The following is a 56,625-nucleotide window of genomic DNA, read 5'->3' as shown; positions in this document are numbered from 1 at the left end:
CTGATGACGGCCGTGCTGGCAACCATTGCCGCCCTGCTCAGTTACGCCAGTGGCAGTGCGCAAAATGAAGCGATGTTCTTGAAGAACCAGAGCATCTTGAAGCAGGCCGAAGCGAGCGACCAGTGGGCCTACTATCAGGCCAAGTCGATGAAAGAGCACCTCGACGATGCGGTCGGCGCGCTGGCCGTCGATGCCGATACCAGGCGACATTTTCTGGAAGACCGGGCCAAACAAGCCAGCGATAAAGCGCTGGTGCAGCACGAAGCGCAGCGCTTGCAGGAAGAGTCGCGCAGCCTGGGCCGGCAGTCCGAGGCCAAGCTGCGCCCCCATGAGCACCTGGCCATGGCCTTGACGTTTCTGCAAATTGCGATTGCCCTGGCGGCCATCACGGTGCTGACGCGGCGCCGCTGGCTGTGGTGGAGCGCGCTATTGAGCGCGTCCGTGGGCTTGCTGATCGCGCTGACGACGCTGTTTTAATGGCCGCCGGTGAGCACCAGCACGATGATGACACCGAGGCCGATCAACAACACCTGCGGCACCGATTCCCTGACGGTGGCGCGGCGCTGCATCTGCGGCATCAAATCGCTGACGGCAATATAAATGAAGCCGGAAGCGGCAAACACCAGCACGTAGGGAATCAAGCCGCTGGCGCGGTCCAGCGTGAAATAGCCGAGCAAGCCGCCGGCGACTGCCAGCAGGCTGCACAGCAAATTGAACAGGTAGGCGCGCGTGCGCGAAAAGCCGGCGTTGAGCAGCACGATGAAGTCGCCGATTTCCTGCGGAATTTCGTGGGCGATGATGGCGACCCCGGTGACCAGCCCCAGCTTGGGATCGGCCAGGAAGGCGGCGGCGATCAGGATGCCGTCGGTAAAATTGTGCATGCCGTCGCCGATCAGGATCATCCAGCCGGCGCGGCCCGCTTCGATGGCATCGTGGCCGTGCGCATGGTGGTGGCCATCGCCCTCGTGGTGATGGGAGTGGCGCAGGATGGCCAGCTTTTCCAGCACAAAAAAGCATAGCAGGCCGCCCAGCAGGGTGGCGAACAGGGTGCGCGGGTTGGCCTTCGACTCGAACGCTTCCGGCAGCGCGTGCAGCAGCGAGGTCGACAGCATGATGCCAACCGACAGGCTGACCATGCGTTCGACCACTTTCGACAGCAATGTAAACGAAAACACCGCCGCGGCGGTGATGCTGACGACACCAGCGAGCGTGGTCGCCAGCAAAATGGAAATAAGAACGGGATCGATGGGTAGCCTCGTGAATACGGTCGCTCAATGCGAGCGGGCATTGTACTGCACCGCCAGTATCTGGCGACAATCAGCGAAGGCCCGCCATCGACGGCGCTTTGCCAGCGCGCGCCTACCTCGCTACCGCCGTGGTGGCGCTGGTGGTCACATAACCGGGCGCCGTCGACAAAATGGTGTAGGTGGCGGCGCCCTCGACGATGGCGGCCTGTTCAGTAAACTGCAGTGGCTGGCCGTTCCACACGGCCAGCGAAGGTCGGCTCAGCGGCAAGTTATCAAAGCGCACGAAACCACCTCCGATACCGGCCATGCGGTCACGCATACTGGCCCGCGGGCCATTCGCGAACGTCTGGTAGGCGCTGCCGTAGGCGGCATCGATGGTGCTGGCCGGTTGCAGCACCAGCACGGCGGTGATGGCGCCGGTGGCACTGGCGGGCAAGGCAATCGGCGCGGCGGCACTGTTCAGGGCCAGCACGGCGCTACTGTCAGCCACCTTGACGCCGGCGATTACCGCAGCGGCGTGGCCGTCGGCCGTGATCACCACTTCGTAGCTGCCAGGCGGCAGGTACGACAGCGAAAAAGCCCCACTGCCCGCCACCGGCAGCGCGGCGCGCACGACCACACCGTTTTGCTGGGCACTGACCCGCACATTGCTGCCCAGCAGGGCTGGATCGACCACGCCATCGATGCCATTCTTGATCGCAGGAAGTATGCTGATAAGCGGGCGCAACACCACATTGGCGCCGCTGGGGGCCACCGAACGGCAACCGTCGAAATCGGCGACCAGCTTGAGCGACTGGCCGTTGACCACATCGAAGCCATTGCCCAGGTCAATGGCGACGCCATCGGGGGCGGCCGCCTGGGTCAGCAGGGGAGTTTCGGCCGTTGCACCGGCAGCGACCACACTGTTGATAGTGGTGTTGGCGCTGTTCTGGTCGAGCACCAGACGGGCCTGCGCGTAGTGGCCAGGCAGCAGGGCCGCGCTGCCGAGCGCGGTGACGATGCCATTGTTCAGTTGCGCCAGGTTGATACGGCGTGCCGGTTGCAGCGCAATCTCGGTCCAGCCGGCGTCACTGGCGGCCGCGCTGGCACTGGCGTGAAAGCGGATTTTTGTCACCGTCACATTGATGGCGTCATAGCCGCAACCCGGTTCGGCTGTCATGGCCAGCGCCACCGTGCCGAACGAAGCCCCTGGCTGCGATGGTTGCGATGGCTGCGATGGCGTGTTCGGGGTGACGGTGACGGGCGCGCCCGTCGCTGGCGTTGAGGTTGACGACGCAGTGCCACCGCCACCGCCGCCACAGGCAGACAGGCAGGCAGCGGCCAGGGCCGAGGTGGCGACGAGGTGGAAAAAGCGTGTGTTCATGTCAGTGCCTTGCATCATTTAATTTATAAACAGCGGGAACTGTTCAGTGAGTGAAGCAATCTTATAGATGGCAATTTGAAACACAGTACGGCACTTCACATATGGAAAATACAATGTGAATCTAAAGCAACATTATTTAATTGTAATTGTTTTATCAAAAAAAAAGCAACCCTGGCAGCCCGCCAGAATTGCCAGGGTTGTCAGGGTTGCTTGATTGCAAACTGGGCCGTTGTTGGTCAGTGCGCCTCGTCCCAGTTCTTGCCCACGCCCACTTCGGCCAGCAGCGGCACCCGCAGACTGGCAACGCCCGCCATCAGCGCCGGCAGCCTGACCTTGACCAGTTCCAGTTCGCTCATCGGTACTTCCAGCACCAGTTCATCGTGCACCTGCATGATCATGCGGGTGGCGAGCTGATCGGCTTCAAGCCAGTCCTGCACGGCGATCATGGCCAGTTTGATCAGATCAGCGGCGGTGCCCTGCATGGGCGCATTGATGGCGGCCCGCTCAGCGCCCTGGCGGCGCGGGCCGTTCGGCGAATTGATTTCCGGCAGCCACAAGCGGCGGCCAAACACGGTTTCCACGTAGCCGCGCGCCTTTGCCTGCACGCGGGTGTCTTCCATGTACTGGCGCACGCCGGCGAAGCGGGCAAAATAACGGTCGATATAGTTTTGCGCGGCCGCCCGCTCAATCGCCAGGTTGCCGGCCAGGCCAAACGCACTCATGCCGTAGATCAGCCCAAAATTGATGACCTTGGCGTAGCGGCGCTGCTCGCTATCGACTTCACTTGCCAGCACGCCAAAAATTTCCGCCGCCGTCGCCCGGTGAATATCTTCGCCCTCGGCAAACGCGCGCAGCATCGCTTCATCGCCCGAGATATGGGCCATGATGCGCAACTCGATCTGCGAATAGTCGGCCGAGACGATCACATTGCCGGGGCCGGCAATAAATGCTTCGCGAATGCGGCGCCCTTCCTTGGTGCGGATGGGAATGTTTTGCAGATTCGGATCATTCGACGACAGCCGCCCCGTCACTGCCACCGCCTGGGCGTAATTGGTGTGGACGCGGCCAGTGTCGCGGTTGACCATGCGCGGCAACTTGTCGGTGTAGGTCGATTTGAGTTTCGACATGCCGCGGTATTCCAGCAAAATTTTTGGCAGCGGAAAATCCTCGGCCAGCTTTTGCAGCACTTCTTCATCGGTTGACGGCGCCCCGGTGGGGGTTTTTTTGATCACCGGCAGTTGCAGCTTGACGAAAAAAATTTCGCCGATTTGCTTGGGGGAACCGAGGTTGAAGGGGCCGCCGGCCAGTTCATAGGCTTGCTGTTCGAGTTCCATGATGCGCTTGCCCAACTCGGCCGATTGCACGTTGAGCAGCTCGGCGTCGACCAGCACGCCGTTGCGTTCAATTTTTTGCAGCACCACCGAGGTGGGCAACTCGATCTGCCGGTAGATATAGCGCAGTTGCGGGTCGCCGTCGACGTGCCCCTTGATGGCGCCGTGCAGGCGCAGGGTGATGTCGGCGTCTTCCGCGGCGTACTCGGTGGCGCGCGCCAGCTCGACCTGGTCGAAACAGATCTGGCCGGCGCCCTTGCCGCACACGTCGGCAAAGGCGATGGTGGTGTAGCCCAGGTGACGCAGGGCCAGGTTGTCCATGTCGTGCGGCTTGTGCGACTCGAACACATACGATTCGAGCAGGGTGTCTTCGACAATGCCGCGCAGGGTGATGCCCTGGTTGGCGAAGATGTGGCTGTCGTACTTGAGGTTCTGGCCCAGCTTGGGTTTGGCGGGATCTTCCAGCCACCCGCGCATTTTTTCCAGCACCAGTTCCCGCGGCAGCTGCTCGGGCACGCCCGCATAGCGGTGCGCCAGCGGGATATAACAGCCTTGACCGGGCTCGACCGACAAGGAGATGCCGACCAGTTGCGCCGTCATCGGTTCCAGCGAGGTCGTTTCCGTATCGATCGCCGTCAGCGCCGCCTGATCGATCAGGGCCAGCCACTTGGCCAGCTGTGCGACGGTGCTGACCATCTCGTAATCGCCGCGGATGACGGGCAGCAATTGCGGTTCGGCGAACTTGTCGCCCTCGGGCGAGTTGAGGGCGGGCACCGCGGCGCGCCCGCCATCCGGATTAGCGACGATTTCGCGCAGCAGCGTTTTAAAACCGAAGCGCTGGAAAAAGCCGGCCAGCGCGTCCTTGTTTTCGGGCTGGGCGACCAGCGACTCGCTGATGCTGACCATGTGGGCCGACAGGTCGCAATCGAGTTTCACCGTGATCAGCTCGCGGCCCTTGGGCAGCCAGTCGAGCGCCTGGCGCAGGTTCTCGCCCACCGCGCCGCCGATGCTGGCGGCGTTTTGCATGACGCCATCCAAGCTGTCGTGCGCGGCGAGCCACTTGAGGGCGGTCTTCGGACCGCACTTGGCCACGCCCGGGATATTGTCGACGGTGTCGCCGATCAGGGTCAGGTAATCGATGATGCGGTTGGGCGGCACGCCGAATTTGTCGCGCACGCCCGCCTCGTCGAGCTTTTCATTGCTCATCGTGTTGATCAACATGACCTTCTCGTTGACCAGCTGGGCCAGGTCCTTGTCGCCGGTCGACACCACGGTGTTCATGCCCAGCCGGGTCGCCTCGACCGACAGGGTACCGATCACATCATCGGCCTCGACACCATCGACCATCAGGATCGGCCAGCCCATGTAGCGCACCGCTTCGTGGATCGGTTCGATCTGCAGGCGCAGGTCGTCGGGCATCGAGGCGCGCGTCGCCTTGTAGTCGGCATACATGTCGTCGCGGAAGGTCTTGCCCTTGGCATCGAAGACGCAGGCGATGTAGGCGGCCGGGTAATCGGCGCGCAGGCGGCGCAGCATGTTGACCATGCCGTGCATGGCGCCGGTGGGGTGCCCCTCGGCACTGCGCAAGTCGGGCAAGGCGTGGAACGCGCGGTACAGGTAACTGGAACCGTCGACTAACAGCAGGGTATTTTGCATGGTGGGACTGTGCTTTAAGAAAGGCGTGATGGCCGCCCACGGGACGGCAAGATGGCTGCCATTATCGCAGAATCACCGCCGGCGTCCCCTTGAAGAAAACACCACGGCCGACAAGTCTGTATGCTGTCGGCAGGACGACGAATTGGGCGCACCACCGGCACCAGGGGTCCGCTGATGTTGCGCTGGTACCCGTTTGTTACAATGATGCTTATCGACTCACAAGGCGAACTACCATGGCGCGCATTCCTTGCAGTATTTCTACCAAGACCGTTTTTTTGCTCAGCATGCTGGCATCAACCGGCCTCGTCCTGGCCCAGCAAGCCCCCAGCGCGGCGCCACCGCCGCCCCAGCAAAAGCTCGAGCCGATCGAACCGGGTAGCGATGCGCCGGTGACGATCACCCCCCAGAAGCGTGACAAGAACAAGATTTCGCAGACCAAGGATGGCGGCCGCGTCAAGGAAGTGCAAGTGAGCGCGGGCGGCAGCAACTACACCATGAAAGGTGTACAACCGGGATCGACTGCAGATTTGAACAGCCAGAACGGCTCGACCGTGCGGCCGCCCCAGTGGAAGGTGCTGGAATTCGATTTCAATAAAAAGAAAAAAATCGATCCGGAAGGCGCTGGCGCCGACACCACCGTCAACGCTCCACCGCCGCAAACGGTCAAGTAATGTCCCGCGCGGGCGGGCCGGCGCCTGGCGCCGCCCTGCCTGGTCCCCGTATTCCGACTGTATTACCTTACCCATCATCGCTCGCACATGGCAGTTTTTACCGCGGTCAGCCTGGACGACCTCACCCCCTGGATCGAGCAATTCCCCTTAGGTAAAGCAAGCGCCCTGCAAGGCATTGCTTCGGGCATTGAAAACAGCAATTTCTTTCTCAGTACGGACAGTGGCGAATTCGTGCTGACGCTCTTTGAAAACCTCAGCTTCGAACAATTGCCGTTTTATCTGGAACTGATGCGCCACCTGGCCAGCGGCGGCGTGCTGGTGCCAGCGCCGGTGGCGACCCGCAGCGGGACACTGGTGGCCGACCTGCACGGCAAACCGGCCGCCATCGTCAGCAAACTCGAAGGGCGCTCGCAGATGGCGCCGACGCCGGTCCACTGCGCCGCCGTCGGCGCCATGCTGGCGCGCATGCACCTGGTCGGTCGCGACTTTCCCCTGAGCCAGCCGAACCTGCGCGGCCTGTCGTGGTGGATCTGGGCCACGCCGCAAGTGCTGCCCAACATGGACGACGCCAGCGCCACCCTGCTGTGCAGCGAAATGCGTTACCAGATCGAAACGGCCGACGGCGCCGCCCACCGGGCCCTGCCCTGCGGGCCCATCCACGCCGATCTGTTTCGCAACAACGTCATGTTCGACGGCGAGCAGCTGACGGGCTTTTTCGATTTTTATTTTGCCGGCTGCGATGCCTGGCTGTTCGACCTCGCCGTCACCGTCAACGACTGGTGTGTCGACCAGGATAGCGGCGCCCTCGACCTGGCGCGCCTGCACGCCATGGTCGACGCCTACCACGCAGTGCGGCCATTCGTCGCCGCCGAGCGCAGCGTCTGGCAAGCGATGTTGCGGGCGGCGGCGCTGCGCTTCTGGCTGTCGCGCCTGCACGACTTGCACCAGCCGCGCGCGGCAGAAATGCTCACGCCCCACGACCCCACCCATTTCGAGCGCATTTTGCGCGAACGTATCACTGTTTCGGCACCGGAGTTACCATGAGCACCACCGACGGCAAGATCGCCGCCAAGACGGGCTGGTTGTGGCTCAAGCAGGGCCTGGCCCTGTTTCGTCAGCAACCGGCGGCCCTCACCACGATCCTGTTTGCCAACGTGCTGCTGGTGCTGCTGCTGCACGCGATTCCCCTGCTGGGACAGTTTATTGCCGTGCTGCTGATTCCCTCGCTGAGCATGGCGCTGATGCAAGCCTGCCTGCTGATCGACCACAAGCAGCGGGTCACCTTGCCGGTGCTGCTGACTGGCTTTCAAAAGCCGCTGGTGTTTACGCTGTGCAAAATCGGAGTGGCCCACTTGACGGTGGTGATTCTGACCACCCTGCCCGGCCTGCTGTTGCTGGGCGATGGCCTGCTCACCCGCGCCCAGCTCAATCCCGCCAACATCAGCGGCAGCGACGCCCTGATCTTGCTGACCTGCAGCCTGCTGCAGATTTTCTTTATCATCGCACTGTCGTTCGCCGCCCCGCTGGCCACCTGGCAAAAAATGGCACCGGCCAAGGCGCTGTTCTACAGCTTTTTTGCCGTCTGGCGCTCGGCCCGGGTGTTCGTGGTGATGCTGCTGGCGTGGCTGGGCCTGTTCATGCTGATCAGCACCGTCCCCCGCCTGTTGCTGGGCAACTCGACGGTGGGCTTTGTGATCATGGCCTGGGTGGGATTTATTTTTATCTTGCTGCTGCAGTGCGCGATGTTTGCCAGTTACCGGCAGATTTTTGGCACCCCGGCACTGACGGTCAACCTGGCCAAGCCCTGACCGGCGCAGTGCATTAGCGCCCCGGCCGCTCCAGCTTGGCCACCGACAGGTCCAGCATCTTCATGCCGGCGCGCCCAAAATTGATGTGCGCGCGCGCCGAGCTGCCACTGCCTTCGATGTTAACGATCACCCCTTCGCCAAACTTGGCGTGGGCCACCGTCTCGCCGATGCGCCAGCCAGGACCGGACTGCTTTTGCGTGATTGCCTGGGCGATCTTGTTGTCCGAGCCGACGCCACCAAAGGCCGGTTCATCCCATGCCGAATTTTTCTTGGCGAACCAGTGCGACTGCACGCGCGGCGACAGCCACTTGAGTGAGGCTTCCGGCAACTCGTCGAAAAAGCGCGACTTGGCGTTATACCGGGTCTGGCCGTGCAACATGCGCGTTTGCGTGAAACTCATGTACAGACGTTTTCTGGCGCGCGTGATCGCCACGTACATCAGGCGGCGCTCTTCATCGACGCCATCGAGTTCGCGTGAACTCGATTCGTGCGGGAACAGACCCTCTTCCAGGCCGGTAATGAAGACAGCGTCAAATTCGAGGCCCTTGGCCGAGTGCACCGTCATCAGTTGCAACGCGTCCTGTCCCGCCTGCGCCTGCGAATCGCCCGCTTCGAGCGAGGCGTGCGAGAGGAAGGCCGACAACGGCGACATGATGGTCGCCAGCGGCGCGGCCGCATCGAGAATTTCGATGCCGTCCTGGAACAGCAGCGCCTCGCCCGCCTGCGCCTGCGCGGGCGGTCCCAGGTGCGCGGGCGCGCCCTGACCAAACCCTTCTTCCTGCACGAACTGGGCAGCGGCACTGACCATTTGCTCGATGTTTTCGATGCGGTCGGCGCCCTCTTTTTCATTGGCGTAATGGGTTAATAAACCGCTCGCCTCGAGCACCACGCGCACCATTTCGGGCAGCGCCAGCTGCTGCGTTTCAAAGCGGGCAGCTTCGATCAGCTTGACGAAACTGCCCAGCGAAGAACCCGATTTGCCGCTCACATAGGGCACCGCTGCGTACAGCGAAATGCCGTACTGCTCGGCAGCGGCCTGCAGCGTTTCAATCGAGCGCATGCCGATGCCGCGGGTCGGGAAATTGACCACGCGCAGGAAGGCCTGGTCATTATTCGGATTGTCCATCAATTGCAGATAGGCGATCACATGCTTGACCTCGGCGCGCTGAAAGTAACGCTGGCCGCCATACACGGTATAGGCAATGCCGGCGGCGAACAGCGCGTGTTCGATCACGCGCGACTGGGCATTCGAGCGGTAGAGGATGGCAATGTCGCGGCGCATGCCGCCATCGGCCACCAGGCCCTTCGATTCTTCGACGATCCACTGCGCTTCTTCCAGATCGGACGAGGCTTCGTAGATGCGCACCTGTTCGCCATGGCCCGCATCGGTGCGCAAGTTTTTGCCCAGCCGCTTGGCATTGTTGGCGATCAGCGTGTTGGCGCTGTCGAGAATGTGGCCGTGCGAGCGGTAGTTCTGCTCGAGCTTGATGAGATTTTCGACGCGGAATTCGCGTTCGAAGGCACTCATATTGCCCACATTGGCACCGCGAAACGCATAGATGCTCTGGTCATCGTCGCCGACAGCAAACAGGGCGCCGCCTATGCTGGTGCCGTGACCGGCCAGCATTTTCAGTAAACCGTATTGCAGATCATTGGTGTCCTGAAACTCGTCGACCAGGATGTGGCGGAAGCGCTGCTGATAATGTTCGCGCAGCGGCTGGTTACGCTGCAACAGCTCGAAGGCGCGCAGCAGCAGTTCGGCAAAATCGACCACCCCTTCGCGCTGGCATTGCTGGTCGTACAGATCGTACAGCTCGACCATCTTGCGCTCGATGGGATCGAAGGCTTCGACCTGGTTGGCGCGCAAGCCCTGGTCCTTGGCGTTGTTGATGAAATACATCAGCGCCTTGGCCGGGTATTTTTCATCATCGACGTTGTTTGCCTTGAGCAGGCGCTTGATCATCGACAGCTGGTCTTGCGAGTCGAGAATCTGAAAGGTTTGCGGCAAGGCGGCGTCGCGGTAATGGGTGCGCAGAAAGCGGTTGCACAAACCGTGGAAGGTGCCGATCCACATGCCGCGCGTCGATACCGGCAACATTGCCGACAGCCGCGTGAGCATTTCCTTGGCCGCCTTGTTGGTGAAGGTGACGGCCATGATACCGGCGGGCGAGACCTGGCCTGTCTGGATCAGCCAGGCGATGCGGGTGGTCAACACCCGGGTCTTGCCGGAGCCGGCGCCCGCCAGGATCAGGGCGCTCTGGGCCGGCAAGGTGACGGCGGCGAGTTGTTCGGGATTGAGATTGTGGAGGAGTTTCTGCATGCGCTCATTATACGGGCAGCGCAGCCTGTTCCGTAGCGAACGCCCATCCTCTATGGCGGTAGCGCACACGGCGGTTCCGGCACGGCGGCAGCACCGGCGAGGCGGGCCAGCGCCGCCCGCGCCGCCTTGGCGTCGCCAGCGAACTCGGTCAGGTGACGGCTGCGTTCTTCGCTGTGCCACTCGCTATCGGCAAAGCGACTCAAGGGATAGACCTTGCCGGTCAACACGGCCCCTTCGCGGCGCGCCATCAGGGCGCGGTCGGGGTCGCTGTTTTCGCGCAACAGGTAGGCGTCGACATCGCGCAGCGTCAACGGCAGCGCCGCCTGCTGATCGCGCAGCAGCTTGCCGAACACGGTCAGCTTGACTTCGTTGGGGCCGCTGGGCAGCACCTCATTAAAGCTGAGCAGCGCCAGCGGCGCGCCGCTGGCATCGTCGACGCGGCCGCTGACCACGTAGCGGCCGCGCTGGTGCACCTGCAGCGGCAAATAAAAGGACAAGGCGCCGTCGGCCACCACTTCGCGCGGCGGCCCGCTCCACACGGCGGGCAGCTCGGGGCTGTAGATGACGTCGAATTCGACGCTGCCCGCCTCGCCGCCGACGCTGTAGCGCACGCGCGTGCGGATGGTGCCATGAAAGCCGGCCAGCGCGCTGTTGACGGGAACGAGGGTGGCGGCATAGGCACCGTCGCCAGCGACCGGGTCGGCGCCGCTGCCATCGTCGGCAAACGGCAGGCTGATTGGCGCCAGCGGACGCTGCTTGCCGCTGGTGAGCGCTTCGGCGGTGGCGCCCAGCACCACCAGCGGCAACACCACGCCGTTGCCGTCGACGGCGCGCACGGAGAACGACACCGTCTCACCGGCGGCCAGAAAAACGCGCGTCTGCGCGGTCTGGATCAGCACCCTGGGATCGCTGGTGCCACCCTGCAGGCGCATGGGATTGAGTTGATTGATGGCGGCGTTCGGATAGACCTGATCAGGCTGCTCGCTGATGGGTCGTGAATTGAACGGGTACTTGCTGCTGTCGCGATAATGGCAATAGGTGGCGGCGCTCAGTTGCACTTGCGCCAGCAGCGCGCTGCGCCTGTCAAGCAAAGCGGCCGTGGGCAGCGCGGCGGGCAGCGCTGGCGCAGCGGCGCTCCGCAGCGGCGCCGCGCGGGCGGTCAGGCGCGCCTGCTGGCCGCTGCCGCCAGTCGATTCGGCAACGATCAGCCAGGCCAGCACCGCCAGCAGGGCCAGACCGGCGACCAGGCGGCGCCAGCGCAAATGGACAACAAGGTGCAATGCCACGATCGGTCACCGCTGCGAAGTTCATGCAAAGCGCATTATCGGGCGCAGCGGCAGCCGGCACCACGACGCACATTAAATACTGTGCAGCGCCGCGCCGGGGTGGCTCACCACACGCGGCAACGCTTGGCGGCAACCATCGGCTGCCCGGGCTTGCAAGAAAATGCCTGCTCGAACTGCGGCATGTTGACCACCAGGCCGTTGACCCGGTATTTGCCAGGCGAATGGGGATCGGTCATGGCGGTGACGCGCTGATTTTCCGGACGGTCGTTCTCGCACGCCCATTGCGCATTGCCGACAAAGAAGCGCTGCGCCGGCGTCAAGCCGTCGCGCAGGCCGGCCGCCTGCTGCGGCATGCTGGCCATCTGCGTCTGCCAGGCCATCCAGCCGAGAATCAGGCCGCCCAGGTCGGCGACATCTTCGCCCAGCGTCAGCTTGCTGTTGATCTTGATATCGTCGACCACCACGTACTGCGCGTACTGGTCGACGATGCACTGGGCACGCTCGTTGAAGGCGGCGGCATCCTTGCGCGTCCACCAGTCTTTCAGGTTGCCGTGGGCATCGAACTGGCGGCCTTCATCGTCAAATGCATGGGTCAGTTCGTGGCCGATGGTGCCGCCCGTGTTGCCGTAGTTGGGAGCGTCGTCCATCTTGCCGTCGAACAGGGGTGGCTGCAGCACGCCGGCCGGGAAGTTGATGTCATTCATTTGCGGGTTGTAATAGGCGTTCACCGTCGGCGGCGTCATGCCCCATTCGCTGCGGTCGAGCGGCTTGCCGATTTTATCGAGCTGGCGGCGCGCTTCGAAACGGTTGCCCCGTTCGATGTTGCCGGCAAAATCGTCGCGCTGCACGGTGTAATTGCTGTAATCGCGCCAGTGGTCGGGATAGCCGATTTTATTGACGATGGTTTTTAATTTTTCTTGCGCGCGCGCCTTGGTTTGCGCGCTCATCCAGTCGAGCCCGGCGATGTCGTCCTGCATCGCCTGCTCCACCTGGCGCGTCATGTGCAGCGCCTGCTCCTTGAGCGCGGGCGAAAAGGCCCGGCTCACGAACGCCTGCCCCAGCGCTTCACCGAGCTGGGCATCGACCAGGGTGACGCAGCGCTTCCAGCGCGGCTTTTGCTCTTGCACGCCGCGCAGGATGCGGCTGAAAAAATCAAAGTGTTCATTGTCGAAGCGCGATGCCAGTGCCGGCGCACTGGCGCGCGTGACGTGCCAGCGCAGATAGGTCTTCAGGTCGGCCAGGCTGGCGTCGCGCCACTGGCGGCCCAGCGCGCGGTAAAACGCTGGCTCGCTCACATTGATGGTGGCCGGTCGGCCCGCGCCGAGCGCCTGCAGATACACGTTCCAGTTGAAACCGGGGGTCAAGGCTTGCAGCGCGCGCGCTGACATCTTGTGATACAGCTTGTAGGGATCGCGCTTGTCAACGCGCGACAGGGTGGCGCGCGCCAGCGCCGTTTCGATGCGCATGACGGTGGCGGCGCTGCGCTGGGCCGCTTGCGGCGACTGGCCCAGCAAGACAAAGGTGTTGCCGATATGGGCCACATATTGTTGGCGGATGGCGACCGCTTTGGCATCCTGCTTGAGATAAGCGTCGCGGTCGGGCAAGCCGAGGCCGCCGCCATTGGCGAAGGCGATCACCTGCTCGGAATTGCCGAAATCCTGGTTGGCGCCGAACGCAAAAAACAGGCCGTCGTCGGCCAGCGCCAGCTGCAAGCGCGCCAGTACCGGCGGCACATCGCGCAAGCTGCCGATGGCGTCGATGTCGGCGAAATAGCCATCGAGCGGGGCGGCGCCACGCGCCTCGATCGCCCGTTCATCCATGCAGGCGGCAAAATAATCACCGGTCTTCTGGTCGTTGCTGCTGCGCGCCGCGCCCCCTTGCGCCAGGCCGTCGAGAATGCCCCACAGGTAGCGCTGATTGTCGTCGGTCAGCTTGGCGTACACCGACCAGCGCGCCTGGTCGGCCGGCAGCGGATTGTTTTTCATCCAGCCGCCGCAGGCGAACTGGTAAAAATCGACGCACGGATCGGCGCTGCGATCCATGGCCTTGACATCGAGGCCGGGGGTGTAGGGAAAACTGGTGACGGGCTGATCGGTGGCAGCACTTTGGGCGGCGGCCAGCGTGGCCCCGCTGGCCAAGGAAACGGCGACGACAAATCGGGCAAGCTGGCGCATCGGCGGGCACTCCAAAATGCCCATCGTGCCATAGTTAAATTGGCAAGGCAACCGCGCCGCCGTTACGGCGAGCGCTGCGCCAATCCCTGGGCGACGGCATCGGCGATGGCGCGCCGCGTGGCTTGCTCCGACAAGTGCACCTGCGCCTCGATGCGCTGGCCCAGCGCTTCCATGGTTTTACCGAGGGCGTCCATCGGTGCGCCGGCGACTTCCATTTGGGCGCCGAGCGCCTCGACCGGCTGCTGCGCCAGCGCCAGCTGCGCGCTGTGCGCATGTTGCTTAGCAAGCTGTTCGCCGAGCTTGCCCATGCGCGCGCCCAGCGCATCCATTTGCGCCCGTAACTGCGCGCGCCGCGCGCCGTCCGCATCGACCATCTGGCGCGCCAGCGCATCGACTTGCTGGCCGAGCTTGTCCTGCTGCTGCGCGAGCCGTCGCAGCGCACCTTCGCCGGGGCGCTGGTCTTTGCCGACCTGCTGCTCGAGCTGCCGGCCCAGCGCGGCCATCTTGCGGCCGTGAACATCCATCTGCTGGCTGTAAGCCTGCATCTGTTCAGTCAAGACATCGACCGGCGCCCATGCCTGCGCCACCCGGCCGACAATGGCGCGGTCGGTCACCACATACGGCGTGCCATCGTTGACAAACCAGAGGAACTCGCCATCGATGCGCCGCTGGGCCGCCTCCAGGTGTTGCCAGTCGGCGCGCGAGGTACTGGCATGGATGGCGGCATGACCGGGGCGCACCAGAGAATAAGGTTCGGCGTCGCTGCGATGCGCGGCGCTGGCGGCCGTGGCCGGTGGTGCCGGTGCTGCCGGTGATGCCGGTGGTGCCGGTGGTGCGGGTAATGCCGGTAATGCCGGTGGTGCCGGTGATGCCGGTAGCGCTGGCAGTGCCGGGGTGGCTGGGGTGGCTGGGGTGGGTGGGCTCGCCGGTGGTGCCGGTAAGGTCGGTAATGTCGGTAATGCCGGCAACACCAGTGGCGGCGGCGGCGGCAGCAGCGCTTGCACGCCAGCGCTGGCGACCATGGTGACGCCGGCCGCCAGCAGGCCGGCCAGCGGCAGCAGCAATTTCCAGCTCAGTGCTTGCGCTTCGCTGCGCAACAGTTGTTTGATGCGATGCATGAGATGTCCTCCGTGGGCCGCGTGGGCCAGTCGATGTTGGGTGTAAAGGGGGTGGGTGAATTGCAATCGGTCCAGCTCGGCAAGCGCCAGCGCCAGCCGCCGCCGGTCGCCCAGCAAGGTGGCGGCGATGTCGTCGGCGACCTCCTCGCGCAACAGCCGCAGGCGGCGCGACAGCCACCACACGGCCGGGTGATAGAACAGCACGATTTCTAGCGCGCTTTGCAACAGGTTGAACAGGTAATCGTGGCGACAAATATGCGCCAGTTCGTGGGCCAGCAAGGCTTCGAGCAGCGCCACCGGCATGCCGCTCACCAGCGCCGCCGGCAACAGGACCACCGGCCGCAGCCAGCGTGCTGTCAGCGGACTGGCCAGATCATCGACCACGCCCACCCGCACGGCGCGGCCGATGCCAAGGCGCCGCGCCAGCACGCTGGCGCGCGCCTGCCAGAATGGCTCGGCGGCAGCACGCGCAGGGTCGGTACGGCGTCGCACCCACCACAGCCCCAGCAACAGCCGCAGCGCCAGCGCGCCCGCTCCAGCCGACCAGATCAATAGCAGCAAGGACAGGCGCGCCTGCACGGCGTCGCGCCAGGGGGGCAACTGCGCCGGCACCGGCACCGTGATGAACATGGCAACAACGGCAACCGCGGCGTCCGGCGCCAGCGAGGACACGGGCGCCGCCAGCGGCGCCTGCAGACGCGTCACCAGGCCCGCCACTGGCGCGGCGGCGCAGAGCAGCAGGGCGCCGCCCACCAGCGCATAGCGCGCTTGCGCACTGGCGCGGCGCATCAGCGCCAGCAGCACGGCGCTGGCACAGGCGATCAGCGCACCCTGCCAGAGGAAATCGAGGAGTGACCAGGCCAGGGCGGACAACAATGAGATGCGCATCGAATGCTTCCTTGCTGCAGTTAAATGGGCGTGGAAGTAGAATAAAATATCTAGATTATAAAGTCTAGAATATTTTTTCTAGTTAGGCGCGCGTTCGACGGCGCCCATGAAAATGAGCATAGGCCGGCCCCGCAATGGGCGATAGCACGATGCGATGGGCGGTGAAAAACGGGGAGTGGACAGCAGAGGGGCGGAACAAAGGCGCACAGCGGGAGCGGCGCGTGCCGCTCCCGTAAAAGACAATTTAAAAAATGACGACCGAGCGGATCGACTCGCCCGCCTTCATCAAGTCAAAACCTTCATTGATGCGCTCGAGGGGCAGACGGTGGGTAATCAAGTCGTCGATATTGAGCTTGCCGTCCATGTACCAGTCGACGATCTTCGGCACATCGGTGCGCCCGCGCGCGCCGCCGAAAGCGGAGCCTTTCCAGACGCGCCCGGTGACCAGCTGGAACGGCCGCGTGGAAATTTCCGCGCCCCCTTCCGCAACGCCGATGATGATCGACTGGCCCCAGCCCTTGTGGCAGCACTCGAGCGACTGGCGCATGGTGGTGGTGTTGCCGATGCACTCGAAACTGTAATCGGCGCCGCCATCGGTGAGGCCGATGATGGCATCGACGACATTGCCAGCGGTGGAAGGATTGATGAAATCAGTCATGCCGAACTTGCGCGCCATCGCTTCGCGCGCCGGGTTCAGGTCGACGCCGATGATTTTATTCGCGCCCACCATCTTGGCCGCCTGGATCACGTTCAAGCCAATGCCGCCCAGGCCGAACACCACCACATTGGCGCCCGCCTCAACCTTGGCGGTAAACAGCACCGCGCCCACACCGGTGGTGACGCCGCAGCCGATGTAGCAGATCTTGTCGAACGGCGCATCGGCGCGCACCTTGGCCAGGGCGATTTCCGGCACCACGATGTAATTCGAAAAGGTCGACGTGCCCATGTAGTGAAACAGTGGCTTGCCATCGAGCGAAAAGCGGCTGGTGGCGTCGGGCATCAAGCCGCGGCCCTGGGTCGAGCGGATCGCCTGGCACAGATTGGTTTTTTGCGACAGGCAGTATTTGCACTGGCGGCATTCGGGGGTGTACAGGGGAATGACGTGATCGTCGCGGCGCAGGCTGGTCACGCCGGGACCGACGTCGACCACCACGCCTGCGCCCTCATGGCCGAGGATGGCCGGAAAAATACCTTCCGGATCCGCGCCGGACAGGGTGTAATAATCGGTATGGCAAATGCCGGTGGCCTTGATTTCGACCAGTACTTCACCGGCCTTCGGGCCTTCCAGGTCGACTTCTTCGATCGTCAGCGGGGCGCCGGCCTTCCAGGCGACTGCGGCTTTGGTTTTCATGATGCTCCTGTATCGGGATAATAAGCAGCATGATAACCGCGACACTGGAAAACCTGCCGAACAGCCGTGAAATCGGCCCAGGCCGATCGGTCAGGCCGGCAGCAAACGCTGCTCCCACATCTGGCTGACCTGGCTGGCCAGGCGCAGCGGCACCAGCGGCTTGGCAATCACGCCGATGGCGCCGACGCCGACGTAGCGGGCGAGGTCTTCCGGCATGGTCAGGCCGGTCATGAACACGGCTGGGGTGTCGGCCAGATGGGGCAGCTGGCGCAGCGCTTTCAGGGTGGCCAGACCATCGAGTTCCGGCATCATAACGTCGAGCAAGATCAGATCCGGCTGAAAATTGGCGGCCGCCAGCACCGCCTGGCGGCCCGAGCTGCACTCGCGCACCGTAAAATTGCCGATCACTTCGAGCACCAGCTTGGCCGTGGTGCGCACATGTAAATCGTCTTCAACGTAAAGGATGTAGCGCAGATCGGTGTTGGTGAGTGGCATGACTAAACTCCGACGAAACAGGGATGCCGCGCACACGGCAATATTGGGCACACTGACACAGCTTCGGCGCAGTAAGCCGCACAACGACGTCAGCGCAGCGCGACGACGCCGCTGACGCGCCGCCGTGCAGCAAGGTTCGCTGATGCCAGCGTGGAAGGCGCTGCGGAGAATTGATGATAGCTGGAAAGTTGCCGTGAATCTACACTTCACTAAGCACTAGCCACGCGCGCACCGATCCCGCAGACGGCGGCGCGAGATCTGCCGGGCGAGCGCGGGAGCGAGAGAACTTAGGGCAGCAGGAGGCGCTTATTTGCCCTTGTTGCGGCTGACGAAACCGGCGTGCAGGGCGTTGAGCATTTCTTCGGCGCTCAGCAACTGGTCAGCTACCTCGTTGATCTTGCGCCGGCTCGAACGCGCGTGGTCGCGCAGCACCTCGAAAGCGGTGTTGCGGTCGGACTGGAAGCGGCTCATCAGCAGGCCTACCGCCACGCTGGTCTCACGGCCAGCCGCCAGCGCCGCATTGAGGTTCACTTCGGTGCGGCGCAGCTGGCGGATCTCATCGGCGCGCGCCAGCGCCGCTTCAAAGGCGGGCAACAGGCGCGCAGCGTCGATCGGCTTTAACAAAAACCCGACCGCGCCATACTGGGCCGCCAGGCGCGCTGATTCGGCATCGGCGCTGGCTGACAGAAACATGAAACCGACCGACGTGTTTTCATGCAGGTGGCGCGCCAGTTCGAGGCCGGACATGCCGGGCATGGTGATGTCGAGCAGCGCCAGATCCGGTTCGCGCACGGCGATCTGCCGGATGGCCCCGGCCGCCGACGGCGCGCTGACGGTGTCATAGCCCGCGTGCGCCAGCACTTCAGCAAGAAATTCGAGCAACAAGGGGTCGTCGTCAACCAGCAGGATCAGGCGTTTGACAGGAGCGGCAGGGGTCATAAGTGAACGCTGGATGGTTGTACAATTGCGAATAATTATACGACCAGTTTGTGACTATAGGTAACATTTAAACCACCAAATTATGATCGATAATCACTATGTATTTGTGATTAAGTGTGGGTCTTACAGACCTCCAAAAACGCTGTTGACGGCGCCGCCCACGGCCCGCCAGCGCCGCCGTTGCAGGCGCCCTGCTGGCCGGCGGCAACTGCCGTAGATACGGCCGCCAGCGTGCGTCATCTATAATGGTGCTATCCCGATCTACTGGTCGCTTCACTCACTCTCACCTCTGCCCACACCATGGAATTAGCCAAGTCTTTCGAGCCCGCCGACATTGAACAATTCTGGCGCACCACCTGGGAACAGCGCGGCTATTTTGCCGCCACCATGGACGCCGACAAGCCCTCGTTCAGCATCCAGCTGCCGCCGCCCAACGTCACCGGCACCTTGCACATGGGGCACGCTTTCAACCAGACCATCATGGATGGCTTGGCGCGCTACTACCGCATGCGCGGCTACAACACGGCGTGGGTGCCAGGCACCGACCACGCCGGCATCGCCACCCAGATCGTCGTCGAACGCCAGCTCGATGCACAAAAAATCTCGCGCCACGACCTCGGACGTGAACAGTTCGTGCAAAAAGTGTGGGAGTGGAAAGAAAAATCCGGCAACATCATCACTGGCCAGATGCGCCGGCTGGGGACCTCGCCCGACTGGGACCGTGAATATTTCACGATGGACGAGCCGCGTTCGAAGACCGTCACCGAGGTGTTCGTGCGCCTGTTCGAACAGGGCTTGATTTACCGCGGCAAGCGGCTGGTCAACTGGGATCCCGTGCTGGGCACGGCGGTGTCCGATCTGGAAGTGGCGCAGGAAGAAGAAGACGGCAGCATGTGGTACATCCGCTACCCGTTCGCCGATGGCAGCGGCCACCTGACGGTCGCCACCACGCGGCCGGAAACGCTGCTCGGTGACGTCGCCGTCGCCGTCGACCCCACTGACGAGCGCTATGCCGCCCACGTCGGCAAGATGCTGCAACTGCCGCTGACCGGCCGCGAAATTCCCCTGATCGCCGACGAGTACGCCGACAAGGCCTTCGGCACCGGCTGCGTGAAAATCACCCCGGCCCACGATTTCAACGATTACGCCGTCGGCCAGCGCAACGGCCTGCCGTTGATCAGCGTGCTCACGCTCGACGCCAAGATCAACGAGAACGCCCCCGCCGTCTACCAGGGCCTGGACCGCTTCGCCGCACGCAAGCAGATCGTCGCCGACCTCGATGCGATTGGCCTGCTCGAAGCGGTCAAGCCGCACAAGCTGCAAGTACCACGGGGCGACCGCACCGGTGTCGTCATCGAGCCGATGCTGACCGACCAGTGGTTCGTCGCCATGAGCAAACCGGCGCCCGAAGGCACGCGCTTTCCCGGCCAGTCGATTGCCGAAGTGGCGCTGGAAAAAGTCGCCAATGGCGAAATTAAATTCGTGCCGGAAAACTGGAGTACCACCTACAACCAGTGGCTGGGCAATATCCAGGACTGGTGCGTCTCACGCCAGCTATGGTGGGGGCACCGCATCCCTGCCTGGTACGACGAGGCCGGCAACATCATCGTCGCCCGCGACGATGCCGAAGCCCAGCAAAAAGCGGCGGCGGCCGGCATCACCGGCGTGCTGCGCCGTGATGACGACGTCCTCGACACCTGGTTCTCGTCGGCGCTGGTGCCGTTTTCCACCATGGGCTGGCCCGAACAAACGCTCGATGCAACACTGTTCCTGCCCTCCTCCGTGCTGGTGACAGGCTTTGACATCATTTTCTTCTGGGTCGCGCGGATGGTCATGATGACCACCCACTTTACCGGCAAGGTGCCGTTCGACACCGTGTACGTGCACGGCCTGGTGCGCGATGCCCAGGGCCAGAAAATGTCCAAGTCGAAGGGCAACACGCTCGACCCCATCGACCTCATCGATGGCATCGACCTGGAAACCCTGGTGGCCAAGCGCACCAGCGGACTGATGAATCCGAAAGATGCGGCCAAGATTGACAAGGCCACCCGTAAAGAGTTCCCCAGCGGGATCGCCGCCTACGGCACCGATGCCGTGCGCTTTACCATGGCCAGTTATGCCTCGCTGGGCCGCTCGATCAATTTCGACCTCGGCCGCGCCGAGGGCTATCGCAACTTTTGCAACAAGCTGTGGAACGCCACCCGCTTCGTGCTGATGAATACCGAAGGGCACGATTGCAGCGCCGCCCCCGAGCACCTGTCGCAGGCCGACCGCTGGATCATCTCGCTGCTGCAGCGCGCCGAGCAGGATGTGGCAAAAGGTTTTGAGGACTACCGCTTCGACAATATCGCCTCGACCATCTACAAATTCGTCTGGGACGAGTATTGCGACTGGTACCTGGAACTGGCCAAGGTGCAAGTACAACACGGCACCCCCGAGCAGCAAAAAGCCACCCGTCACACGCTGCTGCGGGTGCTCGAAGTGGTGCTGCGCCTGGCCCATCCCATCATCCCGTTTGTCACCGAAGCGCTGTGGCAAAGCGTGGCGCCGCTGGCCGGCAAGACGCTCGCTGCCGAAGGCGATTCGATCATGCGCCAGCCGTATCCGGTGGCCAATCCGGCCAATATCGATGCAGGCGCCGAAGCCTGGATGGTGCAATTGAAGTCGCTGGTCGACGCCACCCGCAACCTGCGCGGCGAAATGCAGATTTCGCCGTCGCTGCGGGTGCCGCTGATCATCGAACCGGGCGGCGAAGCACATGCGGCCCTGCCCGCCTTTGCGCCGTACGTGCAGGCGCTCGGCAAACTGTCGGAAGTGCAGATCGTCGACGCCTTGCCAGAGTCGCCGGCAGCGGTGGCGATTGTCGGCACGACCAAGCTGATGCTCAAGGTGGAAATCGACGTCAAGGCCGAGCGCGAACGGCTGGCCAAGGAAATTACCCGCATCGATGGCGAAATCGCCAAGGTCAACGGCAAGCTGGGCAACGACAGTTTCGTCGCCCGCGCCCCGGCTGCCGTGGTGGCGCAGGAAAACGAGCGACTGGTCAATTTCTCGGCCACCATCGCCAAGCTGCGCGAGCAGTTTGACAAACTGGCCAGTGCCTGAGCGAAGCGCCCTGCGCCCATGTTGACGAATGGGACAGGCACCCTGCGGTGCCTGTCCCATTTTTCCTTCAGCGAACCGCATCCCCCCTACTTCAGGTGACGCGCCAGATGCCGGTCGAGCTGATTGGCAAAGTTCTGCCGGTCCGCATTGCCATACGGCGCCGGCCCGCCCGTGTCGACGCCACCACTTCTGAGTTCTTCCATGAAGGCGCGCATCGTCAATTGTTGCGCGATATTATCTGCCGTAAAAAAATCGCCGCGCGGATGGAGGGCGACGCCGCCCTTGTCGAGCACCAGGCTGGCCAGCGGAATATCGGCCGTGATCACCAGGTCGCCGGGCGCCACCATCCGGACAATTTCGGCATCGGCGGCATCGAGCCCGGCCGGCACCTGCACGGCGCGAATAAAACGCGACGGCGGCACCCGCAACAGAGTATTGGCCACCAGGGTCAGCTGCAGTTGCCGCTTGTCAGCGACGCGGTACAGGATCTCCTTGCAGACGCCGGGACAGGCATCCCCATCAACCAGTAATTGCATGCGCGCCTGCCTCTGCCACCCAGGCAATGTGTTGGATTTCGCCACAGCAGACATTGCTTTTCAGAACATAAAGGCCAGCTGTGCTATTGTTGAAAAAAACCATTTATTTCCTATATGTAGCATGATCAGCAAGATTGCACGTGCAGTCTGGAGCTTTGCATGATTTTCCTTCGATGTATTTCGTTTCTGATTGGCGTTGCCATCATCATGGGCGCACCGTTCTTTCTGTTGCCGGAGTCACCCACGCGGGCGATCAATGTCGACGGCGCCGTCAGCGCCTGCATCGCCATCGGCCTGGCGGCCTCCGGTTTTTTGATGGTGGGTGTATCCGGAAACCATTTCAAGCGGTCCCTGCGCGCGCGCATTCTTGCCGGCGTATTACTGGCGGTGCCCGTATTCGGTTCCATCGCCATCCTGCTGCAGGATAACCTGCCGGAGTCGGTGTGGCTGGTGGCGCCGCTGTTTTGCAGCGCGGTGATGATGTTCATTGCCTTCGTGTTTCCCGGCCGGCCCTCGCACACGCGCCGCCTGCGCCCGCGCGACGCCTCCAGCGTGCTGCCCTGAACGGGCGCCACGTCCCAGCGTCACTCAGGGACGTTGTCCCATAGATCACCGGTCGGACTGGTGCGTGGCGCGGCCACGCCGAAGTGGCGGTACGCCAGCGGCGTGGCGATGCGCCCGCGCGGCGTGCGCTGCAGATAGCCCTGCTGGATCAGGAACGGTTCGAGCACGTCTTCGATGGTGTCGCTCTCTTCGCCAATGGCGGCGGCGAGGTTGCCGATGCCGACCGGCCCGCCGCCAAACTTGAACAGCACCGCTTCGAGCAACTTGCGGTCCATGACGTCGAAACCGACGCTGTCGACATCGAGCATTTTGAGGGCGGCATCGGCCGTCAGCCGGGTGATCTCGCCATTGCCCTTGACTTCGGCGTAATCGCGCACGCGCCGCAGCAGGCGGTTGGCGATGCGCGGCGTGCCGCGTGCGCGCAGGGCGATCTCGCGGGCGCCATCTTCGACGATGGGCGCGCCGAGCAGGTCGGCGCTGCGGGTGACGATGCGGGTCAGCTCGGGCGTGGTATAAAACTCGAGGCGGGCGACGATGCCGAAGCGGTCGCGCAACGGGTTGGTCAGCATGCCGGCGCGGGTGGTGGCGCCGACCAGGGTGAACGGCTGCAAGTCGAGCTTGACGGAACGGGCGGCCGGCCCTTCGCCGATCATGATATCGATCTGGTAGTCTTCCAGCGCCGGGTAGAGGATCTCTTCGACCACCGGCGAGAGACGGTGAATTTCGTCGATGAAGAGGACGTCGTTCGCTTCCAGATTGGTCAGAATGGCAGCCAGGTCGCCGGGCCGCTCGAGTACCGGACCGGACGTCTGGCGCAAATTGACGCCCATCTCGCGGGCAATGATGTGGGCCAGCGTAGTCTTGCCCAGCCCCGGCGGGCCGAACAGCAAGGTGTGGTCGAGCGCTTCGCCACGGCGGCGCGCAGCGGTAATAAAAATCTCCAGCTGGTCGCGGATTTTTTCCTGGCCGACGTACTCGTCCAGGTGCTTCGGCCGCAAGGCCCGTTCGATCGCCTCTTCGTTGGGCGAGGCGGGCGCGGCGGCAATGATGCGTTGCTCGCTGAAATCGTCGGTCTGGATACTCAATGCAATCCTTTGGTAGGCAATAACACCGCCCGCTTAGCCTCGTGAAAGCGCTTTGAGGGCATATTTGATGCCGTCGGAGACGCTGCTGGCGGCCGGCATGCTCTTGATCGCCATCAGCGCTTCCTTGTCGGAATAACCGAGCGCCATCAAGGCATTGAGGATATCCGATTTTGCGTCCGGCACGGCGACGGCGCCACCGGCGCCGAGGTCGGCACCGAGCTTGCCCTTCAGTTCGAGCAGCAGGCGCTCGGCCGTTTTCTTGCCAATGCCGGGCACCTTGATCAGGCGGCCCGACTCTTGCAACGTCACCGCCTGCGCCAGATCGGCAATCGTCATGCCCGACAGGATCGACAAGGCGGTGCGTGCACCCACCCCGGTAATCTTGATCAACAGGCGAAACACGGCGCGTTCCTCGGCATTGCCGAAGCCAAACAGCAGATGGGCATCTTCGCGGATCGCCTGGTGGGTAAATAGCACCACTTTTTCGCCCAGGCCCGGCAGGTTGTAATACGTGCTCATGGAAACGTCGACTTCATAGCCGACGCCGGCACATTCCACCAGCAGTTGCGGCGGATTTTTTTCCAGCAAAATTCCTGAGAGTCGACCGATCATCGGCAGCCTTTATGAGAGAGAGGTTTACACCAGCCGGCCGTTTTTCATGCGCAGCGTGCCCAGCGCGGGCGCCAGCGCGCCCAGCAGCGCCAGCGCATCGTGGCTGTGGGCATGGCAGATCGCCACGCCGAGGGCGTCGGCAGCGTCCGTGCCCGGCAAGCCGGGCAGCACCAGCAGGCGCGCCACCATGTCCTGCACCTGTTCCTTGGCGGCACGCCCGGTGCCGACCACCGCCTGCTTTACTTGCAGGGCGGTATATTCGGCGACGTCGAGTTCGGCACCGACCAGCGCGGTGATCGCTGCCCCGCGCGCCTGGCCCAGCAGCAGAGTCGATTGCGGATTGACGTTGACGAACACTTTTTCAATCGCCGCGCAATCGGGCCGGTAGGTGCGCACCACCTCGCTGATGCCGGCGAGGATCAGTTTTAAGCGGGGCGGCAGCGCCGTCTCGCTGCCGGTCTTGATGGTGCCCGAGGCGATGTAGCGCAGCTTGTTGCCCTGCTTTTCAATCACCCCGAAGCCGGTGGTGCGCAGGCCGGGGTCGATACCAAGAATAATCATGAGCGCATGGTATACCGCAGGTCTGCGCCGTGGCGAAGATTTTGTTCTTAATGGCGGAAGTGGCGGGTACCCGTGTACAGCATGACGATGCCGCGCTCGTCGGCCGCATCGATCACTTCCTGGTCACGCATCGAACCACCTGGATGAATCACGCTGGTAGCGCCGGCGTCGACAACCACATCGAGGCCGTCGCGGAACGGGAAAAAGGCATCCGAGGCGACCGCCGAACCGGCCAGCGACAGGCCGGCGTTGTGCGCCTTGATGGCGGCGATGCGGGCCGAATCGATGCGGCTCATCTGGCCGGCGCCCACGCCCAGCGTCATGCCGCCGGCACAGAACACGATGGCGTTCGATTTGACGAACTTGGCCACGCGCCAGGCGAACATCAGGTCCTGCAACTGCTGCTGGGTAGGCTGCAGCTTGCTCACCACGCGCAATTCGCCCAGGCCGATATTTTTGGCGTCCGGGGTTTGCACCAACAGGCCGCCACCGACGCGCTTGACGTCGTAGGGATTGTGGCCATTGCCCAGCGCGATTTTCAGCACGCGCACATTTTGCTTGGCGGCCATCACCTGCAAGGCTTCGGCCGTAAACGCCGGCGCGATGAGCACTTCGACAAATAACTTGGCAATTTCGCGGGCGGTGTTGGCATCGACTTCGACGTTAAAGGCGATAATGCCGCCGAATGCCGACGTCGGGTCGGTTTGCAGCGCGCGGCCATAGGCATCGAAGGCATCGACGCCGATCGCCACGCCGCACGGATTGGCGTGCTTGACGATGACGCAACCGGCGCTGTGCTCGAAGCCGCCCAGGGTTTTCACGCATTCCCAAGCAGCATCGGCATCGGCGATATTGTTGTATGACAGCTCTTTGCCCTGCAGCTGGGTGTAGCTGGCCAGCGCGCCGGCGGCCGGCGCCAGGTCGCGGTAAAAGGCGGCCGCCTGGTGCGGGTTTTCGCCGTAGCGCATGTCCTGCACCTTTTCCACCGTCATGTTAAGGGTCTGCGGAAAGGCGGCGCGGGTGGCATGGGCACGGTCGGCGCCCAGGCTGGTCAGATAGTTGGTGATCGCACCATCGTACTGGGCGGTGTGGGCAAACACTTTTTTGGCCAGCATGAAGCGGGTGTCGTAGCCAATGCCGCTGTCCATTTCAGCCAGCACGGTGGCGTAGTCGAGCGGGTCGCACACCACCACCACGTCGCGGTGGTTCTTGGCGGCCGAACGCAGCATGGTGGGGCCGCCGATATCGATGTTTTCAATCGCATCTTCCAGCGAGCAGGTCTCTTTCGCCACGGTCTGCTGGAACGGGTACAGATTGACCACCACCATGTCGATGGTGGGAATGGCGTGCTCGGCCAGCTTGGCGACGTGATCGGGGAAATCGCGGCGTGCCAGGATGCCGCCGTGCACCTTCGGGTGCAGGGTCTTGACGCGGCCATCTAGCATTTCAGGAAAGCCGGTGTAATCGGCCACTTCGGTGACAGCCACGCCGTTATCGGCCAGCAGCTTGGCAGTGCCACCAGTGGACAGGATGGCCACCCCTTTCGCCGCCAGGGCGCGGGCGAAGTCGAGAACACCGGTTTTGTCGGAAACGGAAATAAGCGCTTGTTTGATCATGGGATGGTCCGGTCGGGAAATAAATTCTGGTTGGCGCAGCGGCAGTCGTGGTTCACCGGCGCGCACGCCGGCGTTCGGCAAGACGGTTTACAGCAGCCCGTGTTCCTGCAATTTTTTGCGCAAGGTATTGCGGTTGATGCCCAGCATCTGCGCGGCGTGCGACTGGTTGCCTTCGGCGCGCAGCATCACCACCTCGAGGATGGGTTTTTCGACCGTCATCACCACCATATCGTAGATATTTGACGGCTGCTGTTCGCCCAGGTCATTGAAATACTCTTCAAGACTTTTCTGGACTACTTCCTGGATACTTTCTTTGCTCATGTAATGACTTCGTCCGGCTGATGTTCTTGTTGTCGTCGCAGGCGCCTGGCTGTCTCCGCAGTGCCGTGGCCTGTCGTCATGCGCCTGTCGTGCTGTCCGTGCTACGCCGCCAGGGCGTCGCCGGCGGCAATGACGGGCCGGTATTGTAACCGCTCGCCCTGCTCTGCCTGCATTTTGAAAAACCGGTCGACGGCGTGCAACTGCGCAGCCGTCGATTCAAGCAGGTTCATGCGCTGTCGAAATGCTTCGCCACCGTCGAGTTCGCGCACATACCAGCCGATGTGCTTGCGCGCCGTGCGCACGCCCAGAAATTCGCCATAAAAGGCGTAATGGGCTTCGAGGTGTTCGTGCATCAAGCCGCGCACTTCGTCCACCAGCGGCGCCGGCAGGTAGGTGCCGGTGCGCAAATAGTGGTCGATTTCGCGGCAAATCCATGGCCGGCCCTGGGCCGCGCGGCCGATCATGACGGCATCGGCGGCCGTTGCATCAAGCACCATGCGGGCCTTGGCGGGCGTGGTGATATCGCCATTGGCCACCACCGGAATCGACACCGCCGCCTTGACGGCGGCAATGGTGTCGTACTCGGCTTCGCCGCTATAGCCGTCGGCACGCGTGCGGCCGTGCAGGGTCAGCATGGCGATGCCGGCCTGTTCGGCCAGGCGGGCAATCCTCAAGGCGTTCTTGTTTTCGCGGTTCCAGCCGGTGCGAAATTTGAGGGTGACGGGGACGTCGACGGCGGCCACCACGGTGTCGAGAATGCGCTCGACCAGGTCTTCGTGCTGCAGCAGGGCTGAGCCGCACCAGTTGTTGCACACTTTTTTGACGGGACAGCCCATGTTGATGTCGATGATCTGGGCACCGCGCTCGACGTTAAAGCGGGCGCAATCGGCCAGCTCCTGCGGATCGGCGCCGGCGATTTGCACCGCTTTCGGCGCCATCTCTCCCGCATGGTCGGTGCGCCGCGCACTCTTTTCGCTGGCCCACAGGCGCCGGTTCGATGCCGCCATCTCGGAGACGGCGTAGCCGGCGCCGAGCTGCTTGCACAGTTGCCGGAACGGCCGGTCGGTGACGCCGGCCATCGGCGCGACGAACACATTATTACGCAGCAGATAAGGGCCGATTTGCACTGGGCTCGCCAATAAGTGATCAAGGGAACCTGCGATTTTACCCTACAAGCTGCTCATTTAATCAGCACTAATTTGTTACGGTAGTTCATCGAGGGTGGCCGGCGCCAGGTGCGCGACCTGCCCCCAGCTGTGCAGGGTCAGCACGCCGGCGTCGACGCTGAAGGTATTGATGCTGCAGTTGAGCACAGAAAAATCGCGCGGGGTGTCCGGCGCCAGGCCACGGGCGGCGCGGTAGGCGCATTCGAGCACGCCACCGTGGGCGACGATGGCGATGCGGCCGCCCGCATAGCGCGCCGCCCAGGCGACGATGGCCGCCAGCGCGCGCGTATAAAACTGCCGAAAACTCTCGGCCACGCGGCTGCCGGCAGGCATGACGGCATCGATGTCGCGCGCCTGCCAGGCGGCAAACTCGGCCGGGTAGGCCGCCTCGATATCGGCGTACAGCAAGCCCTCGAAACTGCCATAACCCCGTTCGCGCAGGGCTGGATCCTGCTGCACCGTCAACTGGCGGCCGGCAGCGATGGCGGCCGCCGTCTGCCAGGCACGCTGCAGGTCGCTGGCGATGACGGCATCGAAGGCGGTGGCGGCGAGCGCACGCCCCAGCGCCTGCGCCTGCGCCAGGCCGTGCGCATTGAGGGCGATGTCGAGATGGCCTTGCAGGCGCCGTTCAGCATTCCAGGCGGTTTCGCCGTGGCGGATCAGGGTCAGTTGGGTTGGTAGGATGGGCAAGGGCATGGCCGCCATGATACAGGCACAACAATCCAGCACTGCAGTGCAGCGTTACAGCGCAGCGACAACCTGCGGATTGAGCGAATAAAAACAGTACATTTGCGCCTCATCGAGGATGTGGCCGCGCAGTGCGTGGCGCGCCTGGGCGCCGGAAAATGGCCCTTCGAGGGGGAAGCGGGCCACATCGAGCGCGTACAGGTTGAACACGTAAGCGTGGGGGCGCTGGTCGTCGCGCGGCGGACAGGGGCCATCATAACCAAAGTAGGCACCGACCATGTTGGGATCGGCCGCCAGCGACTGCGTGTAGTCGTTCAAGCCCTGGCGCAACTGGTGTTCGGTGCCGTTCTTGATGACAAACGGTAGCAGCGGACCCGGCTTGCCGTGCGGGGTGACCAGTTCGGAAAACTGCCCCTCAGTGAGCGCGTGCAGTGCGACGGGAATGTCGACCAGGGTCCAGTGATAAAAATCGACGCGCGGCACGCTGGCCGCCTGCGCATGCGCGCGCGCTGCCGGCCCGCCACGCGGCTTGGGCGCGAAGGCGCTGGCGAGGGCGTCGACATCGCGGCAGAACAGCGCCAGCGAATGGGCCGCCGCCGGCACGTCGTCCCAGGCCAGATGGGGGTTGCGATTTTCTGCCAACCGCGTTTTTTGCGCCCCATCGATGCAGGAAAACGCGCAGCGTGCCGGCAACAGCCCGCCTTCGCTAAATGAGTCGCTCCACAGTCGCATGTCTGCCTCCACCTCCCCAATTGGACAGCGCACATCGACGGAGGTTCACACCGGCCGGCGAAATCGCCGGCGGGGGGCGATGTCGGGAAGTGTCAGCGGGTGCTGGCGGCGTTGTCGCCCTGCAGGACGCACCGTTGCAGGTTCGACTCGATGAACGACCAGCAGTCGTCACCGTGCTGCAGCAGCAGACGCCAGGCCTCGCACCACAAGGCGCGCTCAATCTCGTCCATGTCCTCTGCGTCAGTCACTGCCGGACGGGCGCGGCGGTGCCACCTGCAGCCACAACGTCACCGGCCCGTCATTGGTCAGCGTCACCTGCATGTCGGCGCCGAAGCGGCCGGTCGCCACCGGCCGGTGGCGTGCGCGCGCCTGCGCCACCACGTGATCGAACAGGCGCGCCGCCTCGAGCGGCGGCGCGGCCGGGGTGAACGACGGCCGCGTGCCGGAGTTGGTGTCGGCCGCCAGCGTGAACTGCGGCACCAGCAGCAGGCCGCCGCCGCTGTCTGTCAAGCTCAGGTTCATCTTGCCGGCGCCATCGGCAAACACGCGGTACGCCAGCAGTTTATTCAACAGGGCGTCGGCCTGCTTGTCGGTATCGCCTTTTTCGGCGCACAGCAACACCAGCAAACCCGCTTCGATGGCGCCGATGGTGACGCCGTCGACCACCACGTGGGCGTGGCGCACCCGTTGCAACAGCGCGATCATGGCCGCAAGGTGACGCGCGCAAACTTGCGCTTGCCCACTTGCAACACGTAGACGCCGGTGTCGAGTTTCAAGCCCTTGTCGGCCACCACGGCGCCATCGATGCGCACGCCACCCTGGTCGATCAGGCGCATCGCTTCCGAGGTGGAGGCGCACAGATTGGCCAGCTTGCACAGTTGCGGCACGCCCAGCGGGGCGCCAGCGAGCGCCAGTTCAGGCACGTCATCGGGAATGCCGCCCTTCGAACGGTTGACGAAATCGGCCAGCGCGCTGTCGGCCGCCGGCGCCGAGTGAAAGCGGGTGACGATTTCCTGCGCCAGCGCGACCTTGGCGTCGCGCGGATTGCCGCCGCCATCGACGGCGGCCTTCAGCGCTGCCAGCTCGGCAATCGAGCGGAACGACAGCAATTCAAAATAGCGCCACATCATGACGTCGGAAATACTCATCAGCTTGGCGAACATGGTGTTGGCCGGCTCGGTGATGCCGATGTAGTTGTTTTTTGACTTGGACATCTTGTCGACGCCGTCCAGACCTTCCAGCAACGGCATGGTCAAAATGCACTGTTGCTCCTGGCCGTAATCCTTCTGCAGTTCCCTGCCAACGAGCAAATTGAATTTTTGGTCGGTTCCACCCAGCTCAAGGTCGGCTTTCAAGGCGACCGAATCGTAGCCCTGCATCAAAGGGTAAAGGAACTCGTGCACGCTGATCGGGGTCCCACTCTTGAAGCGCTTGGTAAAATCGTCGCGTTCCATCATGCGTGCCACCGTGTAGCGTGACGACAATTCGATCATGCCGCGGGCGCCCAGCGGATCGGACCATTCGGAGTTGTAGCGAATTTCCGTGCGGGCGGCGTCGAGCACCATGGCCGCCTGCTTAAAGTAGGTGGTGGCGTTTTGCTCGATCTGTTCGCGCGTCAGCGGTGGACGCGTGACGTTGCGGCCCGACGGATCGCCGATCATCGAGGTAAAGTCGCCGATCAAAAAGATCACCTGGTGGCCCAGGTCTTGCAGCTGGCGCATTTTATTGAGCACCACCGTGTGGCCCAGGTGCAGGTCGGGCGCGGTGGGGTCGAGGCCCAGCTTGATCCGCAGCGGCTGGCCGCTTTGCTCGGAGCGCGCCAGTTTCTGGGCAAATTCGGCTTCGATCAGCAGTTCGTCGACGCCGCGTTTGGTGATCGCCAGCGCTTCGCGCACGCGGTCCGTCAAGGGCAAAGGGGCATGTGCAGCTGCAGCAAAACTCTGCTTGGAAGGGGTGGTCGTGGTCATGATAACTTTATCAACTGAAATTAAAAAAGGCAGAGTTGCGGCGGGAGTTTGATATAATCCACGATCCTATTAACGTTGCCCGATGAAAACTAAACGCAATTACAACAAAAATACATAGTCTTCAATTGGAAGTTCAAGCGGCAAATTTTAACTGATTGCATGAACCCTACCCAAAAAACCCGACGCACGCGCTTGACCGGCCTGCCAGTACTATCGCGAAAGGCGCGCATCATCGGCGCTGGTGCCGTCTTTCTTGCAGTGTGCGCATTCGGCGCTGCGGCCATCGCGCCGCTGCCGGATGCGTCCGACCTGCCGGTGAAGTCGATCGCGCAAGATCTGGCCCTGCCGAACCTGGCCGATCAGATCAGCGCGCTGCAGCAAGAGCCACAGCAATTCATCCACGAAGAAAAAGTGCGTCCGGGCGACTCGCTCGCCTCCCTGCTCAACCGCCTCGGCGTCGATGACCAGGAAGCGGCCACCTTTATCAAGACCGACCGCATCGCCAAGGGCGTCATGCAGCTGAAAACCGGCAAACGCGTGCAAGCTCAGACCGACGACGATGGCCGCCTTGAATGGCTGCACGCCACCGTGGTCGATAACCAGGACATGCCGGTCAAGACCATCTCGATCAGCCGCAAGAATAACAAGCTGGTGGCCCAGGAAGCGGCCCCCAAGCTTGAACGCCGCGTGGAAATGCGCGCCCGCACCATCACCAATTCTCTCTATTCCGCCACCGATGCGTCCACCGACGGCGGCAAGCTGCCCGACGCCATCGTCGCCCAAATCATCGAGATGTTCTCGACCAGCATCGACTTCCGCTCCGACCTCAAGCGCGGCGACCATTTCAACGTGGTCTACGAAACGTTTTGGCAAGATGGCGAAATGGTCAAGTCGGGCCGCATCCTCGCTGGCGAATTCGTCAACCGTGGCGTGACATACCAGTCGGTGTGGTTCGAGGATCCAGCCAGCAAGGCCGGCGGCGGTTACTACACCTTCGATGGCAAGGCCTTGAAACGGGGCTTTCTCAAGTCACCACTGGAATTTTCGCGGATTTCGTCGGGCTTTTCGATGCGCGTGCACCCGATTTCCGGTAACTGGAAAGCGCACAAGGGCGTCGATTTCGCCGCCGCGCTGGGCACCCCAATCCGCGCCTCGGGCGATGGCGTGATCGACTTCCAGGGCGTCTCTGGTGGCTACGGCAACATGGTGGTGATCAAGCACTGGGCCAATTACAGCACCGCCTACGCCCACATGAGCCGCTTCTCGTCGAACCTGCGCAAGGGCGCCAAGGTCAGCCAGGGCGACATCATCGGCTACGTCGGCTCGACCGGCTGGTCGACCGGCGCCCACCTCCATTACGAATTCCGTGTCAACAACGAAGCGCGCGATCCCAACAGCCTCAACGTGATCGCCCAGGCGCCACTGTCGTCGGCCGAACTGGCGCGCTTCAAGGTGGCCGCGGCCGACATGACGCACCGCTTCGCCCTACTGCGTCCCGGCAGCGGTGCCGGTCAGGCCATGGCAGCGCGCTAAGCGCTTGGCCGCAGCCTGCTCGACAAAAGGCGGCGCCGCTACGGGCCGCCTTTTTTACGTCTAAAGAATTGGAAAAGCACTGACCTATCTATGAACAGCCCTCTTTTTATCGGCATGATGTCCGGCACCAGCCTCGATGGCGTCGACGCCGTGCTGGCCCGCTTCGCCGCCGACGGCGCCATCACCACCCTGGCCACCGCCAGCCTGCCGTTCGATCCCGCCCTGCGCGCCGAGTTGATGGCACTGCAGGCGGCCGGATCGAATGAACTCGAGCGCGAGGCGATTGCCGCCAATGGCGTGGCGGCGCTGTACGCCGACTGCGTCGCCGCCCTCGGCGTGGGCGCCAGCGACGTACGCGCGATCGGCGCCCATGGCCAGACCCTGCGCCACCGTCCCGAGCTGGGTTTTACCTGGCAAAGCATCAATGGCGCCCGCCTGGCCGAGCTGGCCGGTATCGACGTCATCTGCGACTTCCGCAGCCGCGACGTGGCCGCCGGCGGCCACGGCGCGCCGCTGGTACCGGCCTATCACGCGGCCGTGTTTGGCAAACCGGGCATCAACCGGGTGCTGGTCAATATCGGCGGCGTTGCCAACATCAGCGTACTGCACGCCGATGGTGCCGTGAGCGGTTTTGATACGGGGCCCGGCAATGTGCTGATGGATGGCTGGATCGGCCGCCACCACGGTCATCCCTACGATGCCGACGGCGCCTGGGCCGCCAGCGGCAATGTTGACCAGCCACTGCTCGCTGCGCTGCTGGCTGAACCGTATTTTTCGCTGGCACCGCCCAAAAGCACCGGGCGCGACCTGTTTCACCTCGACTGGCTCGATGGCGTGCTTGCTGGCGCGGTTACTGGCGCGGTGACTGGCATGGTTGCTGGCGCCAGCGCCCCGCAACCGCTGGCGGCCGCCGATGTGCAGGCGACCCTGACGCAACTGACAGCGACCAGCATCGCTGGCGCGATCGCGCAAGCGTGTCCGGGGCCGATCGAGGCGGTGTATGTGTGCGGCGGCGGCGCCAGCAATGGTGCGCTGATGGCAGCGTTGCAGGCGGCACTGCAGGCGGCAGTGGGCCAGGCGACCGTGGTCGCCTCGACGGCGGCCCTGGGCGTGGCGCCACAGCAGGTCGAGGCCCTCGCTTTCGCCTGGCTGGCATATCGCTTCGACCAAAGAAAAGCGGGCAATCTGCCCGCTGTGACGGGAGCGAGCGGCAGCCGAATATTAGGCGCGCTTTATCCCGCGTAGTGCTGCTAGTACCGCGGCTGTTAGTACAGCGGCTGTTACTACAGCGGCTGTTACTACAGCGGCTGTTACTACAGCGGCTGTTACTGCAGCTGCCTCAGACCGAGAACGACGAGCCGCAGCCACAGGTGGACGTGGCGGTCGGGTTCTTGATGACGAACTGGGCACCTTCGAGGTCGTCCTTGTAGTCGATCTCGGCGCCCACCAGGTACTGGTAGCTCATCGAATCAATCAGCAGCTGGACGCCGTTTTTGACCATGGTGGTGTCGTCTTCATTGACGATTTCGTCAAACGTGAAGCCGTACTGGAAGCCGGAGCAACCGCCACCCTGCACGAACACGCGCAATTTCAGGTCGGGATTGCCTTCTTCTTCGATCAGCTGGGCCACCTTCTGGGCGGCGCTGTCGGTAAACACGATCGGCGACGGCATGGCATCGGCGGCGGCTGGCATGGTCAGTTCTACGGCATTCATGGGGGACTCCTGGCTGGAAACGGTTGCAGCCATTATAGACTGTTGGGGGAACTCACGCTGCAGACGCTTGCGCTGGTCGGGCTGATGTTGTACCACACCAGTGACTGCGGCGCCATCTTGCATCTGCAGCAGTGGCCATTACTATGCGGGCGTTTTCCGCTAATGCAAGCACTACTGGCATCGTGCCACGCCCTCTCCTTAGGGCAACAGCGCAATCTGCTGCAAGCCCTGCCCTTCAGGCAAGCCAAACATCAGGTTCATGCACTGCACCGCCTGGCCGGCAGCGCCCTTGACCAGGTTATCCTGGACCACCAGGATAACCACGGTATCGCCACCGGACGGGCGGTGCAACGCCAGGCGCAGCATGTTGGCGCCGCGCGTCGAGCGGGTTTCCGGGTGCGCGCCGAACGGCATCACATCGACGAACTGGTCATCCTTGTATTGCTCTTCGAACAAGGCTTGCAGCGCCTCGTTGCTGATGTCCGACGTCAGGCGCGCATACAGGGTGGCGTGCATGCCGCGAATCATCGGCACCAGGTGCGGCGTAAACGTCAGGCCCACCTTCTGCTCCGTAAAACGCTGCAGCTGCGCCACCGTTTCCGGCGTGTGGCGGTGGCCGGACACGCCATACGCCTTGAAATTGTCGCTCGCCTCGGAAAACAGGGTGCCGATCTCGGCTTTGCGGCCGGCGCCCGAGACGCCCGACTTGGCGTCGGCGATCAGGTGGGCCGCATCGACGATGCCGGCCTTGAGCAGCGGGTAAAAACCGATTTGCATGGTGGTCGGATAGCAACCGGGATTGGCGATCAGGCTGGCGGCGGCGATCGCTTCCCGGTTTAGCTCCGGCAAACCGTAGACCGCCTGCTCGATCAGCTCTGGCGCCGTGTGGGGAATCTTGTACCACTGTTCAAAGAGCGCCTGGTCTTTCAGGCGGAAGTCGGCCGCCAGGTCGATCACCTTGACGCCGGCTGCCAGCAGTGCCGGCGCCTGCGCCATGGCAACGCCGTGCGGGGTGGCGAAGAACACCACGTCGCAGGCCGCCAGGTCGACCTTGTCGGGGGCGCAAAAGGCCAGATCAACGTGGCCGCGCAGCGACGGGAACATGTCGGCCACCGGCACACCGTCTTCCTTGCGCGAGGTGATCGCGGTCAGCTCTGCGCCGGGGTGGGCCGACAGCAGTCGCAGCAATTCCACGCCCGTGTATCCGGTGCCGCCAACGATGCCAACTTTGATCATGTCTGTTCCTTTGAATTAAAAATGAGCGCTTGCAGTGAAGCGCGATTTTACCAGCAGCGCAGGAATGACGCGCCGCCTGCCGCACGTAAAAAAACCGCCGGGCTGGCGCGCGGCGGTTTTTTCGCACGACGCCCGAAGGCGCCGCAGGAAGCGCATTAACGCTTCGAGAATTGCTTTGCGCGACGTGCTTTGCGCAGACCAACTTTTTTACGCTCAACTTCACGCGCATCGCGGGTCACGAAACCGGCTTTGGCCAGGTCTGGCTTCAACGATGCATCGTAGTCGATCAGGGCGCGGGTGATACCGTGGCGCACTGCACCTGCCTGGCCCGACTCGCCGCCGCCGTGCACGTTGACTTTGATGTCAAAACGCTCGACGTTGCCGGTCAGTTCCAGCGGCTGGCGAATGACCATCAGGCCGGTTTCGCGCGAAAAGTAGTCAGACGCTGGCTTGCCGTTGACGATAATTTGGCCAGTGCCAACTTTGATGAAGACGCGAGCGACTGCACTCTTGCGACGGCCGGTGCCGTAATTGTAGTTACCGATCATGTCAGCTCCTTAGAGAACGAGTGCTTTAGGTTGCTGCGCAGCGTGCGGATGGGAACCTTCCGCGTACACTTTGAGCTTCTTGATCATCGCGTAGCCAAGCGGGCCCTTAGGCAGCATGCCCTTGACCGCTTTTTCCAGCGCGCGACCCGGAAAACGCTGTTGCATTTTCAGGAAATTGGTTTCGTAGATGCCGCCTGGGTAGCCAGAGTGACGGTAGTACGTCTTCTCGGTGGCTTTGGTACCCGTGACGCGCAGTTTGCCTGCGTTGATGACGACGATAAAGTCGCCGGTGTCGACGTGGGGAGTAAATTCTGGCTTGTGTTTGCCGCGCAGTCGGAGTGCCACTTCGCTGGCAACACGTCCGAGGATCAAGTCCGTCGCGTCAATCACCAACCAGTCGCGCTGGACTTCATGTCCTTTAGCGGAAAAAGTTTTCATGATGACTTCCTAATTCAATACATCGCTCAAATGGTGGTTCCGCTCTGCTGCCGCGGACTCTGCCTTATTGTCTTTCCTGAGCAAACGGAAAGCCGGCAAGTATAACGCCTTCCTCGCTCTGGCGTCAATTGCCAATCACCCCGCGCAACAGAAAAAAGCAGCCGCAACGCCTTTCCTGGCGACATCATTCAAAAATGAAACTAACGATTGACCAGTAAAACATTGCCAATCTAGACTGATGTTCACTGACCGCGTCGATCCGCCGCACTGGAGAGCCTGTGACACTTCGTTTGTTCCGTACCGCGCCCATGCTGGCGGCGCTTTTTTCTGCGCTGCTGGCCGCCAGCGCCGCTGCGGCCGCTGCGGCCGCTGCGGCCGCTGCGGCGGCGGCGGCCACCCACCCGTGCCACTTGCCGGGCGTCGAAGAACCGTTGCGCTGCATGACCTTGAGCGTGCCCCTCGAACGCGGCGCCGGCAACGCCAGCGCCAGCCTCGGCTTGCACGTGACGGTGGCGCCAGCGTTTCGCGAAGCGGCGCGGCCCGATCCCCTGTTCGTGCTCGCTGGCGGCCCCGGCCAGGCCGGCTCGGATGTGCTGCCATTATTGAACACCAGCTTTCGCCGGATCCGCGCGACCCGCGACATCGTCTTTATCGACCAGCGCGGCACCGGCCTGTCTGGCAAGCTCGACTGCGAAACCACGCCAGCGCAAGAAACCATGACTGAGCAGCAACTCGACGCCGAACTGGTCGCCTGCGTGGCGCGCCTGAAAACCCCGTTGCGCGCCTACGGCACCGCCGCCGCCGCCGCCGACATCGAATCGGTGCGCGTGGCGCTCGGCTACCGCCGCATCAATCTGTGGGGCGGTTCTTACGGCACCCGGCTGGCGCAAGCGTATGCGCGCGCCTATCCGGCGCAGGTGCGCTCGCTCATGCTCGATGGCGTGGCGGCGCCCGACCAGGTCATTCCGGCCGGCGGGCGCGACGGCCAGGCGGCGCTCGATGCGCTGTTTCGCCAGTGCGCCGCCGAGCCCCAGTGCCAGCGGGCTTTTCCGCAGATCCGCGCCGAATTCGACACGCTCAGCGCGCGCATCGCCGCCGGCAAGGTGATCGTCAATATTGCCGATCCGCGCACCGGCCTGCCAGTGACCCTGCCGATGACCAGCGGCCGCTTTTTCGGCACCGTCCACAGCATCCTGTATTCGCCGGTCGACAGCCGCCGCCTGCCCTTCCTGATCCACAGCGCCGTGCAGGGCCGCTGGGAACCCTTCATGGCGCGCCGCAATGTGGCGGCCGATTTCGCCGCCGATGGCAGCGCCGCCATGTTGCTGTACCTGGCGGTGGTGTGCGCCGAAGACCTGCCGCGCCTGACACCAGCCCTGCGCGCCGACGATGCGGCTGCGCTGGTGGCGCCCATGCTGATGCGCTTGCCGGTGCTGTGCCAGGCGGTGGCGGTGCCGCCGGTGCCGCTCCTGGCGCCGACCGAGATCGGCGCCCCCGCCCTGCTGCTGTCGGGCGCGCTCGATCCGGTGACGCCGCCACGGCGCGCCGCAGCGGCTGCCAGATTCATGCGGCAGCCGCAGCAGCTGGTGGTCGACAGCGCCGGCCACGGCATTTCGCAGCTGGGCTGCGCGCCGCGCCTGCTGCGCGAATTCATCGACCAGCCCGACAAGCCGGTGGCCGCCCAGTGTCTCAAGGAAATCCCGATCCCCGGCTTTCAGCTGGGCAGCGCCGGGCCGCAGCCATGAAGCTCGCACCTGCTTACCTTCACCGCCAGGATCATCATGATTGAGACCGTCGACGTCCGCAAACAGTTCGGCGCCGTGCACGCCCTTGGCGGCGTCAGCCTGTGCGCCCGCGACGGCCATATCACCGCCCTGCTGGGCCCGAATGGCGCCGGCAAGACCACCCTGCTGCGCCTGCTGGTCGGCCTGCTCAAGCGCGACCACGGCAGCATCCGCGTCGGTGGCGTCGATCCGGCCGTCGACCCGATGGCGGTGCGCCGCGACATCGGCTTTTTGACCGACCAGTTCGGCCTGTATGAAAAGCTGAGCACGCGCGAATACCTGCGCTATTTTGGCCAGCTGAACGGCATGGATGCAGGTGCGCTCGACGGCCGCATCGATGCCGTCTGCGCGCTGCTCGACATGGCCGACATCGTCGAGCGCCGCTCGAAAGGTTTTTCGCAGGGCCAGCGCATCAAGGTGGCGCTGGCGCGCACCCTGCTGCACCGCCCGCGCCACCTGCTGCTCGACGAGCCCAGCCGCGGCCTCGACGTCATGAGCACGCGCGCCCTGCGCACCGCCCTGCAGGCACTGCGCCAGGATGGCTGCTGCGTCATCATGGCCACCCACGTGATGCAGGAAGTGAGCCACCTGTGCGACGACGTCATCGTCATCGCCCGCGGCCGCACGGTGGCGCAAGGCTCGCCCCAACAATTGTGCGAACGCACCGGCATCGCCAACCTGGAAGACGCCTTCGTCAGCCTGGTTGGAACCGAAGAAGGAATCGCCTGATGGCCATCTGGACCGTTGTGCTGCGCAAGGAATTGCGCGAGTCGTTGCGCGACCGCCGCTCGCTGATGCTGCTGGGGCTGTTTACGCTGATGTATCCGCTGATGCTGGGGATCATCCTGAACCAGTCGATCAAGCGCGCCACCAAGCCCGAACGCGAAGGCATCGAACTGGCCGTCATCGGCGCCGCCCAGGCGCCCAACCTGATGGCCCAGTTCAAGCAAAAAAACATCCTGGTGCAGCAAGTCGGGCCGATGAACGAGGCCGCCATCACCAGGCTGCTGCAGGCGCGCAAGGTGGTGGCGCTGCTGCGCATCCCCGACAAATTCACCGACAACTACCAGGCGCTGCGGCCGGCGCGGGTGGAGTTATGGTTCGACTCGGCCGCCGACAACGGCCAGCGCCAGCGCGACATCGAAGACGTGCTGCGCACCTACGGCGCCGGCGTCACCAGCGCGCGCCTGCTGGCGCACGGCGTCTCGCCGGCGCTGGTCTCGCCGGTGCTGGTGCAGCGCTACGACACCGGCAGCACGGCGGCGCGCTCGGCCGGCCTGATCGGCAGCGTGCTGGGCCTGCTGTTTTTTCCCGCTTTCCTGTGCGGCCTGTCGGCCGCCATCGACAGCACCGCCGGCGAGCGCGAGCGGCGCTCGCTGGAAGTGCTGATGTCGCAGCCGGCCCATGCGTGGGAACTGGTGACGGGCAAATGGCTGGCCGCCGCCACCCTGTCGCTGATCGGCCTGGTGATCGGCCTGGCGGTGGCCCACGCCGTGCTGGCCTGGCTGCCGCTGGAAGAAATCGGCATGGCCTGGCGCGTCACCAATGCCGACCTGGCCACTGTCTGCCTGGTATCGGTTCCCCTGTCGCTGTTCGCCGGTGCCATGCAGGTGGCGGTGGCGATGAATGCCAAATCGTTCAAGGAAGCGCAGAGCACGCTGAGCTTTCTGATGCTGCTGCCAATGGCACCCGGCCTGGTGGTGTCGATGATGGAACTGAAGACGGCGCTGTGGATGTACGCGGTGCCGATCCTGTCGAACCAGACTTTACTGAAGGAAGTGGCGCGCGGCGAGGCGCTCGGCGCCCTGCCTTACCTGCTGACGTTTTTGAGTGCGCTGCTGCCGGCGCTGGCGTTTGCCGCCTTCGCCGCCTGGCGCATGAAGAGCGAGCAGTATGTGCTGGGCGTGTAGCCCGTGGCCACACCACTTACAATAGCGCCTCGTACAACGGAGGAATCATGGAAGCAAAAGTGAGCTGGAATGGCCCGTCGGGCATGAGTTTCAAGGCAACGACGGGATCCGGTCACGTGGTGCACATGGACGGCGCTCTCGACGGCGGCGGCCACAACACGGCGCCGCGGCCGATGGAAATGGTGTTACTGGGCACCGGCGGCTGCACCGCCTACGACGTCGTGCTCATTCTTAAACGCAGTCGCGAGGCGGTCAGCGGTTGCGACGTCACGCTGCAGGCCGAGCGGGCAGACACCGATCCCAAGGTATTTACGAAGATTCATTTTCACTTCGTCGTCAGCGGCAGCAATCTGAAACCGCTGGCGGTCGAGCGTGCCGTTCAGCTGTCGCACGACAAATACTGCTCGGCATCGATCATGCTGGCCAAGACGGCCGCGATTACCCACTCGTTCGAGATCGTCGACGCCTGAGCGATCGCTGCCAGCTTACAGGTAATAGGCGGTCGCCGTCATCACCTTGGCCATTGCCGTCATCGCCATCCGCGCCGGCGCCGGCACGTTGATCGCCCCCAGCGCCTGCGCGGCGGCACCGTGCGCCACTTCATCGTCGCGCATCTGGGTGACGATGGCGCGCGATTTGGCGTCCTGCGCGGGCAGCGACACCAAATGGCTGTCGAGGTGCGCTTCGACCTGGCGTTCTGTCTCCACGACAAACCCGAGGCTGCGCTGGTCGCCCAGCTGCGCTGCCAGCGTGCCCAGCGCAAAGGCGCCCGCATACCAGACGGGATTGAATACGCTCGGTTGTGAGCCCAGTTCGGCCAGGCGCTGCGCGGTCCACGCCAGGTGGTCTTCTTCTTCGCGGCCAGCCTGGACGAACTGCGCGCGCATGGCGTCGCTGGCGGCGAAACGGGCCTGGGCGTCGTACAGCGCCTGGGCGCACACTTCGCCGACGTGATTAACCCGCATCAGGCCGGCACTACGGCGCAGCTCGGCGCCTTCCAGATGGACATCATCGATATGCACGGCCGGATTGGCGCGGGTGGCGACGGCGACGCCGGCGACCACGCGCAAGGCCTTGTCGATACCGCTAATAAAACCATCGATACCGCCTAAGCGGGGAGCAAACATGGCGGACATGGGGAAATTCCTGCAGTCAAAAATTGATTATAAGATGCCAGGCAAGGCCGGCGCGCCCGGCTGCGCCGCCAGGTTTTGCTTTTCGATCCAGTCGAGCACGGGGCCGCCGATGTCGAGCCGCGAAATCGCCTTGGCCACGCCGAGGTTCAGCGACAGCAAAAAGCCGATGGTATCGGTGGGCACTTCGGGACAGTGTTCGGCAAACACCGCCATGAAGCGCGGCGAATCGACCACCGGCACCACCTTGGCGCCGCTCATGAACTGCAGGGCGCTGGCAATGCTGTGGCCGCGGCCGATTGCCTGGTAAATAAATTTGTTGTAAGCACGGTCGACCACCTTGAAGTCGATCGCTTCGGGCCGCACCAGCGCGGCCAGGTAGTGCAGGCCGACGGCGACACGGAACCAGGCGAGCGACTCGTCACGGTTGCGGGCGGCGCGCGCCACCTGCAGCACGCGCTCTTGAATGGCGGTATCCATGCGGCCATTATCCACGCTTTGGCGGCGCCGGCACAACAATCTGCGGCGCCGTTTGTGCACTCTGGCTGCCCGATCGGACCGACTGTCGCACTGAACCGCCGAGCTGGCAACAAATTTCATACAATGGCAAGGTCGGGCGTGCGTGCGCAGTTGCGCTCGTTGCCGCAGTGTGACGTATCAGGAGTGGTTCATGGAGTTACGCATCCGAAATTTGTGCAAGACCTACGCGAATGGCGTGGTCGCGCTCGACAACGTCAGCCTGAGCATCCCGGCCGGGATGTTCGGCTTGCTCGGCCCCAACGGCGCCGGCAAATCGACCCTGATGCGCACCCTCGCCACCTTGCAGGAGTGCGACAGCGGCTCGGTGTTTTTCGGCGACTTCGACGTGCTCGACGAAAAAGACGCGATCCGCCGCCTGCTCGGCTACCTGCCGCAGGATTTTGGCGTGTACCCGAAAGTGACCGCCTACGAACTGCTCGACCATTTTGCCGTGCTCAAGGGCCTGTCGCAGAAGGGACGGCGACGCGAGGTGGTCGATGGCCTGCTGCAGCAGACCAATCTGTTCGACGTGCGCCACCAGCGCCTCGGCGGCTTTTCCGGCGGCATGCGCCAGCGCTTCGGCATCGCCCAGGCCCTGCTGGGCGACCCGCGCCTGATCATCGTCGACGAGCCCACCGCCGGCCTCGATCCGCAGGAACGGGTGCGCTTTCACAATTTATTGTCCGACATTGGCGACGACAAGACCGTGCTGCTGTCGACCCACATCGTCGCCGACGTTGCCGACCTGTGCGCCAACATGGCCATCATCCACCAGGGCCGCGTGCTGCTGGCGGGCGAGCCGGCCCGCCTGATCGACGCCATCGAAGGCAAGATCTGGGCGCGCTTCGTCGCCAAGCCCGAGTTGCCGGCCTTTCAGCGGCGCCACAGCGTCATCTCCAGCCGCCTGCTCAGCGGGCGCACCCTGATCCATGTCTACGACGAGGGCGACCCTGGCCACGGTTTCGCGCCGGCCCGGGCCGATCTGGAAGACGTCTATTTCGCCACCATCGCCGGTCTCGGCCAGGGTAACTAAATGCTGGCCATTGCCCTGTTCGAAGCGCGACAGCGGCTACAACTGCTGTCGACCTGGGTGTACTTCACCATGTTTTTCCTGCTCGCCGTGCTGTGGATGGCGGCGGCCGGCGGCGTTTTCAAGGACGCCATGGTGTCGTTCGGCGGCCGCGTCTTCATCAACGCCCCGCGCTCGGTCGAATTTACCGTGGCCTGGCTCGGTTGCCTGGGGGTGGTGGTGATGGCCGCCGTGATGGGCCGCTCGGTGCAGCAGGATTTTGAATACGACATGCACCATTTTTTCTTCAGTGCGCCCATCCCCAAGCATGCCTATGTGTTCGGCCGCTTCATCGGCGCCTATGTCACCCTCGCGGTGGTGTTTTCCAGCATCGTGCTGGGCGCCTGGCTGGGCACCTGGCTGCCCGGCATCGAGCCGGCCCGCATCGGCCCGGCCAGCCTGGGCCTGTATCTGCGGCCCTATGTATTTACCTTGTTGCCGAACCTGTTCATTTTCGGCGGCCTGTTCTTTACGCTGGCGGCGCTGACCCGCCGCATGCTGCCCGTGTATGTGGCCAGCGTGGTGATGATGATCGGCTACATCGTGGCGCCCTCGCTGGCGCGCGACCTTGATTACAAGACGCTGGCGGCGCTGATCGACCCGTTCGGCACCACCGCGCTGGTGCGCCTGACCGAATACTGGACCATCACTGAAAAGAACAGCCGCGTGGTGGCCTTCGAGGGCGTGTATTTACTCAACCGGCTGATCTGGGCCGGCGTTGCCCTCAGCGTGCTGCTGCTGGGTTACTGGCGCTTCCACTTTGTCGGCATGCAGGACAGCCGCGCCGCCCACCGTGCCGAGGGCGCCGACGACCACCGCGCGGCGCTCATGCAAACCGCCCTCGACACCCGCGAAACGCCCGATTTCAGCGGTCGCAACAGCGCCCTGCTGCTGTGCAGGACCAGCTGGCTGTACCTGCGCGAATCGGTCAAGAACGTCTATTTTGTCGTCATCGCCTTGGCCGGCGTGCTGGTGCTGGCCGCCAGTGCCGTCAACATGGGGCCGATGGCGGCCGCCACCTACCCGCTCACCTACCAGGTGCTCGAACTGATCAACGAGACCTATGGCTTGATCATGATGGTCATCACCACCTTTTACGCGGGCGAACTGATCTGGCGCGAACGCGAGGCGCGCATGGCGCAGATGCTGGACGCCATGCCGCTGCCGAACTGGCTGCCGCTGCTGAGTAAAACGCTCAGCCTGATCGCGCTGCAGGCGCTGATGCTGGCCATCGCCATGCTGTGCGGCGTGCTGATCCAGGTATTCAAGGGCTATTTCGCCATCGAGCCCGGCTTGTACCTGACGACCCTGTTCCTCATCAAGCTGCCCCAGTACGCACTGCTGGCGGTGCTGGCCATCGCCCTGCAGGTGCTGATCAATCAAAAGTACCTGGCCTATTTCGCCATGATCCTGTACTACGCCGCCACCCTCAGCTTCGGTGTGCTGGGCCTCGATCATCCGCTGCTGCTGTATGGCAGCTCGCCCGATCTGATCTATTCGGCCATGAACGGCTATGGCCACACCGTGGCACGCGAGCGCTGGTTCGAGCTGTACTGGGCGGGCGCGGCGCTGATGCTGCTGGTGGCGGCCGGCGTGTTCTGGCCGCGTGGTAACAGCGCGGAAGCGGGCAGCCGCCTGCAACTGGCGCGCCGTCAGCTCAGCCTGCCCGTGCTGGCCACCTTTGGCGCCGGCCTGGCGCTGTTTGCCGGCAGTGGCGCCGTGCTGTACTACAACCTGCACATCGCCAACGATTACCAGACTGCCTGGCGCAAGGATGCCGTGCGCGCCGAGTATGAACGGCGCTACAAGGTGCTGGCCGCGCTGCCGCAGCCGCGCATCAGCGACGTTCATCTGCAGGTCGACCTGGTGCCCGAGCAGCGCAGCCTGCACGTGCGCGGCGCCTACCAGCTGGAAAACCGCAGTGGCCGGCCGATTGTCGAGCTAGTGGTGCACCAGGCGCCCGCTGGCACCATCGACTTCAAGCTCTCGGCCGGCGCCCGGCTGGTGCTGGCCGACCAGCAGCGCGGCATGTATGCGTGGCGCCTGAACGAGGCGCTGGCACCCGGCCAGCGCATGGCAATGAGCTTCGACCTGCGCGTGGCGCCGCGCGGCATCCTCGGCTTTGGCCTGGACACGCCGGTGCTGGGCAATGGCACGGCATTCGACAACCAGGCGCTGCCGCGCATCGGCTACCAGCCGCGCACCGAGCTGATCGACGAGCGCGACCGCCAACGTCACCAGCTGGCCGCGCGCGCGCCCATGCTGGCCGCCACCGATCCCCTTGGCAGCGCCAGCAATGCCCTGGCCAATGATGCGGACTTGATCAATTTCGACGCCGTCGTCAGCACCAGCCCGGACCAGATCGCCATCACCGCTGGCACCCTCGAGCGCGAATGGCTGCAGGACGGGCGCCGCTATTTCCACTACAAGATGGACACCCCCATGCTGCACTCGTACGCGGTGCAGTCGGCGCGCTACGAAGTGCGCCACGAACGCTGGCAGGATGTGACGATCGACCTGTACTACCACCCGGGTCATGATGCCAATCTCGAACGGATGATCAAGGGCGCCCGCCTGGCGCTCGATTATGCGGCCGCCAACTTCAGTCCCTACCAGCACAAGGTGTTGCGCATTGTCGAGGTACCGAGGAATGCCAGCAGCGGCAGCACCCAGGCTTACCCGAACACCGTCACCCTGCCGGAAAACACCGCCTTCATTGCCCGGGTCGACGAACGCGACCCGAAAGACATCGACTATCCCGTGTATATCACGGCGCATGACGTGGCGCAGCAGTGGTGGGGCCAGCAGCTGGTGGGCGCCAACGTGCGCGGCAGCACGGTACTATCGGACACCCTGGCCGAATACACGGCGCTGATGGTGATGAAGCAGGCAGTGGGCGCGAGCAATATGCGGCGCTTCCTGCGTTACGACCTCGACCGCTACCTGGGCGGCCGCGCGCAGGAGCCGCGCCGCGAATTGTCGTTGGCCGACAACGAAGAGCAAAAGTACATCTACTACCGCAAGGGTGGCCTGGTCATGTTTCGCCTGCAGGACGAACTGGGCGAGCGCACCGTCAACGCGGTGCTGCGCCAGTTGCTCGTTAGCCACGCTTTCAAGGGCGCGCCGTATGCCAACGTCAGCGATCTGACCAGCGCCCTGCGCCAGGCTGCAGGCGCCGGCGGCACCGCGCTGGTCGACGATGCGTTCGACAATATCGTGCTGTATGAAAACCGCGCCACCGCCGCCCAGGGCACCCGCCTGCCTGACGGCCGCTACCAGGTGACGATCAAGGCCAGCGCTGCCAGGCTGCGCGCTGGCGGCGCTGGCGACGAGCACGAGGTACCGCTGCACGACAGCATCGACTTCGGCGTCGACGACAAAGCCGGCAATCCCCTGCTGCGCGAGCGCCGCCTGGTGACCGGCAAGGACCTCAGCGTGACGATGGTGGTGGCTGGCCGGCCAGCCAGGGCCGGCATCGACCCCGATAACAAATTAATTGACCGCAAGCCAACAGATAACCTCATTGACGTCGAAATGCGTTAAACTAAAAAAAACTATATAAAAATAAAAATTTCAAGGGGTAATATGACGGCACTGGTTGAAGAGATAGCGGCCCGCATCAAGCAGCTCGACAGCGCGGAAAAGCGCGATTTGCTGCGCATGCTGCTGCTCGACGTGAATGGCGAAGGGGCCGAAGGCGTCGAAGACGATGCCGAAGAGGCGTGGCGCAACGAAATCGTGCACCGAGTCAAAGCCATCCGCAATGGCGAAGCGGCCATCCGCGCCCTGCAGGATCAGTGGGAAGAATAAGGCCGCAACACCGGCAATGGCGCGCGCCATGCGCAGTGACTGAGGCAGGCGCCCTGCAAAAACCAAAAACCGCTGCCACCCCGCATGGGCTGGCAGCGGTTTTTTATTGCCGCCTGATGTTTAGAGCACCACGACTTTCTTGGCCACGGCTTTCTTGGCCGCCGGTTTTTTGGCCGCCACTTTTTTCACTGCGACCGCTTTGACGGCCACCGCTTTGACGGCCACCGTTTTGCTTGCCGCCGTTTTGCTTGCCGCCGTTTTGCTTGCCGCCGTTTTGGCTGCCGCTTTTTTCACTGCCGGCTTTTTGGCCGCCACCGCTTTTTTCGCCGGCGCTTTTTTCGCCGGTGCGGCGTCGGCACCGTCGACCGGATCGACCACCGCCGCCGCTTTCACCTTGGCGCCGGGCTTGGCCTTGCGCTCTTCGAACTCGAAGCTGATCTTGCTGTCCTTGCCCTTGACCAGGAAGGCCTTGAACGGCCGCCGCGTGCGCTGCGATACGAAACCGGGCAACAGGTCAGTCTTGCCTTCATTGAGCAGCTTGGCCATTTGCTCGGGCAATACTTCCTGCTGCAAGATGATGCGCCCGCTGCGGAAGTCGCAGGTCTTCGGCTTGGCCACGCTGTGTTCGCACACATAGGCCAGGCCCATTTCAAAGACCCCAGCGGCGCACTTCGGACACGGTCCCAGCGCCGTCTGCCCGGTAAAATCGACGCCTTCGCCGTTTTCGCCTTCTTCGTCGTTCTGGCCGAAATCGAATTCAAGCTTGCAGTTATTGATGTCTTCGTCGCGCACGATGCGCAGGATGGCCGCAAACGGCCGCCCCATTTTCGAGCGGAAGCCCTGCATCGGACCGATGGTGCGCGCCGACAGCAACTGCTCGACTTCAGGAATTTCAAACTGCCGGCTGCCCGGCGTTTTGCTCATATTGAATTCGCACTTGGTACAGGCGAAGCGGCGGTAGTTTTCCTTGACCACGCCACCGCAATTCGGGCATGGCGTGGTCAAGGTGGCGTAGTCGCCGGGAATGGTGTCGTTGTTGTATTCCTTGGCACGCTTGACGATGATCTGGGTCATCTTCTCGATCTCAAGCATGAACTCTTCACGCGAAATCTTGCCCTTTTCCATCTGCGACAGCTTGTATTCCCACTCGCCGGTCAGCTCGGGCGCCGTCAATTCATTGACGCCCAGGCCACGCAGCAAGGTCATCAGCTGCGATGCCTTGGCGGTCGGCATCAGCTCGCGTCCTTCGCGCAGCAGGTAGCGCTCGCCCAGCAGACCCTCGATGATGGCGGCGCGCGTCGCTGGCGTGCCCAGGCCCTTGCCGGCCATGGCGTCGCGCAATTCATCTTCTTCGATCAGCTTGCCGGCGCCTTCCATGGCCGACAGCAGCGTCGCCTCGGTATAGCGGGCCGGCGGCTTGGTCACCAGGCCGTTGGCGGTGACCTTGTCGGTGTGGACTTTTTCACCGGCAGCGACCGGCACCAGGTTGCCGTTGGCATTGCCTTCCTTGTCGTCGGCCGTGGCCGACTCGCGGCCATACACGGCCAGCCAGCCGGGGTTGGTCATGACCTTGCCCTCGGTCTTGAACTGGTGACCGGAGACGTCGGTAAACCGGGTGGTGACCTGGAACTCGGCGGCTGGATAAAAAATCGCCAGGAAGCGGCGGGTCACCAGGTCGTACAGTTTTTGTTCCGGCTCGGACAGGTTTTTCGGCGCGACGTTGGTCGGGATGATGGCGAAGTGGTCGGAAATTTTGGTGTTATCAAAAATCCGTTTATTCGGTTTCACCCAGCCTTGCTGGCTGATCTGTTTGGCGAACTGGTAATAGTTATTGTTTTCCGCCAGCACCGTCAGGGTTTCCTTGACGGTGTCGATATAGTCTTCCGGCAAATGGCGCGAATCGGTACGCGGGTAAGTCAGCACCTTGTGCTTTTCGTACAGCGCCTGCGCCAGGCCGAGGGTGTTCTTGGCCGAAAAACCGAAGCGGCCGTTGGCTTCGCGCTGCAGGCTGGTCAGATCGAACAGGGCTGGCGCCATCGAGGTGGTCGGTTTGCTCTCTTCGCGCACGCTGCCCTGGCGGCCCTTGCAGGCCATGGCGATGGTGTCGGCGGCGATCTTGCTCCACAGGCGCTCGGGGCGCTTCTCCGGATCGTTGTCATCTTTCTTGAACGACTGGTCGAGCCAGCGGCCTTCGTAGATACCGGCCGCGCAGACGAACTCGGCGCGTACTTCCCAATAATCGCGCGAGACGAATTTTTTGATCTTTTCTTCGCGCTCGACGACGATCGACAGGGTCGGCGTTTGCACGCGGCCGACCGTGGTCAAATAAAAGCCGCCCTCTTTCGAGTTGAACGCCGTCATGGCACGGGTGCCGTTAATGCCGATCAGCCAGTCCGCTTCGGAACGGCAGCGGGCGGCATCGGCCAGCGGCAGCATCTCGGCATCCGAGCGCAGATTCAGAAAGCCGTCGCGGATGGCGCCCGGCGTCATCGATTGCAGCCACAGGCGCTTGACCGGTTGCTTGGCCTTGGCGTTTTGCGCGATCAAACGGAAAATCAGTTCCCCTTCGCGGCCGGCATCGCAGGCATTGATCAGGGCGGTGACATCCTTGCGCTTGATCAGGCGGTTGAGCACCTTCAGACGCGCTTCCGTCTTGGCGATGGGATTTAAGGCGAAGTACGGCGGGATCATCGGCAAATGCGCAAAGCTCCACTTGCCGCGCTTGACGTCGTGCTCTTCCGGCACGGCGATTTCAAGCAAGTGACCGACCGCCGACGACAACACGTATTCGTCGGACTCGAAGTACTCATCGTGCTTGGTGAAGCCGCCCAGCGTCTTGGCGATGTCGTTCGCGACGGAGGGCTTCTCGGCGATGATGAGGGTTTTTGTCATAGGGTTCTCGTGGTACGGATTCTGGGGCAAATAAAGGGATGGAGCAGCCGCATGATACATGGCTTGCCCGGCAGCGTGGCAAATTGCCATGCTGATAGCTAAACAGGACGATGGGGGAAGCGCCACCGGCGCGCCAAATAATAAGGCGCTTTCAGTGCGCTTTCAAGTGGCCAGAAGCAGGTTGGCGCGCTAGTGCAGCAGACGGGGCGCCTGTTCGTCGTCGGCGCCGAACAGGTCGTCGAACATCAGGGCGTCCGGCTCCTTGCCCTGGCTCCACAACAGCATCAGCACGATGATTTTCAGTTTGCCCAGTCCGACCGGTGTTTCACCCAGCGCCAGCGCGCGTTCGATCACGATCTCGCGCTGCAGTGCGCTGATGACCTTGGCACTTTCAAGAAAGGCGATGAAGCCGATGGCCGCCGCGCCGAGGGCGTCGACTTCGCGCGCCACGTAAAACCGGGTGCCGGTCGAGGACTGCACGGCGCTCTGTTCGGCGCCGGCCATTTCGGTCAGATCGGTCAGCCACACGAGGGCTTCGGAAATTTCCACTTCGTCGAAGCCGACCGCCGACAGCTTGCGCGCCAGCGCCGCCGGTTCAGGACAGGCGTCCGGGCGGTAGTAGGTTTCGTAAAGGTAGACCAGGATATCGAACATGGCTCTACTCTATCAGCTAAGTTTAGCCATGTACAAGTGCTGTCCCGCATAGCGGGCATGCGGTGTGGCGGCGATGGCCTACAATTGCCGCGATCAATACCATGTCACCACTTTCCCCTCACGCAAGCGCTACCACCTTGAACAGATATGTATTGACGATGGCCGCACTGCTGGCCAGTGTTGGCGCAGCCACAGCCGACCCGCTTGGCGAGCCCGGTGCCCGGTCCGCCTACACCGAGGCCGATTGCGCACGCCTGCACGGCAGCACGGCGCCGGCGCGCAGCGCGGCCGACAGCGCCGTGCTGGCTTCTTTGCCAGTGCTCAATTCAGCGCAGGCAGCGCGTCTGCGCGGAGCGGTCGGCGCTGACGTGGTGTGGTGGCTGCGCCGCCAGGGCGCGCTCAATCTGTCGACGCTGCCCACCGCCTATCACGAAGCCAACCACGCCATCGATATCGCGCTGTCCTCCTGCCACGGCGGCCGCGCCGTGTATGTGTTCGACGGCCAGACCTATGTGACCGAACTGGTGCGCGGACGCACCGCGCCGTACGTGGTGGCGGCCGCCGGCGTGCCGGCCGCCATCAAGGCGGGCGCCGCACTGCGCTACCAGACTTACCTGGTGCAAACGCCGCGCGTGCCGGCCAACGATTTCACCACCCTGCTCGACGAATTGAACGCCTACGTGGGCGCCGCCGCCATCGAACTCGAGTTGACCCGCTCGCCCCTGTATGCACGCTTTCGCGCCGACGGCAATGCCGCGCTCGATGGCAACATCGGCGGCGCGGCCGACATGATGCTGTATGTGCTGAGCTATCTGAAAGTGGTGCGCACCAGCTATCCGGACAGCTATGCGCGCATCCGCAACAGTCCGCTGTTGCTGGCCCATCTGCAGCGCCTGTGGAGCGCAGCCGAAGCCATGCTCAAGGAGGCGGCGCCTTACGGCAGCGAGCGCGGTGGCCTGTATGTGTATCCGATCGGCGCGCTGGTGGCGGTGCACTCGGCGCCCTTCCTCGCGGAACTGGACCGTCTGAAAATCCGTCACGATAGCGGCGCGCGCAGCACCCGCTGATAACGGCCATCGACGAGGCGCTCGGCGGCGCCAGCCAGTTCCAGTTCGAGCAGTGCCGCCTGCAATTCATGCGGTGCGCAGCCGCACGTCAGGGCGATGGCGTCGAGCGCGACCGGACCATGGCCGAGCGCTGCCAGCAGCGCCGGCGGCGCGCCCGGCAGCACCTGCGCGGCAGCGTCCTGCAAGCTGCGCCGGGCCGGCGCGGATGCTGGCAACACCCCGCCCAGTTCTTGCAACACATCAGCGGCCGACTCGACCAGCTTGGCCCCCTCCTTGATCAATAGATGGCAGCCCTTGGCCAGCGCCGCGTGGATCGAGCCGGGCATGGCGAACACTTCGCGGCCCTGGCTGGCCGCCAGCCGCGCCGTGATCAGCGAGCCCGAGCGCGCAGCCGCCTCGACCACCAGCACGCCGGCCGACAGGCCACTGATGATGCGGTTACGCTGCGGAAAATTGTGGGCCAGTGGCGGCGTGCCCGGTGCATATTCGCTGACCACGCAGCCGCCCTCGCGGATGGCCTGCCACAGCGCACGGTTGCGCGCCGGGTAGACCAGGTCAGGGCCGGTGCCCACCACCGCCACGGTGGCGCCGTCGCCGGCCAGCGCGCCGACGTGGGCGGCGCTATCGATGCCCAGCGCCAGCCCGGAGACGATGGTCAAGCCGGCGCGGCTGAGGTTGTGGGCGAACTGCTGCGCATTGCTGGCCCCCTGCACGCTGGCATTGCGGCTGCCGACCATGGCCAGACAAGGACCGGCCAGCAGTTCGGCGCGGCCGCTCACGTATAACAGGGGCGGGGCGTCGCCGATGTGGCGCAGCAGCGCCGGATAGGCAGGGTCGGCGATGGTGAGCAGGCGGTTGCCCGCCTGGCCGGCCCAGGCCAGCGCAGCGTCGACCTGGCGCAGTACGCTTGCGGCGGGGTGCAGCAAGGCCGCAGCCAGCGCGGGGCCGACCAGCGCCTGCAGGCGCGCCGCCGCTGCAGTAAAGATGGCAGCTGGCCGTTCAAACTGCCCCAGCAGCAGGCGGGCGCTGGCCGGCCCCACCCCGGCGGTGTGCATCAGCCGCAGCCAGTCGGCCATGGGGTCCGGCGGCTGCGCTGCACTGGGAGGGTGGGTGGCCGTGTCCTGCACGGAAGCTTTACTCCGGTGAGGCGGCGACGTCGCCCGTTTGCACTGGCTGCGTTGCCTGCATGATCAAGCCGTACGAAACGTTTTTGAACACGCGGAAAATAAACAGGGACCCGACCTGTTCGTCGGGCAACTTGATCATCGTCTTTTGCATGCCAAGGAAGCCTTTGTTGCCGCCCGGGTCAGCGATAGTCTGGCCCTTATGGTACAGCTGCAAAACGGCGCCGATATCGAGTCCATCAAGCGTGCCGCGGTTGACACTGACCACCTGGTTTTGGCCGGCGAAGCTGCCGCCTGAATAAATACCGAGAATGCGCGCACTGGTAGCACGCGCGGGCGCGTGCGGCACGTAATTGCGCAGCGGCGTCGGCGGCGCTGCCACCAGGCGGTCGCCCACGCCCATTTCCTGCGCCGAACCGGACACCGTGAAGGTGTGCACATCGACACCGGCCCGGGCCGCCGACTGCAGCGCCACGGTCCCCAGGTACACCGCTTCATAGGCGATCACTTTGTTGGTGTCGGGGTCGCGCAGCGGCGTGCCGGGACGAAATACCTGGTAACTGGTGCCGCCGTCGAGGGCGCCGCGCACATACACCTTGTCCCCCTTGGCCAGATAGACATGGCCATCTTCATGGGCGGCGATGCGCGGTGCGCTGTCGAGCTGCTTGTCGTCGACGATCAGCGGCATGGTCAGGAACGGCTCGATGGCGCCGGACGGGATCGAACTGATGGCGTCCGCCCCCACACCCTCGGTGCGCATGCGCGGCGACAGGCGGTCGTCGGCGGTGCCCTCGCCCGGCTTGTTGAGCGACAGGCGCCCCGTCTTGCGGTCGAAATAAACGATCTGGCCCGGGTAGATCCAGTGCGGGTTGGCAATCTCATCACGGTTCATGCCCCACACTTGCGGCCAGCACCAGGGATGCTCGAGAAACTTGCCGGAAATATCCCACAGCGTATCGCCGCGCACCACCTTATGCTGGTCCGGGGCGTTCGGACGGAAGGCGCATTCGGCGGCCTGAACGGCAGTGCTGCTGGCGGCGGCAATCAGCGCGGCGACTGCAAGACGGGTGCCGACTGTGATAAAATTTTTCATGGGGTGTCCGATGGAGGATCCGTTAATGCGGCATCAAAACGGCAGTCCGGCCCGCAGGTCGGCCCCGACATCCTGTGCGGGGCAGTCACCGGGACCGGCCTTTGGCGCCGATGGGCGGATAAAGGTTGCCGTACTGGATCAAATTCTGCCCATAAATCTGTGAACTAGCAAGGCAAACTCCCCCGCGCTACCCCCCAAGACTGTTGCGTTTTTGTTGATTCATGGCATTATTCATACGAATAGTCGCGAATCATTGCTGAATAACTATTAGTTTCACTGGGTTTACCACCGCGTCTATCACCGCGTCTACCATCATCTTTCACCGACTGATTATTTCGAGCGTCCCATGGCCTTACTTCCAATTCTGCGTTATCCCGATCCCCGCCTGCACAAGGTGGCCACGCCGGTAATCGCCTTCGACGCCGCGCTGCGCACCCTGATCGCCGACATGGCCGAGACCATGTACGAAGCGCCCGGCGTCGGCCTGGCCGCCAGCCAGGTCGACGTCCACCAGCAACTGCTGGTGATCGACATTACCGATGCCAAGGACCAGTTACAGGTATTTATCAATCCCGTCATCACCTGGGCCAGCGAGGAGCGCGAGGTGTACGACGAAGGTTGCCTGTCGGTGCCCGGCATTTACGATGGCGTCGAACGGGCCGCCCGCGTCAAGGTCAAGGCGCAGGATGCCAGCGGTAGTTTTTTTGAAGTGGAAGCCGATGGCTTGCTGGCCGTGTGCATCCAGCACGAGATGGACCATTTGCTGGGCAAGGTCTTCGTCGAGTACCTGTCACCCCTCAAGCGCAACCGCATCAAGGCAAAAATGGTCAAGGAAACGCGTGGACTCGAGCGCGAAGCGGCGCTCAAGGCGGCCGGGCGGCGTTATTAATACGGTGAGCGTGCAGCCTCCCTTGAAAGTCGTCTTCGCCGGCACGCCCGAGTTTGCGGCCACTGCGCTGGCCGCCATCCACGCGGCCGGTTTTCCAATCGCCCTGGTGCTGACCCAGCCGGACCGCCCGGCCGGGCGCGGCATGCAGTTGCAAGCGTCCAGCGTCAAGCAGTTCGCCGTGGCCCATGGCATCGAGGTGTTGCAGCCGCTGTCGCTGCGCCGCGACAGCCTTGATCCCGAACGCGCCGCCCAGGCCGAGCAGGCGCACGCGCGTCTGCTGGCGCTCGATTACGACGTCATGGTGGTGGCCGCTTACGGCTTGATCCTGCCGCGCGCCACCCTCGATATCCGTCCCTGCCTGAACATCCACGGCTCGTTGCTGCCGCGCTGGCGCGGCGCCGCCCCCATCCACCGCGCCATTGAAGCGGGCGACGCCGTCACCGGCATTACCATCATGGAGATGGAAGAAGGACTCGACACCGGGCCCATGCTGGCGAGCGAGCGTGTGACGATCGGTCCACATGACAACACGGCCAGCCTGCACGACACCCTGGCGGCGCTGGGCGCGCGCATGATCGTGGCCACCCTGCAGCAGCTGGCGGCAGGGCCGCTGACGGCAACGCCGCAACCGGCGCTGGGGGTGACTTACGCCGCCAAGATCGACAAGAACGAAGCGCGCCTGGATTTCACGCAGCCGGCGCCAACGCTCGACCGGCAGATCCGCGCCTTCAACCCGTTTCCGGGGGCGCAGGCAGTGGTCGACGGGGTGGTGCTCAAACTGTGGGAGGCCGAACTGGCAGACGCCGATGCTGGTGCGCAGCCGGGCCAGGTGCTCGCCGCCAGCGGCGCCGACGGCATCGTCGTTGCTTGCGGCACGGGCGCGCTGCGCCTGAAGGTACTGCAAAAACCGGGCGGCAAGCGCTTGCCTGCCGCCGAATTTCTCAAGAGTTTTAGCCTTGAAGGCAAAACCCTGGCTTAGTTTGCCAGAGTTTGCTTAGTTCGCTCAGTTCGCTTAGGTCGCTTAGTTCGCTTTCGCAGCAAACGCATCATCGCGGTGATCGGCCATGTACTGGCGCAAGATCTGGTTGATGCGGGTCTGGTAACCGGGTCCGGCGCCCTTGAACCAGTCGAGCATGTCGGTGTCGAGGCGGATCGTGACGATCTGCTTGATGGCGGCGCTTTGCTGCTTGGCCACCGCCGCGCGGGGAGCGATTCCCTGTGCAGCATCCCATTGTGGCGCGAAATCTTTGTCCATATTCATTCCCAGTGATTGTGTCGTTGGTGGAGCGGACTATCTAGCCACTCCTGGTTACAATTTTGGGCGCTGTATGTATCTTAAAGATTGCTGGGCAGGGTTGTATTGTATCGCTCTGTAACAAATTCCCCATTGAAACACAGCGATACATACAGGACGATTTGAACGGGGAGCGCTTTCTTGTCACTCAGAAAACTCGGCACGCATGATGCCGTATAATTTTAAGCCGCCTGCTGCCGTCGCCGTACCGCTGTTGCCGCACCCACCTGCCCTCTGAAAGCCTGCCATGACCACTGCCGCCGCCGTATCCCCGACCGAGACCCTGCTGCGCGAGATCCTGGCGCGCCGCATCATGATT

Annotated in this window: 52 protein-coding genes (2 of these 52 cut by a window edge); 19 read left to right on the top strand and 33 right to left on the bottom strand. The window is 63.5% G+C overall.

Annotation, left to right across the window (positions count from 1 at the left end):
* Window positions 1-477, top strand: partial view of a DUF4337 domain-containing protein gene (locus ACP7BZ_RS08160; RefSeq protein WP_426111902.1) — the 3' portion only. 93 nt of this gene lie to the left of the window's left edge; 477 of the gene's 570 nt are visible here — the last part of the coding sequence; its start codon lies off the left edge, out of view; the stop codon is at window positions 475-477.
* Here the strand turns inward: ACP7BZ_RS08160 and ACP7BZ_RS08155 are convergent.
* The 3 genes from ACP7BZ_RS08155 to polA all read right to left on the bottom strand — a co-directional run bounded on the left by ACP7BZ_RS08155 (window position 474) and on the right by polA (window position 5,597).
* On the bottom strand, window positions 474-1,223 hold the full coding sequence (locus ACP7BZ_RS08155; protein ID WP_426111900.1) for a ZIP family metal transporter: 750 nt from the start codon (window positions 1,221-1,223) through the stop codon (window positions 474-476). The two genes, ACP7BZ_RS08160 and ACP7BZ_RS08155, sit on opposite strands and share 4 nt — an antisense overlap.
* A gap of 136 nt (window positions 1,224-1,359) precedes the next feature.
* Entirely contained in the window at window positions 1,360-2,610 is a 1,251-nt protein-coding gene (locus ACP7BZ_RS08150; RefSeq protein WP_426111898.1) for a DUF4382 domain-containing protein, read from the bottom strand.
* A gap of 236 nt (window positions 2,611-2,846) precedes the next feature.
* Complete coding sequence (gene polA / locus ACP7BZ_RS08145; protein WP_426111896.1) at window positions 2,847-5,597, bottom strand: DNA polymerase I; 2,751 nt, start codon at window positions 5,595-5,597, stop codon at window positions 2,847-2,849.
* A 233-nt stretch (window positions 5,598-5,830) separates the two neighbouring features.
* Here polA and ACP7BZ_RS08140 point away from each other — a divergent pair, with 233 nt between their 5' ends.
* From ACP7BZ_RS08140 to ACP7BZ_RS08130, 3 genes are all read left to right on the top strand, one after another.
* Window positions 5,831-6,268 carry a hypothetical protein gene (locus ACP7BZ_RS08140; RefSeq protein WP_426111894.1) on the top strand — a complete coding sequence of 146 codons (438 nt, stop codon included), beginning with the start codon at window positions 5,831-5,833 and terminating at the stop codon, window positions 6,266-6,268.
* A gap of 87 nt (window positions 6,269-6,355) precedes the next feature.
* Window positions 6,356-7,312 carry a homoserine kinase gene (locus ACP7BZ_RS08135; protein ID WP_426111892.1) on the top strand — a complete coding sequence of 319 codons (957 nt, stop codon included), beginning with the start codon at window positions 6,356-6,358 and terminating at the stop codon, window positions 7,310-7,312.
* Complete coding sequence (locus tag ACP7BZ_RS08130; protein WP_426111890.1) at window positions 7,309-8,076, top strand: BPSS1780 family membrane protein; 768 nt, start codon at window positions 7,309-7,311, stop codon at window positions 8,074-8,076. The genes ACP7BZ_RS08135 and ACP7BZ_RS08130 overlap by 4 nt, the downstream gene beginning before the upstream one ends.
* Before the next feature lie 13 nt (window positions 8,077-8,089).
* Here ACP7BZ_RS08130 and ACP7BZ_RS08125 read toward each other — a convergent pair whose 3' ends face one another.
* The 7 genes from ACP7BZ_RS08125 to ACP7BZ_RS08095 form a co-directional block, all read right to left on the bottom strand.
* Entirely contained in the window at window positions 8,090-10,396 is a 2,307-nt protein-coding gene (locus ACP7BZ_RS08125) for a UvrD-helicase domain-containing protein (protein WP_426111888.1), read from the bottom strand.
* Between the two features lie 50 nt (window positions 10,397-10,446).
* Complete coding sequence (locus tag ACP7BZ_RS08120) at window positions 10,447-11,682, bottom strand: choice-of-anchor X domain-containing protein (RefSeq protein ID WP_426111886.1); 1,236 nt, start codon at window positions 11,680-11,682, stop codon at window positions 10,447-10,449.
* A gap of 104 nt (window positions 11,683-11,786) precedes the next feature.
* Window positions 11,787-13,856, bottom strand: a complete 2,070-nt coding sequence (locus ACP7BZ_RS08115; RefSeq protein ID WP_426111884.1) for a M13 family metallopeptidase — start codon at window positions 13,854-13,856, stop codon at window positions 11,787-11,789.
* A 62-nt stretch (window positions 13,857-13,918) separates the two neighbouring features.
* Window positions 13,919-15,862 carry a M56 family metallopeptidase gene (locus tag ACP7BZ_RS08110; RefSeq protein WP_426111882.1) on the bottom strand — a complete coding sequence of 648 codons (1,944 nt, stop codon included), beginning with the start codon at window positions 15,860-15,862 and terminating at the stop codon, window positions 13,919-13,921.
* A 244-nt stretch (window positions 15,863-16,106) separates the two neighbouring features.
* The gene (locus tag ACP7BZ_RS08105; protein ID WP_426111880.1) at window positions 16,107-17,213 is read right to left on the bottom strand and encodes an S-(hydroxymethyl)glutathione dehydrogenase/class III alcohol dehydrogenase; all 1,107 of its coding nucleotides are present in this window, start codon (window positions 17,211-17,213) and stop codon (window positions 16,107-16,109) included.
* A 90-nt stretch (window positions 17,214-17,303) separates the two neighbouring features.
* Entirely contained in the window at window positions 17,304-17,708 is a 405-nt protein-coding gene (locus ACP7BZ_RS08100) for a response regulator (RefSeq protein WP_426111877.1), read from the bottom strand.
* 306 nt (window positions 17,709-18,014) lie between these two features.
* Window positions 18,015-18,647 carry an ANTAR domain-containing response regulator gene (locus ACP7BZ_RS08095; RefSeq protein ID WP_426111875.1) on the bottom strand — a complete coding sequence of 211 codons (633 nt, stop codon included), beginning with the start codon at window positions 18,645-18,647 and terminating at the stop codon, window positions 18,015-18,017.
* A 300-nt stretch (window positions 18,648-18,947) separates the two neighbouring features.
* Between ACP7BZ_RS08095 and ACP7BZ_RS08090 the strand changes: the two genes are divergently transcribed.
* The gene (locus tag ACP7BZ_RS08090) at window positions 18,948-21,752 is read left to right on the top strand and encodes a valine--tRNA ligase (RefSeq protein WP_426111873.1); all 2,805 of its coding nucleotides are present in this window, start codon (window positions 18,948-18,950) and stop codon (window positions 21,750-21,752) included.
* An 86-nt stretch (window positions 21,753-21,838) separates the two neighbouring features.
* Here ACP7BZ_RS08090 and ACP7BZ_RS08085 read toward each other — a convergent pair whose 3' ends face one another.
* Window positions 21,839-22,288, bottom strand: a complete 450-nt coding sequence (locus tag ACP7BZ_RS08085) for a YaiI/YqxD family protein (protein WP_426111871.1) — start codon at window positions 22,286-22,288, stop codon at window positions 21,839-21,841.
* A 159-nt stretch (window positions 22,289-22,447) separates the two neighbouring features.
* Between ACP7BZ_RS08085 and ACP7BZ_RS08080 the strand changes: the two genes are divergently transcribed.
* Window positions 22,448-22,852 carry a hypothetical protein gene (locus ACP7BZ_RS08080; protein ID WP_426111869.1) on the top strand — a complete coding sequence of 135 codons (405 nt, stop codon included), beginning with the start codon at window positions 22,448-22,450 and terminating at the stop codon, window positions 22,850-22,852.
* Between the two features lie 20 nt (window positions 22,853-22,872).
* Here the strand turns inward: ACP7BZ_RS08080 and ruvB are convergent, their stop codons facing one another.
* The 11 genes from ruvB to tyrS form a co-directional block, all read right to left on the bottom strand.
* Complete coding sequence (ruvB, locus tag ACP7BZ_RS08075; protein WP_426111867.1) at window positions 22,873-23,937, bottom strand: Holliday junction branch migration DNA helicase RuvB; 1,065 nt, start codon at window positions 23,935-23,937, stop codon at window positions 22,873-22,875.
* A gap of 33 nt (window positions 23,938-23,970) precedes the next feature.
* Window positions 23,971-24,549 (bottom strand): Holliday junction branch migration protein RuvA, encoded by a 579-nt coding sequence (gene ruvA, locus ACP7BZ_RS08070; protein ID WP_426111865.1) that lies wholly within the window; start codon window positions 24,547-24,549, stop codon window positions 23,971-23,973.
* Between the two features lie 24 nt (window positions 24,550-24,573).
* A complete protein-coding gene (ruvC, locus tag ACP7BZ_RS08065) occupies window positions 24,574-25,110 on the bottom strand; it encodes a crossover junction endodeoxyribonuclease RuvC (RefSeq protein ID WP_426111863.1) in 537 nt (178 codons plus the stop codon).
* A gap of 47 nt (window positions 25,111-25,157) precedes the next feature.
* The gene (purH, locus tag ACP7BZ_RS08060; protein WP_426111861.1) at window positions 25,158-26,726 is read right to left on the bottom strand and encodes a bifunctional phosphoribosylaminoimidazolecarboxamide formyltransferase/IMP cyclohydrolase; all 1,569 of its coding nucleotides are present in this window, start codon (window positions 26,724-26,726) and stop codon (window positions 25,158-25,160) included.
* Between the two features lie 87 nt (window positions 26,727-26,813).
* Window positions 26,814-27,047 (bottom strand): helix-turn-helix domain-containing protein, encoded by a 234-nt coding sequence (locus tag ACP7BZ_RS08055; RefSeq protein ID WP_426111859.1) that lies wholly within the window; start codon window positions 27,045-27,047, stop codon window positions 26,814-26,816.
* Window positions 27,048-27,148: 101 nt separating this feature from the next.
* Entirely contained in the window at window positions 27,149-28,174 is a 1,026-nt protein-coding gene (dusB, locus tag ACP7BZ_RS08050; protein WP_426111857.1) for a tRNA dihydrouridine synthase DusB, read from the bottom strand.
* A gap of 75 nt (window positions 28,175-28,249) precedes the next feature.
* Window positions 28,250-28,909, bottom strand: a complete 660-nt coding sequence (locus ACP7BZ_RS08045) for a histidine phosphatase family protein (protein ID WP_426111855.1) — start codon at window positions 28,907-28,909, stop codon at window positions 28,250-28,252.
* A gap of 45 nt (window positions 28,910-28,954) precedes the next feature.
* A complete protein-coding gene (locus tag ACP7BZ_RS08040; protein WP_426111853.1) occupies window positions 28,955-29,632 on the bottom strand; it encodes a YbhB/YbcL family Raf kinase inhibitor-like protein in 678 nt (225 codons plus the stop codon).
* Window positions 29,633-29,724: 92 nt separating this feature from the next.
* Window positions 29,725-29,862 carry a hypothetical protein gene (locus ACP7BZ_RS08035; RefSeq protein WP_426111851.1) on the bottom strand — a complete coding sequence of 46 codons (138 nt, stop codon included), beginning with the start codon at window positions 29,860-29,862 and terminating at the stop codon, window positions 29,725-29,727.
* A gap of 10 nt (window positions 29,863-29,872) precedes the next feature.
* Entirely contained in the window at window positions 29,873-30,337 is a 465-nt protein-coding gene (gene dtd, locus ACP7BZ_RS08030) for a D-aminoacyl-tRNA deacylase (protein WP_426111849.1), read from the bottom strand.
* Window positions 30,334-31,599 (bottom strand): tyrosine--tRNA ligase, encoded by a 1,266-nt coding sequence (tyrS, locus tag ACP7BZ_RS08025; protein ID WP_426111847.1) that lies wholly within the window; start codon window positions 31,597-31,599, stop codon window positions 30,334-30,336. Before tyrS ends, dtd begins: the two co-directional genes overlap by 4 nt.
* Window positions 31,600-31,758: 159 nt before the next feature.
* On the opposite strand from tyrS, the gene ACP7BZ_RS08020 reads away from it, so the two are divergent.
* A complete protein-coding gene (locus ACP7BZ_RS08020; RefSeq protein WP_426111846.1) occupies window positions 31,759-33,132 on the top strand; it encodes a peptidoglycan DD-metalloendopeptidase family protein in 1,374 nt (457 codons plus the stop codon).
* Window positions 33,133-33,222: 90 nt separating this feature from the next.
* Window positions 33,223-34,377: an anhydro-N-acetylmuramic acid kinase gene (locus ACP7BZ_RS08015; RefSeq protein ID WP_426111844.1), complete on the top strand. Its 1,155-nt coding sequence runs from the start codon at window positions 33,223-33,225 to the stop codon at window positions 34,375-34,377.
* 94 nt (window positions 34,378-34,471) lie between these two features.
* Here ACP7BZ_RS08015 and erpA read toward each other — a convergent pair whose 3' ends face one another.
* From erpA to rplM, 4 genes are all read right to left on the bottom strand, one after another.
* A complete protein-coding gene (erpA, locus tag ACP7BZ_RS08010; RefSeq protein ID WP_426111842.1) occupies window positions 34,472-34,846 on the bottom strand; it encodes an iron-sulfur cluster insertion protein ErpA in 375 nt (124 codons plus the stop codon).
* A gap of 198 nt (window positions 34,847-35,044) precedes the next feature.
* Window positions 35,045-36,082 (bottom strand): N-acetyl-gamma-glutamyl-phosphate reductase, encoded by a 1,038-nt coding sequence (gene argC, locus ACP7BZ_RS08005; protein WP_426111840.1) that lies wholly within the window; start codon window positions 36,080-36,082, stop codon window positions 35,045-35,047.
* A 155-nt stretch (window positions 36,083-36,237) separates the two neighbouring features.
* The gene (rpsI, locus tag ACP7BZ_RS08000) at window positions 36,238-36,630 is read right to left on the bottom strand and encodes a 30S ribosomal protein S9 (RefSeq protein WP_426111838.1); all 393 of its coding nucleotides are present in this window, start codon (window positions 36,628-36,630) and stop codon (window positions 36,238-36,240) included.
* Window positions 36,631-36,639: 9 nt separating this feature from the next.
* The gene (rplM, locus tag ACP7BZ_RS07995) at window positions 36,640-37,068 is read right to left on the bottom strand and encodes a 50S ribosomal protein L13 (RefSeq protein WP_099788240.1); all 429 of its coding nucleotides are present in this window, start codon (window positions 37,066-37,068) and stop codon (window positions 36,640-36,642) included.
* A gap of 278 nt (window positions 37,069-37,346) precedes the next feature.
* Between rplM and ACP7BZ_RS07990 the strand changes: the two genes are divergently transcribed.
* The 4 genes from ACP7BZ_RS07990 to ACP7BZ_RS07975 are packed head-to-tail and all read left to right on the top strand — an operon-like array spanning window position 37,347 to window position 41,232.
* Window positions 37,347-38,813 (top strand): alpha/beta hydrolase, encoded by a 1,467-nt coding sequence (locus tag ACP7BZ_RS07990; RefSeq protein ID WP_426111835.1) that lies wholly within the window; start codon window positions 37,347-37,349, stop codon window positions 38,811-38,813.
* A gap of 36 nt (window positions 38,814-38,849) precedes the next feature.
* Window positions 38,850-39,581, top strand: a complete 732-nt coding sequence (locus ACP7BZ_RS07985; protein ID WP_426111833.1) for an ATP-binding cassette domain-containing protein — start codon at window positions 38,850-38,852, stop codon at window positions 39,579-39,581.
* Window positions 39,581-40,762: an ABC transporter permease gene (locus ACP7BZ_RS07980; protein WP_426111831.1), complete on the top strand. Its 1,182-nt coding sequence runs from the start codon at window positions 39,581-39,583 to the stop codon at window positions 40,760-40,762. Before ACP7BZ_RS07985 ends, ACP7BZ_RS07980 begins: the two co-directional genes overlap by 1 nt.
* 47 nt (window positions 40,763-40,809) lie before the next feature.
* Window positions 40,810-41,232, top strand: a complete 423-nt coding sequence (locus ACP7BZ_RS07975) for an OsmC family protein (protein ID WP_426111829.1) — start codon at window positions 40,810-40,812, stop codon at window positions 41,230-41,232.
* 15 nt (window positions 41,233-41,247) lie between these two features.
* On the opposite strand, the gene coq7 is transcribed toward ACP7BZ_RS07975, so the two are convergent.
* Together coq7 and ACP7BZ_RS07965 are read right to left on the bottom strand one after the other, a co-directional pair.
* Window positions 41,248-41,898 (bottom strand): 2-polyprenyl-3-methyl-6-methoxy-1,4-benzoquinone monooxygenase, encoded by a 651-nt coding sequence (coq7, locus tag ACP7BZ_RS07970; RefSeq protein ID WP_426111827.1) that lies wholly within the window; start codon window positions 41,896-41,898, stop codon window positions 41,248-41,250.
* A gap of 27 nt (window positions 41,899-41,925) precedes the next feature.
* A complete protein-coding gene (locus ACP7BZ_RS07965) occupies window positions 41,926-42,375 on the bottom strand; it encodes a hypothetical protein (protein WP_426111825.1) in 450 nt (149 codons plus the stop codon).
* A gap of 190 nt (window positions 42,376-42,565) precedes the next feature.
* Here ACP7BZ_RS07965 and ACP7BZ_RS07960 point away from each other — a divergent pair, with 190 nt between their 5' ends.
* Genes ACP7BZ_RS07960 through ACP7BZ_RS07950 form a run of 3 tightly spaced genes read left to right on the top strand, consistent with a single transcriptional unit; the run spans window position 42,566 to window position 47,293 of the window.
* A complete protein-coding gene (locus ACP7BZ_RS07960; protein WP_426111823.1) occupies window positions 42,566-43,447 on the top strand; it encodes an ABC transporter ATP-binding protein in 882 nt (293 codons plus the stop codon).
* Window positions 43,448-47,026, top strand: a complete 3,579-nt coding sequence (locus ACP7BZ_RS07955; RefSeq protein WP_426111821.1) for a hypothetical protein — start codon at window positions 43,448-43,450, stop codon at window positions 47,024-47,026.
* Window positions 47,027-47,068: 42 nt separating this feature from the next.
* Window positions 47,069-47,293 carry an addiction module protein gene (locus tag ACP7BZ_RS07950; RefSeq protein ID WP_426111819.1) on the top strand — a complete coding sequence of 75 codons (225 nt, stop codon included), beginning with the start codon at window positions 47,069-47,071 and terminating at the stop codon, window positions 47,291-47,293.
* Window positions 47,294-47,413: 120 nt separating this feature from the next.
* Here ACP7BZ_RS07950 and ACP7BZ_RS07945 read toward each other — a convergent pair whose 3' ends face one another.
* Together ACP7BZ_RS07945 and ACP7BZ_RS07940 are read right to left on the bottom strand one after the other, a co-directional pair.
* Entirely contained in the window at window positions 47,414-50,185 is a 2,772-nt protein-coding gene (locus ACP7BZ_RS07945; protein WP_426111817.1) for a DNA topoisomerase III, read from the bottom strand.
* 189 nt (window positions 50,186-50,374) lie between these two features.
* On the bottom strand, window positions 50,375-50,839 hold the full coding sequence (locus tag ACP7BZ_RS07940) for a DUF494 family protein (protein WP_426111815.1): 465 nt from the start codon (window positions 50,837-50,839) through the stop codon (window positions 50,375-50,377).
* A gap of 137 nt (window positions 50,840-50,976) precedes the next feature.
* On the opposite strand from ACP7BZ_RS07940, the gene ACP7BZ_RS07935 reads away from it, so the two are divergent.
* Entirely contained in the window at window positions 50,977-51,906 is a 930-nt protein-coding gene (locus ACP7BZ_RS07935; RefSeq protein ID WP_426111813.1) for a hypothetical protein, read from the top strand.
* Here the strand turns inward: ACP7BZ_RS07935 and dprA are convergent.
* Both dprA and ACP7BZ_RS07925 read right to left on the bottom strand, forming a co-directional pair.
* On the bottom strand, window positions 51,876-52,982 hold the full coding sequence (gene dprA / locus ACP7BZ_RS07930) for a DNA-processing protein DprA (RefSeq protein WP_426111811.1): 1,107 nt from the start codon (window positions 52,980-52,982) through the stop codon (window positions 51,876-51,878). The genes ACP7BZ_RS07935 and dprA overlap by 31 nt on opposite strands.
* Before the next feature lie 58 nt (window positions 52,983-53,040).
* Complete coding sequence (locus ACP7BZ_RS07925) at window positions 53,041-54,123, bottom strand: LysM peptidoglycan-binding domain-containing protein (protein WP_426111809.1); 1,083 nt, start codon at window positions 54,121-54,123, stop codon at window positions 53,041-53,043.
* A 346-nt stretch (window positions 54,124-54,469) separates the two neighbouring features.
* Between ACP7BZ_RS07925 and def the strand changes: the two genes are divergently transcribed.
* Window positions 54,470-55,012, top strand: coding sequence for a peptide deformylase (def, locus tag ACP7BZ_RS07920; protein WP_426111807.1), 543 nt, complete (start codon window positions 54,470-54,472; stop codon window positions 55,010-55,012).
* A 22-nt stretch (window positions 55,013-55,034) separates the two neighbouring features.
* Entirely contained in the window at window positions 55,035-55,991 is a 957-nt protein-coding gene (gene fmt, locus ACP7BZ_RS07915) for a methionyl-tRNA formyltransferase (protein WP_426111805.1), read from the top strand.
* Between the two features lie 42 nt (window positions 55,992-56,033).
* Here fmt and ACP7BZ_RS07910 read toward each other — a convergent pair whose 3' ends face one another.
* Window positions 56,034-56,267, bottom strand: a complete 234-nt coding sequence (locus ACP7BZ_RS07910) for a BrnA antitoxin family protein (RefSeq protein WP_426111803.1) — start codon at window positions 56,265-56,267, stop codon at window positions 56,034-56,036.
* A gap of 286 nt (window positions 56,268-56,553) precedes the next feature.
* On the opposite strand from ACP7BZ_RS07910, the gene metH reads away from it, so the two are divergent.
* Window positions 56,554-56,625, top strand: partial view of a methionine synthase gene (metH, locus tag ACP7BZ_RS07905; protein WP_426111801.1) — the 5' end (the start) only. The gene runs 3,693 nt beyond the window's last position; only the first 72 of its 3,765 coding nucleotides appear in the window; it begins with the start codon at window positions 56,554-56,556; the stop codon falls past the right edge of the window.

The sequence above is a fragment of the Massilia sp. PWRC2 genome (assembly GCF_049896725.1).
GTDB lineage: Bacteria > Pseudomonadota > Gammaproteobacteria > Burkholderiales > Burkholderiaceae_D > JAFCUW01.
Note: the sequence above shows the minus strand (reverse complement) of the source record. Positions and strands in the feature narration are given on the sequence as shown.

Bases quoted from the DNA above. Each gene is read 5' to 3' on its own strand.
- tyrS (WP_426111847.1), bottom strand. From the start codon at position 31,599: ATGACCACGACCACCCCTTCCAAGCAGAGTTTTGCTGCAGCTGCACAT.
- ACP7BZ_RS07950 (WP_426111819.1), top strand. From the start codon at position 47,069: ATGACGGCACTGGTTGAAGAGATAGCGGCCCGCATCAAGCAGCTCGAC.
- ACP7BZ_RS08130 (WP_426111890.1), top strand. From the start codon at position 7,309: ATGAGCACCACCGACGGCAAGATCGCCGCCAAGACGGGCTGGTTGTGG.
- ACP7BZ_RS08110 (WP_426111882.1), bottom strand. From the start codon at position 15,862: ATGCGCATCTCATTGTTGTCCGCCCTGGCCTGGTCACTCCTCGATTTC.
- def (WP_426111807.1), top strand. From the start codon at position 54,470: ATGGCCTTACTTCCAATTCTGCGTTATCCCGATCCCCGCCTGCACAAG.
- ACP7BZ_RS08100 (WP_426111877.1), bottom strand. From the start codon at position 17,708: ATGCCACTCACCAACACCGATCTGCGCTACATCCTTTACGTTGAAGAC.
- dprA (WP_426111811.1), bottom strand. From the start codon at position 52,982: ATGGCCGACTGGCTGCGGCTGATGCACACCGCCGGGGTGGGGCCGGCC.
- ACP7BZ_RS07945 (WP_426111817.1), bottom strand. From the start codon at position 50,185: ATGACAAAAACCCTCATCATCGCCGAGAAGCCCTCCGTCGCGAACGAC.
- ACP7BZ_RS08085 (WP_426111871.1), bottom strand. From the start codon at position 22,288: ATGCAATTACTGGTTGATGGGGATGCCTGTCCCGGCGTCTGCAAGGAG.
- ACP7BZ_RS08055 (WP_426111859.1), bottom strand. From the start codon at position 27,047: ATGAGCAAAGAAAGTATCCAGGAAGTAGTCCAGAAAAGTCTTGAAGAG.
- ACP7BZ_RS08045 (WP_426111855.1), bottom strand. From the start codon at position 28,909: ATGCCCTTGCCCATCCTACCAACCCAACTGACCCTGATCCGCCACGGC.
- ACP7BZ_RS07975 (WP_426111829.1), top strand. From the start codon at position 40,810: ATGGAAGCAAAAGTGAGCTGGAATGGCCCGTCGGGCATGAGTTTCAAG.
- ACP7BZ_RS08040 (WP_426111853.1), bottom strand. From the start codon at position 29,632: ATGCGACTGTGGAGCGACTCATTTAGCGAAGGCGGGCTGTTGCCGGCA.
- ACP7BZ_RS08090 (WP_426111873.1), top strand. From the start codon at position 18,948: ATGGAATTAGCCAAGTCTTTCGAGCCCGCCGACATTGAACAATTCTGG.
- ACP7BZ_RS08135 (WP_426111892.1), top strand. From the start codon at position 6,356: ATGGCAGTTTTTACCGCGGTCAGCCTGGACGACCTCACCCCCTGGATC.
- purH (WP_426111861.1), bottom strand. From the start codon at position 26,726: ATGATCAAACAAGCGCTTATTTCCGTTTCCGACAAAACCGGTGTTCTC.
- ACP7BZ_RS08125 (WP_426111888.1), bottom strand. From the start codon at position 10,396: ATGCAGAAACTCCTCCACAATCTCAATCCCGAACAACTCGCCGCCGTC.
- polA (WP_426111896.1), bottom strand. From the start codon at position 5,597: ATGCAAAATACCCTGCTGTTAGTCGACGGTTCCAGTTACCTGTACCGC.
- ACP7BZ_RS08150 (WP_426111898.1), bottom strand. From the start codon at position 2,610: ATGAACACACGCTTTTTCCACCTCGTCGCCACCTCGGCCCTGGCCGCT.
- ACP7BZ_RS08080 (WP_426111869.1), top strand. From the start codon at position 22,448: ATGATTTTCCTTCGATGTATTTCGTTTCTGATTGGCGTTGCCATCATC.
- coq7 (WP_426111827.1), bottom strand. From the start codon at position 41,898: ATGTCCGCCATGTTTGCTCCCCGCTTAGGCGGTATCGATGGTTTTATT.
- erpA (WP_426111842.1), bottom strand. From the start codon at position 34,846: ATGAATGCCGTAGAACTGACCATGCCAGCCGCCGCCGATGCCATGCCG.
- ACP7BZ_RS07965 (WP_426111825.1), bottom strand. From the start codon at position 42,375: ATGGATACCGCCATTCAAGAGCGCGTGCTGCAGGTGGCGCGCGCCGCC.
- argC (WP_426111840.1), bottom strand. From the start codon at position 36,082: ATGATCAAAGTTGGCATCGTTGGCGGCACCGGATACACGGGCGTGGAA.
- ruvA (WP_426111865.1), bottom strand. From the start codon at position 24,549: ATGATCGGTCGACTCTCAGGAATTTTGCTGGAAAAAAATCCGCCGCAA.
- ACP7BZ_RS08020 (WP_426111846.1), top strand. From the start codon at position 31,759: ATGAACCCTACCCAAAAAACCCGACGCACGCGCTTGACCGGCCTGCCA.
- dtd (WP_426111849.1), bottom strand. From the start codon at position 30,337: ATGATCGCGCTGTTGCAACGGGTGCGCCACGCCCACGTGGTGGTCGAC.
- ACP7BZ_RS07980 (WP_426111831.1), top strand. From the start codon at position 39,581: ATGGCCATCTGGACCGTTGTGCTGCGCAAGGAATTGCGCGAGTCGTTG.
- ACP7BZ_RS07955 (WP_426111821.1), top strand. From the start codon at position 43,448: ATGCTGGCCATTGCCCTGTTCGAAGCGCGACAGCGGCTACAACTGCTG.
- ACP7BZ_RS07960 (WP_426111823.1), top strand. From the start codon at position 42,566: ATGGAGTTACGCATCCGAAATTTGTGCAAGACCTACGCGAATGGCGTG.
- ACP7BZ_RS07925 (WP_426111809.1), bottom strand. From the start codon at position 54,123: ATGAAAAATTTTATCACAGTCGGCACCCGTCTTGCAGTCGCCGCGCTG.
- ACP7BZ_RS08105 (WP_426111880.1), bottom strand. From the start codon at position 17,213: ATGAAAACCAAAGCCGCAGTCGCCTGGAAGGCCGGCGCCCCGCTGACG.
- ACP7BZ_RS08095 (WP_426111875.1), bottom strand. From the start codon at position 18,647: ATGACCCCTGCCGCTCCTGTCAAACGCCTGATCCTGCTGGTTGACGAC.
- ACP7BZ_RS07985 (WP_426111833.1), top strand. From the start codon at position 38,850: ATGATTGAGACCGTCGACGTCCGCAAACAGTTCGGCGCCGTGCACGCC.
- rplM (WP_099788240.1), bottom strand. From the start codon at position 37,068: ATGAAAACTTTTTCCGCTAAAGGACATGAAGTCCAGCGCGACTGGTTG.
- ACP7BZ_RS07940 (WP_426111815.1), bottom strand. From the start codon at position 50,839: ATGTTCGATATCCTGGTCTACCTTTACGAAACCTACTACCGCCCGGAC.
- ACP7BZ_RS08015 (WP_426111844.1), top strand. From the start codon at position 33,223: ATGAACAGCCCTCTTTTTATCGGCATGATGTCCGGCACCAGCCTCGAT.
- ruvC (WP_426111863.1), bottom strand. From the start codon at position 25,110: ATGATTATTCTTGGTATCGACCCCGGCCTGCGCACCACCGGCTTCGGG.
- ACP7BZ_RS07910 (WP_426111803.1), bottom strand. From the start codon at position 56,267: ATGGACAAAGATTTCGCGCCACAATGGGATGCTGCACAGGGAATCGCT.
- ACP7BZ_RS08115 (WP_426111884.1), bottom strand. From the start codon at position 13,856: ATGCGCCAGCTTGCCCGATTTGTCGTCGCCGTTTCCTTGGCCAGCGGG.
- ACP7BZ_RS08140 (WP_426111894.1), top strand. From the start codon at position 5,831: ATGGCGCGCATTCCTTGCAGTATTTCTACCAAGACCGTTTTTTTGCTC.
- ACP7BZ_RS08035 (WP_426111851.1), bottom strand. From the start codon at position 29,862: ATGGACGAGATTGAGCGCGCCTTGTGGTGCGAGGCCTGGCGTCTGCTG.
- rpsI (WP_426111838.1), bottom strand. From the start codon at position 36,630: ATGATCGGTAACTACAATTACGGCACCGGCCGTCGCAAGAGTGCAGTC.